Annotated in this window: 32 protein-coding genes; 15 read left to right on the top strand and 17 right to left on the bottom strand. The window is 47.2% G+C overall.

All coding sequences use genetic code 11. The features are described 5' to 3' along the window. Window positions 1–459: 459 nt before the first annotated feature. The 8 genes from KSW37_RS09925 to KSW37_RS09890 all read right to left on the bottom strand — a co-directional run bounded on the left by KSW37_RS09925 (window position 460) and on the right by KSW37_RS09890 (window position 8,301). Entirely contained in the window at window positions 460–1,104 is a 645-nt protein-coding gene (locus KSW37_RS09925) for an HAD family hydrolase (RefSeq protein ID WP_217314364.1), read from the bottom strand. Between the two features lie 4 nt (window positions 1,105–1,108). After that, a complete protein-coding gene (locus KSW37_RS09920) occupies window positions 1,109–2,014 on the bottom strand; it encodes a decaprenyl-phosphate phosphoribosyltransferase (protein WP_217314363.1) in 906 nt (301 codons plus the stop codon). 34 nt (window positions 2,015–2,048) lie between these two features. Further along, window positions 2,049–3,053 (bottom strand): acyltransferase family protein, encoded by a 1,005-nt coding sequence (locus KSW37_RS09915; RefSeq protein WP_217314362.1) that lies wholly within the window; start codon window positions 3,051–3,053, stop codon window positions 2,049–2,051. Window positions 3,054–3,062: 9 nt separating this feature from the next. Beyond that, on the bottom strand, window positions 3,063–4,208 hold the full coding sequence (locus tag KSW37_RS09910; RefSeq protein WP_217314361.1) for an acyltransferase family protein: 1,146 nt from the start codon (window positions 4,206–4,208) through the stop codon (window positions 3,063–3,065). Window positions 4,209–4,210: 2 nt separating this feature from the next. Further along, the gene (locus tag KSW37_RS09905) at window positions 4,211–6,118 is read right to left on the bottom strand and encodes a phosphoethanolamine transferase (protein ID WP_217314360.1); all 1,908 of its coding nucleotides are present in this window, start codon (window positions 6,116–6,118) and stop codon (window positions 4,211–4,213) included. Window positions 6,119–6,173: 55 nt separating this feature from the next. After that, complete coding sequence (nadD, locus tag KSW37_RS09900; RefSeq protein ID WP_217314359.1) at window positions 6,174–6,746, bottom strand: nicotinate (nicotinamide) nucleotide adenylyltransferase; 573 nt, start codon at window positions 6,744–6,746, stop codon at window positions 6,174–6,176. 3 nt (window positions 6,747–6,749) lie between these two features. Continuing rightward, window positions 6,750–7,325 (bottom strand): guanylate kinase, encoded by a 576-nt coding sequence (gmk, locus tag KSW37_RS09895; protein ID WP_217314358.1) that lies wholly within the window; start codon window positions 7,323–7,325, stop codon window positions 6,750–6,752. Window positions 7,326–7,422: 97 nt separating this feature from the next. Then, complete coding sequence (locus KSW37_RS09890; protein ID WP_022120347.1) at window positions 7,423–8,301, bottom strand: YicC/YloC family endoribonuclease; 879 nt, start codon at window positions 8,299–8,301, stop codon at window positions 7,423–7,425. Window positions 8,302–8,393: 92 nt separating this feature from the next. On the opposite strand from KSW37_RS09890, the gene tsaB reads away from it, so the two are divergent. The 6 genes from tsaB to rseP all read left to right on the top strand — a co-directional run bounded on the left by tsaB (window position 8,394) and on the right by rseP (window position 14,263). Next, window positions 8,394–9,086 (top strand): tRNA (adenosine(37)-N6)-threonylcarbamoyltransferase complex dimerization subunit type 1 TsaB, encoded by a 693-nt coding sequence (tsaB, locus tag KSW37_RS09885; RefSeq protein ID WP_040553267.1) that lies wholly within the window; start codon window positions 8,394–8,396, stop codon window positions 9,084–9,086. A 29-nt stretch (window positions 9,087–9,115) separates the two neighbouring features. Further along, window positions 9,116–9,712 carry a DUF4290 domain-containing protein gene (locus tag KSW37_RS09880; protein WP_217314357.1) on the top strand — a complete coding sequence of 199 codons (597 nt, stop codon included), beginning with the start codon at window positions 9,116–9,118 and terminating at the stop codon, window positions 9,710–9,712. Between the two features lie 30 nt (window positions 9,713–9,742). Then, window positions 9,743–11,053: a UDP-N-acetylglucosamine 1-carboxyvinyltransferase gene (gene murA / locus KSW37_RS09875; protein WP_022121310.1), complete on the top strand. Its 1,311-nt coding sequence runs from the start codon at window positions 9,743–9,745 to the stop codon at window positions 11,051–11,053. A gap of 31 nt (window positions 11,054–11,084) precedes the next feature. After that, entirely contained in the window at window positions 11,085–11,606 is a 522-nt protein-coding gene (gene rimM / locus KSW37_RS09870; RefSeq protein ID WP_217314356.1) for a ribosome maturation factor RimM, read from the top strand. 11 nt (window positions 11,607–11,617) lie between these two features. Next, window positions 11,618–12,778, top strand: a complete 1,161-nt coding sequence (locus KSW37_RS09865; protein ID WP_217314355.1) for a 1-deoxy-D-xylulose-5-phosphate reductoisomerase — start codon at window positions 11,618–11,620, stop codon at window positions 12,776–12,778. Window positions 12,779–12,880: 102 nt separating this feature from the next. Then, window positions 12,881–14,263, top strand: a complete 1,383-nt coding sequence (rseP, locus tag KSW37_RS09860; RefSeq protein WP_217314354.1) for an RIP metalloprotease RseP — start codon at window positions 12,881–12,883, stop codon at window positions 14,261–14,263. 96 nt (window positions 14,264–14,359) lie between these two features. Here rseP and KSW37_RS09855 read toward each other — a convergent pair whose 3' ends face one another. The 3 genes from KSW37_RS09855 to recG all read right to left on the bottom strand — a co-directional run bounded on the left by KSW37_RS09855 (window position 14,360) and on the right by recG (window position 18,088). Then, window positions 14,360–15,310: a M23 family metallopeptidase gene (locus KSW37_RS09855; protein WP_217314353.1), complete on the bottom strand. Its 951-nt coding sequence runs from the start codon at window positions 15,308–15,310 to the stop codon at window positions 14,360–14,362. 236 nt (window positions 15,311–15,546) lie between these two features. Next, a complete protein-coding gene (locus KSW37_RS09850) occupies window positions 15,547–15,867 on the bottom strand; it encodes a hypothetical protein (protein WP_217314352.1) in 321 nt (106 codons plus the stop codon). A 124-nt stretch (window positions 15,868–15,991) separates the two neighbouring features. Then, on the bottom strand, window positions 15,992–18,088 hold the full coding sequence (gene recG / locus KSW37_RS09845; RefSeq protein WP_217314351.1) for an ATP-dependent DNA helicase RecG: 2,097 nt from the start codon (window positions 18,086–18,088) through the stop codon (window positions 15,992–15,994). Window positions 18,089–19,138: 1,050 nt separating this feature from the next. Here recG and KSW37_RS09835 point away from each other — a divergent pair. From KSW37_RS09835 to KSW37_RS09805, 7 genes are all read left to right on the top strand, one after another. Next, entirely contained in the window at window positions 19,139–22,543 is a 3,405-nt protein-coding gene (locus KSW37_RS09835; RefSeq protein ID WP_217314366.1) for an MGH1-like glycoside hydrolase domain-containing protein, read from the top strand. Window positions 22,544–22,561: 18 nt separating this feature from the next. Continuing rightward, window positions 22,562–25,060, top strand: coding sequence for an alpha-L-rhamnosidase (locus KSW37_RS09830; RefSeq protein WP_254368615.1), 2,499 nt, complete (start codon window positions 22,562–22,564; stop codon window positions 25,058–25,060). Next, window positions 24,993–26,327: an alpha/beta hydrolase family protein gene (locus KSW37_RS09825; RefSeq protein ID WP_217314350.1), complete on the top strand. Its 1,335-nt coding sequence runs from the start codon at window positions 24,993–24,995 to the stop codon at window positions 26,325–26,327. Before KSW37_RS09830 ends, KSW37_RS09825 begins: the two co-directional genes overlap by 68 nt. 134 nt (window positions 26,328–26,461) lie before the next feature. Further along, window positions 26,462–28,942, top strand: a complete 2,481-nt coding sequence (locus tag KSW37_RS09820; protein WP_217314349.1) for a glycoside hydrolase family 95 protein — start codon at window positions 26,462–26,464, stop codon at window positions 28,940–28,942. A gap of 55 nt (window positions 28,943–28,997) precedes the next feature. Then, complete coding sequence (locus KSW37_RS09815) at window positions 28,998–30,458, top strand: glycoside hydrolase family 140 protein (protein WP_254368614.1); 1,461 nt, start codon at window positions 28,998–29,000, stop codon at window positions 30,456–30,458. Between the two features lie 39 nt (window positions 30,459–30,497). Then, window positions 30,498–34,484 carry a family 78 glycoside hydrolase catalytic domain gene (locus KSW37_RS09810; protein WP_217314347.1) on the top strand — a complete coding sequence of 1,329 codons (3,987 nt, stop codon included), beginning with the start codon at window positions 30,498–30,500 and terminating at the stop codon, window positions 34,482–34,484. A gap of 177 nt (window positions 34,485–34,661) precedes the next feature. Then, a complete protein-coding gene (locus KSW37_RS09805; RefSeq protein ID WP_254368616.1) occupies window positions 34,662–37,349 on the top strand; it encodes an alpha-d-galacturonidase in 2,688 nt (895 codons plus the stop codon). A gap of 65 nt (window positions 37,350–37,414) precedes the next feature. On the opposite strand, the gene KSW37_RS09800 is transcribed toward KSW37_RS09805, so the two are convergent. From KSW37_RS09800 to KSW37_RS09775, 6 genes are all read right to left on the bottom strand, one after another. Further along, a complete protein-coding gene (locus KSW37_RS09800) occupies window positions 37,415–37,951 on the bottom strand; it encodes a hypothetical protein (RefSeq protein ID WP_217314345.1) in 537 nt (178 codons plus the stop codon). An 11-nt stretch (window positions 37,952–37,962) separates the two neighbouring features. Further along, window positions 37,963–38,487 carry a hypothetical protein gene (locus KSW37_RS09795; RefSeq protein WP_217314344.1) on the bottom strand — a complete coding sequence of 175 codons (525 nt, stop codon included), beginning with the start codon at window positions 38,485–38,487 and terminating at the stop codon, window positions 37,963–37,965. Window positions 38,488–38,601: 114 nt separating this feature from the next. Continuing rightward, window positions 38,602–39,210 (bottom strand): hypothetical protein, encoded by a 609-nt coding sequence (locus KSW37_RS09790; RefSeq protein WP_217314343.1) that lies wholly within the window; start codon window positions 39,208–39,210, stop codon window positions 38,602–38,604. A gap of 61 nt (window positions 39,211–39,271) precedes the next feature. Next, entirely contained in the window at window positions 39,272–39,850 is a 579-nt protein-coding gene (locus KSW37_RS09785; RefSeq protein WP_217314342.1) for a hypothetical protein, read from the bottom strand. Then, the gene (locus KSW37_RS09780) at window positions 39,840–40,409 is read right to left on the bottom strand and encodes a hypothetical protein (protein ID WP_217314341.1); all 570 of its coding nucleotides are present in this window, start codon (window positions 40,407–40,409) and stop codon (window positions 39,840–39,842) included. Before KSW37_RS09780 ends, KSW37_RS09785 begins: the two co-directional genes overlap by 11 nt. A 304-nt stretch (window positions 40,410–40,713) precedes the next feature. Continuing rightward, a complete protein-coding gene (locus tag KSW37_RS09775) occupies window positions 40,714–41,292 on the bottom strand; it encodes a hypothetical protein (protein ID WP_217314340.1) in 579 nt (192 codons plus the stop codon). A 339-nt stretch (window positions 41,293–41,631) separates the two neighbouring features. Here KSW37_RS09775 and KSW37_RS09770 point away from each other — a divergent pair, with 339 nt between their 5' ends. Together KSW37_RS09770 and KSW37_RS09765 are read left to right on the top strand one after the other, a co-directional pair. Continuing rightward, on the top strand, window positions 41,632–41,952 hold the full coding sequence (locus KSW37_RS09770; RefSeq protein WP_217314339.1) for a helix-turn-helix domain-containing protein: 321 nt from the start codon (window positions 41,632–41,634) through the stop codon (window positions 41,950–41,952). A gap of 2 nt (window positions 41,953–41,954) precedes the next feature. Continuing rightward, the gene (locus tag KSW37_RS09765; protein WP_217314338.1) at window positions 41,955–43,208 is read left to right on the top strand and encodes a type II toxin-antitoxin system HipA family toxin; all 1,254 of its coding nucleotides are present in this window, start codon (window positions 41,955–41,957) and stop codon (window positions 43,206–43,208) included. Window positions 43,209–43,347: the final 139 nt, after the last annotated feature.

Genomic DNA, 43,347 nt, shown 5'->3' with positions numbered 1-43,347 from the left:
CTGGAGAAATATAGAGACTTACTTCCTGACCGATGGAAAAAGCAGTAGCAGCATTTGTTTAATCTGCTGTTACTGCTTTTTTTTGAATTATGCAAGGTATAAACGCGGAGCCGCTTACTAATGATTAGCAGAAAAACGTGATAGATAACCCCAAATCGTGATGGATAGCGTGATGGATATTGTAAACTTTTTGTCAATCTATCACGCTAAGTAAAAGAAACAACAGTCTCATTATCAAATAGTTAAAGTTTTGAAAAACAGAAAGCGTGATGGATGTGAGGGATAAAACAGATTTTAAACTAAAAAAATGATGGTATTCTATTAGATACGCGAGTCCGTTAGGCGTTCTATTAGAAACGCAAGCCCGCTAGGCGTATCTCCCTAACGCCTAGCGGGCTCGCGTATACTTGATACGGCGTTTCGCCGTACATGGGTAGTTGGCAAGATACAGGCTCGTTTCTAAATTCTGAAGGGCTTGTAATGTCCTTTGTTGGCGAAGGCGAGCATCTCCTTGTCGCCTCGGCTGTCGCCAAATGCCTCAATATCGTATTGGGAGCGGTCGAAAGACAACGAGGGGGTACCGTAGGCATTGGCGGTAGTGGTGGTCAGCGCCTCGCAGATGCGATGAACCTTTTCCTCGCCATAACAGTTGTTGCTCTTGAACTTGCCGGTAAGTCTGCCGTCAATCACTTCTATCTGGGTGCCTAAAACCCTGACTCCATCCAGGCCGCGAACTTTAAAGAACGGGCGGACCCAATTGTCGATGCTGGCACTCACGATGAAAACCTGAGCACCTGCAACCAGGGCTTCGTGTACCAGCGTAACACCTTTGGGGCGCAACAGATGCTGGTATTCTTCGGCAAAATCGCGACAGAGCGCATCAAACTTCTCGATACGCATGCCGGCAAAAAGATGGGCAAAGATGAGTTGCTTCGCTTTCCAGTTGGGAAAGAGATGCAGCTTCATCAGTACCAGGAGCGGACTGTACATCAGGAAAACCATCAGAAAACGGCCGGTACCCTTGGCATATCTGATGAATTCCAGCAGGGTATCGCTTGTTGTCAGCGTTCCGTCGAAATCGAAACAATATAATTTTTTCTTCATTTTCTTATACGATATAAATAAGGATCAGGAAGGAGAGCAACCAGGCGAGCACGATAAACTGGGTGATACGGTCGCGCAGGATAATCTTCGTAGGGTCACCACTCTTCTGGTCTACCACAGCTATCTGGATGTATCTCAGCAAACCAACCAGCACAAAGACACTCGTAAGATAGAGATAATCAGTATGGAATTTATCAATTACCTCCGGACTCACCGTATACATGATGTAACATACCAGGGTTACGGAAGCCGTAATCGTGATAGCCTGGTTAATGAAGGTGAGGTTGTAGCGGATGGTATTCTTGCGGGGAGCCTCGCCTGTCTTCTCCATGCGCAGCACATCATCGCGGCGCTTGGCAAAACTCATGAAGAGGGTGATGAGGAAGGTCATCAGCACAATCCACTTACTGAGTACGATGCCCGTAGCTACACCACCTGCCAGCAGACGGAGTACGAAACCGAAAGCCACGATACACACATCGATGATGGCATATTGCTTGAATTTGGCGCAGTAGCCGAGATTCAGAAGCCAATAGAAGATGATGATTCCCATCGTCTCCCATGATCCGAGCAGGCTGCATATACCCATAGAGAGGGCAAACATCAGGAACATCAGTCCGTATGCCTGTTTGATGCTGACCGCCCCCGATGCTATCGGACGATGGCACTTGACCGGGTGGCGGCGGTCGGCCTCCACATCATAGATATCGTTGAAACAATAGATGCTCGATGCGGCAAAACTGTAGGCGAAGAAAGTAATCAGACCCGCCAGCAGAGCATCTGTATGCAACAGGGCGCCGCCAAAGAACAGCGGTAAGAAGATAAAGCCATTCTTGATCCATTGTTTCGGGCGAACCAGTCGCAGCAGCGCAGCAAAACCTTTACTGCCTTCCAATTTATTCTCGTTCATAAAACTCCAATTTTCTTAATAAATAAACTCCTTTTTACTTGATAAACTTAGCTAACTCTTTAGAAATCCATCCGGCTATCTTGCTCAGAATCCATGCTGCAGGCAGGGTGATGCCTATACAGATGAAGAAGGTAGGCCAATAGCCTAAATGATATGGTTCAATGTATTTCAGCACGAAGTGGATATGGAGCAGATAACACTCCAGACTCAGCGCTCCCACAAACATGAACCCCTTGTTAAACCAGCTCGGTGTGCGGCGGAAGATGCGGTTCAGCAGCAGGATGCTGGTGATGGTAAGCGGGATATAGAGCATGCGTTCCAGGAAGAGCGGAAACATGCCATGCTTCTCCTGTTCCAGGAAGATGCTCGCCAGCAGCGTCATCAGGAACATGAGCCATATCATCCATATCGAAGTGCCGTCGAGCGTCTGTTTCTGTCTGACCATCTCACCCATGTTGATGCCGATGAAGAAGATAGGCACGCGGCTCCAGAAAATCTCCAGATGTCCTACAGCCTGATGTATCGGGGTAACATATTGTACCAGGATGCACCACATAATCATCACCACCGGCAGCCAGCGGTAGATAGGATGGCGCCTGATGAGTTCCATATAGGCTGGGGCAAAGAGATAGAGCATCATCGTAGCCGGGATGTACCAGAAGTTGAGCTCATCATGCAGCCAGAAGCCCCAGTTGATGGTTATCTCGCCAAAGAGATAGATCCAGTTCCAGGTGCTTCCGCCCTGGAAAGTTGGGATATAGAAGAGGCAGGCTATGATGAGCCAGGTAGGGTAGATGCGCAGATAACGGCGGATGAAGAAATGTTTGGCAGAAGAATTCTTCATCCACGAGAACCAGAGACCTATTCCGCTGAGAAAGAGGAACATGTCTACACCGACATTGCCCATTCTCCGAAGCCCGAAAAAGGCATCTTCTCTAGGCAATGCCACATGAAAGAGGATGATGAACAGCATGGCTGCTCCCATCAACTCGCCGCGAAACCGGCTGATATTCGCCAGTTCTATATCTTTAATCTTCATGATTTTCTTTTAATATTTCGGGTTTGGAATCTTCTTCATCAGTTGGGTGAAGAGCCAAGCCAGGCAGATGCTCGATATGATGTAGAGGAGCAGGCCGGCATAGATGTCGCCCTGACGGCTGATAGGGATGAATATCTTGCGGGTGATAGGGTGGCATACGAAGAGAGCGGCTGATATGCTGCCCATCCACTCTAATACCTTATAAATACCTGATAACCAGCTGATGTTCTGGAGAAGGTCGGCTACCAATACGCTCAGTAGACAGAAGAAGAACGGCACGAAGGTCCAGCCAATCATGCTGCCGCTCAGACTGTAAATCAGCGAGATGCAGAAGATGCAGCCAAAGAAGTTGGTGATAGGCGAATGGAAGGTCATCAGAATCTTCTCGCCATAGCGGGCATAGAGGATGCCCAGTCCGAATGGCAACATGCCGCCCATAAAGTTGTAGCGGTAGCGGTTCATCACTTCACTTTCTGGATTGTCAAAACCCAGGATGAGCTGGATGCCGATGCAGATGGCCATCAATCCTACGGTCCATCCCCAATGGCGGCGATAGAGCAGCAGACGATAGACGATGTAGAGTTGCAGCATCAGACCGAAGAACCAGTACGGACCCGGCCAGATGATGTTATCCGGATTCTCCAGCACATTGTTGAACATGCCCAACATCGATATGATATCCAGCGTCTGATAGTGGTGAGGACCCTGCGTGATGTAGTCAACCATCGTGAATGCCACGAAACCTGCTATCATCATCTTGAAGAGCTTCAGATAGTGATAGCGGATAAAGTGGAGCGGTTCGCGCCAGTTGATGTTTCCTGTAAGCTTCTTGCCCGAGATGCTGTACATTCTGGTCTGCTGTTCGGTAGAGAGATGAGGTTTAGCCTCGTATTTCATCACCAGTCCGTAAGCACTCAGGAAGAGGAATACGGGCACACCGTAATGACCGAAGAACGAGAGCAGGTGTACAGGCAGGTTGAGGTCCATACTGACCATTACCTGGTTCAGCCAGTCAACATTGTGCTGGAAGTACTGATATTCGTTCTCTTTGACGATAGGTCCCAGCCAATGGCAGTAGTTATGCAAGAAGATGCCGATGATGGCGAGTCCTCTCAGGGCATTGCATGCCGGGCGTGATAGAATAGCACTATTCATAATCAGTTTCTCCTTTCTTTCTTTTTTACCTTTTTACTTTCTTCCTTTTTTATCTTTTCCAGATGCGCATCACGAAGTTTGTCGTAGTCGGCAGAGTTTTTGAGGATACGTGGCCGCATCTCGTCATATTTCGGACTCAGGATGTTATATTCCTCCTTATAGGTAGGTGTCTCGATGCCAGCCAGATACAGTAGGAGATGAGGCAGGGCATCGGTCATGAAACGCTTGTCTTTAGCCTTGCGTATCTGGCGGTAGATATCGCGGTGGTTCCTGATATATTTTGGCGAACAGTATATCCAGAACGGAATTTCAAACTCATAGTGAGCCAGCGGCCAGTCGATTTCTGCAGAGTGGTTACGGCAGATGAAGCCACGGTTCTCTTCGTAGCATTCCTCGCCATGGTCGGGCACGTAGATGACGATGGCATCCTGTTTTTGGAACCGCTTCACAATCTGGGCTACGATAGAGTCGTTGTAGAGGGTGGCGTTATCGTAATGACTCAGCATCTTGCGCTGGGCATTGGTCAGTTCAGGGCGCTTGTCTTCATAACTGCTTGCCCAGAAGCGGGCTTGCTTCGTGCGGTAGCGCAGTTTATAGTTTACATGCTGTCCCATCAGGTGGAAGATGGTGAGGTTGTGCTCCTTCTGGAAGTTCTTCAGACTGTCATCATAATCCTTCAGCAGTCCGTCGTCCAGGTCGTGGAGTTGGGTGTTGCGATGGTCAAACTGAAGTTTGCTCAGTTCCGGGTTGTTCAGGAAGAAACCGCCGCTGAAGTCGTAAACCGCCTCCTTTGCCTGTGGCAGGAATTCGTTGGTGATGAAGGTTACGTTGTAGCCTGCCTTTCGGAACACTTCTGGGAAGAGCGGATAGTCGCACCATTCGCCTTTCTCGCCTACCACATGGGTAGAGAGCATGTTCTTGAAAACGAAACTGGTCAGGTTCCAGCAGGTTACCACATCGGTAAACTTGGTGAGCTTGCGCGATTTCTCCAAGGCTACCTGCTGTGGAGTGGTATCCATGAAATAGCCGTACTGCTGGGAATGATGGCGGCCGAAGCTTTCGCCGATAATCAGTACGATGTTTGGCGAGCGGTAGCTGCAGCTGTCAACCTTTACCTCGTGGGCAGCATGAATGAGTTGGGTAATCTGATGCGCAGCCAGCTGGTTGGCATAGATACTGAATTGGAGTCGGTAGATTGGTAGATAGAGTACAGCATGATCCTTCTCAGTCAGGATATGCTCTACTTCGCCTATCGTTCTACCATTCATGAGTTTATGGTAAGCCATCTTGTTGTGCCAGGAGGTGCAGCATCCTGTGATGAGGATGATGAGGCATAGGATTCCGAAACTGGCAGGCATGGCTGCAGTCATGCGGGGGATAGCCATCAGCCGTTTCTTGACAGAAGCCAACTCCAGAACGGTAATGATGAAAACGTATAGCTTGATGAGTTGCTTGCGGAAGATGGCGATGAGAATCTGGATGAGAGCCAGAAGCAGAATCCAGCCCACACTACTGAAGAGAACCTCGGCAGAGATGAGGGCTGAGAGGAAACTGCTAGCCTCCGAACTGTTGGTCTCGCCCACCAGCATCAGCATAGAAGGGTTGAGCGTAGAGCCGAAATTCACGTAGCAATAGGTGTCGGCGGCAGCTGTACTATATAATATAAGGTATAGTACGGCACGCAGGCCCCAGCGCACCTTCTTGGGGAAGATGGCGACAACGGCACACACAACATAGAGGTCGACAAAGAGTTCCAGGAACAGGTTGTCGTATAAAGTCCCCTTGGCAGGTGTAGTCACGATAGAACTGATCATGCCCAGCAGGTACATGAACACAAAGAAGTTGGCATTTCTGCGAATCGGCGCAGAAGCCACGTTCAGACACTTCTTAATGATTTCTTTCCAACTCATTTTTTGCTATTTGTTGTTTAAATATGATTTAAAGCGGTTTCGGAGAGAGGGATGCCTAGAGCTGCCTGTAGTTTCTGACAGCCAGTTGTTCGATGCATTCCGGCACCATTCCCCTGATGCTTTCCTCTTCTTTGATACGCTTTCTGATTTCCGTGCTGCTGATGTTGAGCAGTGGAGTTTCTACGATGGTAACGCCTTCTGGCACATTGCCTATGCTGGCTCCCTGACGCGGATAAACCACGATGGGATAGTGGGCTAGGATGTCGTCGTGGTGGTACCACTTGTCGAAAGCAGCCCAGTTGTCGCCACCAATCAGCAGGGTGAACTCGTTTTCGGGGTAATCCTTGCTGATGGCTTGCAGCGTGTGCCAGGTATAAGATGGCTTAGGCAGGCGGAACTCGTAGTCGCATGCCTTCAGTTGTGGCTCGTGCTCCAGCGCTTTTTCTACCATTTCCAGGCGCAGCTGGTCGTCGAGCAAGTCGGTAGCGGTCTTCTTGAATGGGTTCATGGGCGAAACCATGAACCACACCTCATTCAGGCAGGCCTTCTCGCAAAGGCTTTTCGCCAATGCAATATGGCCCGTATGGATGGGATTGAAGCTACCGCCAAAGATTCCTACCTTCTTCATTTCTTACTCTGCGTCTAGGAAGGCCTTGACGAGCTGATAAACCTCCTGCTGAGCCTTCTCCAAGTCATCGTTTACAACCACGTGGTCAAACTGAGGGGCAAAGGTCAGCTCATAGCTTGCCTTGGCAAGGCGCTGCTCGATAACCTCAGGCGCATCAGTATTTCTGCCTACCAGACGGCGGCGTAATTCCTCTACCGAAGGTGGCTGGACAAAGATGCTCAAGGCACGTTCGCCATAAAACTTCTTGATGTTTACACCACCCTTCACGTCAACATCGAAAATCACCGACTCGCCCTTGGTGAGCTGGTTTTCTACCTGTGACTTCAGGGTGCCGTAGAATCTGTCCTGGTAAACCTCCTCGTACTCCAGGAACTCGTCAGCCTCAATCTTAGCCTTGAATTCCTCTGGAGAGAGGAAGAAATACTCTACACCATTCTGTTCTGTACCGCGAGGAGCACGAGAGGTACAGCTGATAGAGAAAGCCAGCTTCAATTCCGGGTGCTCTTTCATCAGCCAGTTTACTATTGTGCTCTTACCGCTGCCCGATGGGGCGCTGAAAATTAACAATCCGTTCTTCATTTTACTTTGAACTTTGAATATTGAACTTTGAATATTGAACTTTATGATTAATAAAGCCAATGAATTCTTCACTTTTCACTCTTCGTTCTTCACTTTATTAAAGAGCATTCAGCACCTGCTCCTTGATCTGCTCCAGTTCGTCCTTCATCTTCACCACGATGTTCTGCATTTCAGCCTGGTTGCTCTTAGAGCCGGTGGTGTTGATTTCGCGTCCCATTTCCTGTGCGATGAAACCGAGTTTCTTTCCTACACCATGACCTTCCTCATTCATGGTCTCGCGGAAATACTTCAGGTGGTTGGCAAGGCGCTGCTTCTCCTCGCTGATGTCGAGCTTCTCGATGTAGTAGATGAGTTCCTGCTCCAGGCGGTTCTTGTCGTAATCCACATTCGGAATCTGCTGCAGCCCGTTAACGATGTTCTGTCTGATCTTCTCCACGCGAGCCTTCTCGTATGGCTCGATGCTGGCAAGGAGAGTCTGGATGTTATCCACCTTCTCAGTAAATTTCTTCTGGAGAGCGGCTCCTTCCTGCTTGCGGAAGGCAACGAGATGGTTCACAGCCTCGCAAATTGCATTTTTTGCCACTTCCCACTCCTCATCGCTCAATTCTTCCACATCCGTCTTCGTTGTTACATCAGGAAGACGCAACAGAGTGCTGTACCAGTCGGTTGGCTCAGGAATGCCTGTTTCAGCCGAAATCTTCTTGATTTGCTGGTAATAATTCTGTACAAGCGCCGCGTTGATAGGAGTGGCATCTGTGGTAGCATCCTTATCAATCCAGATGGCGAAGTCAACCTTGCCTCTTTCCAGATTTTTAGAGATATACTGACGGATTTCCATCTCCTTCTCTCTATAGAGCGGAGCAATACGAGTAGAGAGGTCAAGAGTCTTGCTATTTAATGACTTTATCTCTACATTAATCTTCTTTGTTTTAAAGGCCGCGGTAGCTTTTCCGAAGCCTGTCATTGACTGTATCATATAATCTTTCGCGTTAAATTTCTGCAAAAGTACAAAAAAAAGCGAGAAAATGAGTATATTTGCACCTTAATTTAAGAATATATTTTTTAATTATGTCGTGTATATTGAATATTGAGACGAGTACGGACGTGTGCTCAGTGGCAATTAGTGATAGTGGACAGGTGATTTTCAACCAGGAAGATCACACAGGTCCTAACCATGCTGTTAAGTTGGGTGTGTTTGTGGATGAGGCTCTTGATTTCCTCGATTCTCATGGTCTTCCGCTGGAGGCTGTGGCGGTAAGTTGTGGTCCGGGTTCCTATACCGGATTGCGTATCGGTGTGAGTATGGCGAAGGGCATCTGTTATGGTCGCGGTGTGAAACTTATCGCTGTTCCAACACTCGAACTGATGGCTGTGCCTGTATTGCTTGGCGAACATCCTGAGGAGGAAGACGCCCTCATCGTACCTATGCTCGACGCCCGCCGCATGGAGGTATATGCCGAAGTGCTCGACCGCGCCCTGAAGGTGGTTCGCCCTATTCAGGCAGATATTGTGGATGCTGATACCTACAAGGAATACCTGGACCAGCATCATGTATACTTCTTCGGAAATGGCGCTGCCAAGTGTATGGAGACCATCAACCATCCGAATGCTCACCTTGTAGAGGGCATTGAGCCTTTGGCAAAGAATATGGCTCCGCTGGCAGAGAAGCGTTTTGTAGAGGGCAAGTTCGAAGATGTGGCATATTTCGTGCCTTTCTATCTCAAGGATTTCGTGGCTAAGATGCCAAAGAAACTGCTCTAGAATTATTGATTATATAAAATATTGTTAGAATGAATATAGACGGATTAGACTATAATACCCAGAGAGCTAAGCTCATTCTGCCTGAGTATGGCCGTGAGATTCAGCAGATGGTAGATCATTGTCTGACGCTTGCCGACCGTGAAGAGCGCCAGCGTTGTGCAGAGACCATTATTGCTGTCATGGACCGTATGTTCCCTGAGAACAGAGGGGTAGAGGACCATGAGCAGAAGCTCTGGGACCAGCTTGCCATCATGAGCAATTTCCAGCTCGACATCGATTTTCCTTATGATGTATCGGATGCTGTGAAGATAGCAACCAAGCCGGAGCCTTTGCCATATCCTATGCAGCACATCCCGGTGCGCCATTATGGAGCTATGCTCTTCGAAATTTTCGAAAAGCTGAAGACCATGGAACCAAGTGAGGAGCGCGATAAACTCGTGGAGCTGACTGCCAACCAGATGCATCGCGACCTGGTAACCTGGAGCCATGGCTCCAGTGATGTAGCCAAGGTAGCTTCCGATCTGGCACGTTTTACCGATGGCAACATCCAGCTCGATCTCGATACTTTCGTTTTCGAGAAGGTTGAGGCACAGCCTAAGAATGTAAATAATAAGAAGAAAAAGTAATCCACATTATTATATATAGTAGACAAGCTTATGGAGTCTTTCATCATAGAGGGCGGTCATCCGCTCAAAGGTACTATTACACCTCAGGGCGCCAAGAACGAGGCCCTGCAGGTTATCTGTACCACAATCCTTACCGACGAGCCTGTGCGCATCACCAACGTGCCGGACATCCTGGATGTGAACAACCTGATTAAGTTGCTCCAGGAGATAGGTGTCAAGGTAACCAAGCACAGTCGTCACGACTATACATTCCAAAGTGATGAGTTGAAACTCGATTATCTCGACAGTCTGGAGTTTGTGAAGAAATGTTCTTCTCTTCGTGGTAGTGTGCTCATGATAGGTCCGCTGCTCGGTAGATGTGGCAAGGCTACCATAGCTCAGCCGGGTGGCGATAAGATAGGTCGTCGCCGTCTGGATACCCACTTCCTGGGCTTCAAGTATCTGGGAGCCAACTTCGTTCACGATGATGAGCGTAATGTTTATCAGATACAGGCAAAGAAGCTGAAGGGCTGCTATATGTTGCTCGATGAGGCTTCGGTTACCGGTACCGCCAATATCATCATGGCATCTGTATTGGCAAAGGGCACTACCACCATTTATAATGCAGCTTGCGAACCATATATCCAGCAGCTCTGCCATCTGCTCAATGCGATGGGTGCTCAGATCAGCGGCATCGCCAGCAACCTGCTCACCATCGTGGGTGTTGATAAACTGCATGGTGCCGAGCATCGCATCTTGCCGGATATGATTGAGGTTGGTTCGTTCATCGGCATGGCGGCAATGTGTGGCGAAGGTGTGCGCATCAAGAATGTGTCTGTCAAGGATTTAGGTATTATTCCTGATGCATTCCGCCGCCTGGGAGTGAAGATAAAGATAGAGGACGATGACCTTGTGATTCCAGAGCAGAAGCATTATGTCATCGATTCGTTTATTGACGGCACCATCATGACGCTTGCCGATGCCCCTTGGCCAGGACTCACTCCAGACCTTCTTTCCGTGCTCCTCGTAGTGGCTACCCAGGCTCGCGGCAGCGTTCTCTTCCATCAGAAGATGTTCGAGAGCCGCCTCTTCTTCGTGGATAAACTGATTGATATGGGTGCGCAGATTATTCTCTGTGATCCTCACCGTGCAGTGGTGGTAGGTCATGACCATAAGATCAAACTGCGTGCTGGCAGAATGACCAGTCCTGATATCCGTGCCGGTATTGCCCTGCTGATTGCTGCCATGAGTGCCAACGGTACCAGCCGCATTGCCAATATCGCCCAGATAGACCGTGGTTACGAGGATATCGAGCATCGCCTTAATGCGCTGGGTGCCAAGATAACCCGTGTCAGTGATTAATCAATGTTAAATGTTAAATGTTGAATGTTGAATGATTAGACGCGATGAAGTATATAAGATAGGCAAGTTGGGAAAACCTCATGGCGTGAAGGGCGAGATAACTTTCGCCATTACAGATGATGTTTTCGACCGTGTAGATGCCGAGTATCTGGTACTCGACATTGATGGCATCCTCGTGCCTTTCTATTTAGAGGAATATCGGTTTAAGAACGATGAGAATGTGCTCGTGAAGTTTGAGGATATCGATACCCAAGAGCAGGCACGCAACTATACCGGTTGCGAGGTTTTCTTCCCACGTCATCTCTCTGACAGTGATGAAGAGAACATGAGCTGGGCAGAAATCATCGGTTTCCACCTTGTAGATGCTGTAAGCGGCAAGGTGGTAGGAACCATTGATCATGTAGACGATTCCACCCTCAATCTTCTTTTCGAGGTAACAACCGATGCAGGTGATGATATCCTCATCCCTGCCAGCAACGACCTCATTGAAGAGGTGAGTGCTGAAAAGAAAGAAATCAGAATGGCAATTCCAGAGGGATTGCTTGAGTTATAAAGTGAAGAAATATGAAGAAACAACAGATATGTATTCTCGGTTCTACGGGAAGTATCGGTACACAGGCGCTTGATGTCATCGAACAGCACAGTGACCTTTACGAGGTGTATTGCCTCACCGCCAACAACCGAGTGCAGGAACTTGCCGAGCAGGCTCGCAAGTTCCATCCGGCTGCTGTGGTCATAGCCAATGAGGCTCGTTACGAGGAACTGAAGGATATGCTCAGTGATGAGCCTGATATCAAGGTTTATGCCGGTGCTCAGGCGCTTTGCGATATCGTACAGGCTGAGCCTATCGATATGGTGCTGGCTTCCATGGTAGGCTTCTCGGGCCTGGAACCAACCATCCATGCCATCAAGGCGCGTAAGAAGATATGTCTTGCCAACAAGGAAACGCTGGTGGTTGCGGGTGAACTGATTTGCAATCTTGCACAGGAATATCATGTGCCTATCCTCCCTGTTGACAGCGAGCATAGTGCCATCTTCCAGAGTCTGGTGGGTGAGGGCGACAACGAGGTAGAGAAGATTCTTCTGACCTGTTCGGGTGGTCCTTTCCGTAATTATACCCACGAGCAGTTGGAGAAGGTGACTGCTGCCGATGCCCTCAAGCATCCTACCTGGGATATGGGTGCCAAGATAACCATCGATTCGGCTTCGCTCATGAACAAGGGCTTCGAGGTGACAGAAGCTAAATGGCTCTTTGGGGTTCCGGCTGACAAGATTGAGGTGCTTATCCATCCGCAGAGTGTTGTGCATAGTGCCGTTCAGTTTGTTGATGGTGCTGTCAAGGCTCAGTTGGGTGTGCCAGATATGCGTCTGCCTATCCAGTATGCTTTCTCTTTCCCTCAGCGTCTGCATCTGAATGGCGATCGTCTCGACCTCTTCAAGACGCAGGATTTGCAGTTCTTCAAGCCTGATTATCAGAAGTTCAAGTGCCTGCAACTGGCTTTCGATGCCATCAGAAAGGGTGGTAATATGTCATGTATCGTGAATGCAGCCAACGAGATAGTGAATGCCGGCTTCCGCAAAGGTGAGTGTGGCTTCCTTCAGATGGCTGATATCATCGAAGAGACGATGGCGAAGGCTACTTTCGACAGTAATCCCGACCTCGATGTCTATCTGCAGACCGATGCAGAGGCTCGCTGCATAGCTACAGAGCTGATGCTCAAGTAATAGTTAATAGTTTATAGTTAATAGTTTATAGTTAAAATGAACGCAGGATATAGGGCTAATCATAAAGTTCAAAGTTCCAAGTTCAAAGTTCAAAGTAAATAAATGGAAGTATTTTTGATCAAAGCGTTGCAGCTGATGCTGTCGCTTTCCATCTTAGTGTTGCTCCATGAGGGCGGACACTTCTTCTTCTCCAAACTCTTTGGTGTAAGAGTGGAGAAGTTCTATCTGTTCTTCGACCCTTGGTTCCATCTCTTCGAGTTCAAGCCAAAGAATTCGGATACTACCTATGGTTTGGGATGGTTGCCGCTCGGAGGATATTGCAAGATTTCGGGTATGATAGATGAAAGTTTCGATACCGAACAGATGAAACAGCCGGAACAGCCATACGAGTTTCGCAGCAAACCGGCATGGCAGCGCCTGCTCATCATGATAGGTGGCGTGCTGGTTAACTTCGTGCTGGCTCTCTTCATCTATTCCATGATTCTGTTCCATTGGGGCGACAATTATGTGGCTACCCGCGATATGAGTTATGGTATGAAGTTCAATACCGAGGCAAAGGCATTGGGCTTCCAGGATAAGGATATTCTGGTAAGCACCGATCTGGGTGAGTTCAAGACCTTTGATGGCGATCTGTATCGTAATCTCTCTGAGGCTAAGCAGGTCAATATCATCCGTCAGGGCAAACCGGTGACGCTTAATCTGCCTGGCGATCTCGACATGCTTAGTATGATTAAGAGCAGTCCTCGCTTCGTAGATTTGTATGTGCCTCTGCAGATTGATAGTGTGATGAAGGATTCGCCTGCCAGCAAACTCGGTTTGGCAAAGGGTGATAAGATTCTTGCTATTAATAATAAAAAGGTAGTCTCTTTCAACGAATTTCAGATAGAATTGGGCAGAGTAGAGGATGTGCTTGCTTCGGCAGAGACGCCGCAGGACAGTGCCAGAGCACTTACAGCTCAGGTTACTTATCTCAAGGCTTCTGGCGATACCGTCAAGTCAAGTGTTCTCCTGAAGTCTACCGAAGAGGGTGTGAAGTTTGGTTTTTACAATCATCCTGTCATGCTCGATTATAAGATTACTCATGTTAACTATGGCTTCTTCGAGAGTTTCCCTGCCGGCATCAAATACGGCTGGAATGTATTGGCCGGTTATGTGGGCGATATGAAGTATGTCTTCTCTAAGGAAGGCGCCAAGAGTCTGGGTGGTTTCGGTGCGCTGGGCAGTCTCTTCCCATCTGTATGGGATTGGCATGCATTCTGGCTTATGACAGCGTTCCTGAGTATCATTCTTGCCTTCATGAACATTCTTCCTATCCCTGCTCTTGATGGTGGACATGTGTTCTTCCTTCTTTATGAGATTATCACAGGTCGCAAACCGGGCGATAAGTTCATGGAGCGTGCTGAGTATATTGGTTTCGGCATACTGATTCTTCTGCTTGTTGTGGCCAATCTGAACGATGTATTGCGACTCTTCGGCATCTTGTAATGCCGGGGAATCGCGAAAATAAAGGTCTAAAAAAAGAGGGTGTGTCATTAATTTATGACACACCCTCTTTTTTTTGAGTTTATTCTTTTATACGTATTATACGTATCTGATAATCTGTCCTACACTAACCTTCTTGTCTTTGCGGTAGCCGTTGAGTCTGCAGATCTGCTCTACAGTTACGCCACGCTTTTCAGCGATAGAACTAAGCGTTTCGCCTGGCTTCACCTTGTGGTAGAGCTTCTCGTGGCCAGCAGGCAGTTCGTAGTATCTTCCCACTTCGCCGCCGTTAACCTGCTCTCTGGTGTAACCACCGTTGCCAACCTTGCCGCGGGCAGCATTGGCATCAGCTGATTCGCTTTCGTAGGTATTACGGTTAAAGCTGTAGAAGTCGCCTGTAACGTCCTGGTTGCGGAAATCGAAGAAGAGTGCTGGGTTCAGAGCCACACCACAGAGACGGGTCTCAAAGTGGAGATGCGAACCGGTACTTCTACCCGTATTACCACCCAAGCCAATCACATCGCCGGCTCTTACCTCTTCGCCCTCAGTAACGAGCTGCTTAGAGAGGTGACCATAGATGGTCTCCAAACCGTTGTTGTGACGAATCACGATGTACTTACCGTAACCACCACCTTCATATCTTACGATGCGAACTCTGCCTGAAAAGGCTGAGCGGATTGAGTCGCCAATATAAACCTTGATGTCCATACCTTTATGTTGGCGGCCAAAGCTAGCACGGTAACCGAAGTTACTTGTGACAACGCGACTAGGAGTTGGCATGCAGAAATGACGGAGATCGATGCGGTAGTGCTCAGGCAAGGTTGTAGCCCTGTGAGCGTACTTGTTAGAGAAATCCTCATACAGCTCGGCTGCAGGGTTCTCTCTGTCTTCAATCATTCGATAATGCGACACAGCGAGTGTGTCGAGCGATTTCATTCTGTGGTCTACAGGTGCCTGTCTTGCCAACAGATCTTGTCCGCAAACGGGAGAAGCTGTTAGCGCCAACAATGCAACGACCGAAATTTTCTTTATACTCTTTTTAAAACTCATACTACTTTTTCTATTTTCTTTTTTTAGGTTCGTGTCAACAGCGCAGAATCATACAAGAAATTCTGCAAAAACCACTAAGGCAAATGCCTTTATGTAGCGGTTTTGTTATATAGACGTTGCAAATATAACAAAAAAACTTCAAAAAACCAAAGTTGTTAAAGCCAAAAGGGCGATATTTAACGCCCTAGCCTTATTTTTAACTTACATTAGGAAAATAAGATGCAAGGAGTTGACTTTTAGTACGTTTCATGCTTTTGCAGCATTCTCAACAGAGCCACGGCAGGAGAATGCCCCATGAAAATATACTTTTTTACCTCCGGACTGGTGAATCTGAGGCATTCCTGATAAGCGCGGTAGAGGTCGTTGAGATTGATGGTAAATTCCTTACCCGATGACTCTCTGATACCGATAATCATCTTTGCCGTTACATGCAGTTTGACATATCTGATGCCTGTTGCGCTTTCTATTTCCGTAATGTTTTCGAGAATGGCTCTCATTTCTTCCAGGGAAATTTCTGGTCGCGGCTCCCTGATAGCCGGCTTTCTTCTTCTATCCATAATTATACTTTTTACTTTTGGGACAGGCGATGGAATCGCCTGGAACGGGGGTGAGGCAGCTTGATAGCTGAAGCCACCTTCTAGCCTTGCTTTCTGATAACAGGAACGGCTCTTGCTTGCTGCTTTAGCTGATGGCTGCCCAGTTGATATGGGTTTTCTTCAATTCCTTGAGGCGGTTCCAGAGCAGAGCGTTATGAGGAGCATTGCATTCGGGATCGTTGTCGATGATTTTCTGTGCTTCTGTGCGCGCCAGTTGTACCAGCTGACCGTCTCTGGCTATATTCGCAATCTTCAGGTCGAAAGCCATGCCACTTTGCTGCGTTCCCTCCAGGTCGCCGGGACCACGGAGTTTCAAGTCGGCCTCGGCGATACGGAAACCGTCGTTCGTATCGCACATGATATCAATGCGTTTGCGGGTATCTTCTGAAAGCTTATAGTTGGTTACCAGAATACAGTAACTCTGGTCGCTGCCTCTTCCTACACGGCCTCGCAGCTGGTGCAACTGGGACAGACCGAAGCGCTGTGCATCCAGGATAACCATCACAGAAGCATTGGGCACATTTACACCAACTTCTATTACGGTGGTGGCAACGAGAATCTGTGTTTCGCCCTTTACAAACTGCTCCATCTCTACCTCCTTTTCGGCAGATTTCATCTTGCCATGAATCTTACTCAATTTGAATTCCGGGAATGCCTGTTTCAGCGTTTCGTAACCTTCTTCCAGGTTCTTCAGGTCGCTCTTCTCACTTTCTTTGATCAGCGGAAAGACGATATATACCTGTCTGCCGAGATTAATCTGGCGGCGGATGCTCTGATAGAGGCTGGTGAGTTGGGTATCAAACTTATGTAGCGTCTGTATCGGTTTTCTGCCCGGTGGCAGTTCATCAATCACGCTCACGTCCAGGTCACCATAAATGGTCATGGCGAGGGTGCGGGGGATAGGAGTGGCGGTCATCACGAGGATATGAGGCGGATTCTCGCTCTTGTTCCACAGCTTGGCTCTCTGTGCTACACCGAAGCGATGCTGCTCATCGATGACGGCTACGCCTAATCTTCTGAAAACCACAGGGTCTTCGAGGATGGCATGGGTGCCTACCAGAATCTGGATGTCGCCCGTAGCCAGGTCGGCAAGAATCTTTTCTCTCTTCTTTCCCTTTACGATGCCTGTGAGCAGTTCCACCCGGATGTCCATTCCCTGCAGGAAGTCACAGATGGTTTGTAGATGCTGCTCGGCAAGAATTTCGGTAGGTGCCATCATACATGCCTGATAACCATTGTCCAGCGCAATGAGCATGGTCATGAGTGCCACGAGCGTCTTACCTGAACCCACATCACCTTGCAGAAGACGGTTCATCTGTCTGCCGCTGCACATATCGGCTCTGATTTCATGCATCACCCGTTTCTGTGCTCCTGTCAGTTCAAAAGGCAGATGATGGGCATAGAACCCGTTGAAGATGTCAGCGATGCGGTTGAAGACATAGCCCCTGAACTTGCGGCGCTGGTCGGTGGCATACCTTATTATATTAAGCTGCACATAAAAGAGTTCCTCAAATTTAAGGCGTACCTGTGCTTTCTGCATCTCCTGATGGGAATGCGGATAATGAATCATGCGGATGGCTGCATCGCGCGAAACCAGATGCAGACGGTCTACGATATGGCTGGGCAGCGTTTCGGGAAGAGGAGGAAGGATGGTGACCAACTGCTTGGTCATCTTCTCTATGGAACGTGAGGTGTAGCCGCGTTTCCTCAGGTTCTCGGTAAGCGAATAGTAGGGCTGCATGCCCATCTCTGAAATCTGGAGATTGGTGGCATCGTCCATGTCGGGATGGGTAAACTGGAATCTGCCGTTGAAGACGGTTGGCTTTCCGAAAACGAGATATTCGGTTCCCACACGGTAAGTCTTCATGATGTATTGGGCACCGCGATACCAGATGAGGTCAGCCACACCGTAGCCGTCTGAGAAATGGGCTACCAGCAGCTTGTTGCGCTTGCCGGTATCTATCTCATCGTAGCTGAGTATCTTGCCTTTGAGCTGTACAAAGGGCATGTCGGCATTGAGTTCGCTGATGTGGAAAACCTTGGAGCGGTCTACATATTTATAAGGATAGTATTCTAGCAGGTCACTATAAGAGTTGATACCGAGTTCCTTGCTCAGTATCTCTTTCTTCTTGGGTCCTACTCCTGGCAGGAACATGATGTCTTGGTCTAAAATACTATTCATATTATGCAAAAGTACAACATTCGGACAAAACAGCCAAAATGTTTAACTTATTTTTAAATAGTGACGTTACAAAACGGAGCGTCTTGCGTCTTTATTCTATAATCATTAGAAACAAACTCTAGAACAATGATAAAGATAAAGAATAAACTGTTCATCATCTTATGGTTGCTGTCCTTGGGCTTTGCAGTCCAGGCACAGGATCTTTATGTATCAACCTCTTTCCACGAGCCGGCAACCGACGGCTTGCGGTTCATCTATAGTAGGGATGCCGTCCATTGGGACAGTATTCCTGGCACCTTTCTGGCTCCTAAGGTAGGCAAGCAGAAAGTGATGCGCGACCCTTCCATCATCCGTACCCCAGACGGTGTGTTCCATCTGGTATGGACCAGCAGCTGGCGGGGCGACCGTGGCTTCGGTTATGCCGAGAGTCGCGACCTGATGCATTGGAGCGAACCGAAATTCATCGAGGTGATGGACGATCCTACCACGGTGAACGTATGGGCACCGGAACTCTTCTGGGATGAGGACCGCCAGCAGGCAATGGTGGTATGGGCATCGTGTGTGCCTAGCCAGCACTTCGCCCTGGGTATCGAAGACGAGAAGAACAATCATCGTCTCTACTATTCCGTAACCAAGGATTTTAAGACATGGACCAAGGGCAAGCTCCTGATAGATCCGGGATTCAGTTGCATAGATGCCACTCTGCTGAAGCGTGGTAAGAACGATTATGTGATGGTATTGAAGGATAATACCCGCAATGCCCGCAATATCAAGGTGGCTTTTGCCAAGAACCCGATGGGACCGTGGAGCAAGGCTTCTGAACCGTTCACCGGCAATTTCATGGAAGGACCAACCACCGTCAAACTGCCTAAGAACAGTCCGCTGGGCAATGGTTATCTCATTTATTACGATCGTTACCGCCTCTTCGATTTCGGTGCTCATTTTACCAAGGATTTCGTTCATTTCACCGATGTGAGCCAGCAAGTGAATGTGCCGAAGAACCACAAGCACGGCACCATCTTCCGTGCTCCGGAACGCATCGTGAAGGCCATGCTCGAACAGGACCGCATCCATTATACCGGAACCACAATGGCAGATCCGTCTCGTCATGACGGAGCCTTGTCGCCAGTGGTAGGAGTCCATAATATCCAGACGCTCCGTGCCAACCGCGAGCATCCTTCCCAGGCAAATGGCAGGGGCTGGACCTATAACCACCAGCCGATGATGGCGTATTGGAATGGCAAGTTCTACATGCATTTCCTGAGCGATCCTGCTGAGGAGCATGTACCCCCATCGAGAACCCTGATGCAGGTTTCTGAGGACGGATACAACTGGAGCCAGCCACAGATTCTCTTCCCTGAATATGATGTGCCAGCCGATTTCAGAAAGGCGAAATACCAGCCGAAACCGGAACTGCAATATCCTGATGTCTACAAGCAGAAACCATTGAAGGCAATCATGCACCAGCGTGTGGGCTGGTATGTATCCAAGGGCGGCATCCTTCTGGCGACCGGAAACTATGGTGTGGCATTGGACAGAAAGGACGACCCGAACGATGGTAACGGCATCGGCCGTGTGGTGAGAGAGGTGAAGAAAGACGGTTCGCTCGGACCTATCTATTTCATCTATTACAACCACGGATTCAATGAGAAGAATACCGCTTATCCTAATTATAAGAAAGCATCCAAGGCGGTAAGAGCGGCTTGCGAGGAAATCCTTGCCAACCCACGTTACCGCATGCAATGGGTGGAAGAGGCAGATAGAGGCGAAAAGCTGATACCTGTCAACAATGGTTACAAGGCCTATTGCGACTATACCCTGCCGGATGGCAGAATAGCCAGTCTGTGGAAGCATGCCCTCACCTCGTTGAGTCTGGATGGCGGCAATACCTATACCACTACCAACCGTGCCTTGGGATTTGTCAACAGCAATGCCAAGATTTGGGGACAGCGGTTGAGCGATGGCACCTATGCCACCGTCTATAATCCATCTGAATACCGCTGGCCGCTGGGCATCTCGCTGAGTGGCGACGGATTGGAATATAAAACGCTGAATCTGATTTGTGGCGAAGTACCACCGATGAGATACGGTGGCAACTATAAGAGTCGTGGTCCGCAGTATGTCCGTGGCATCCAGGAAGGCAATGGCGTTCCTAAGGATTCAGATATGTGGGTGAGCTATTCCATGAACAAGGAAGATATCTGGGTGGCGCATGTACCCGTTCCGGTAAAGACCGTGGCTACTGCCCATGCCGATGATGATTTCGCCCAGTATCAGAAACTCGGCGATCTCAAGACCTGGAATATCTATTCTCCGCTGATGGCGCCGGTTTCGCTCCGTCAGGAGTGGCTTGAACTGAAGGATGAAGATCCGTTCGACTATGCCTGTGTAGAGCGCAAGATTCCAGCTTCTTCCTACCTGAAGGCATCCTTCGATGTGCAGGCAGCTCAGACCCGCAACGGTTCCCTGCAGATTGAATTCCTCGATGAGAAGGGCATCGCCTGCACCCGCATCGAACTGAACAAAGAAGGAATGATACGTGTGAAGAACGGAGCGAGATATGGCAATGTGATGCCTTATCAGGCTGACCAGACCTATCGTTTCGAAGCTGCATTGGATACCCAGCACCGCCAGCTCAACCTCACCGTGAGCACACTCGGTGCAGATGGCAAGGCATTGCAGAGCAAGAGTACCAAGCGCATCTTCTACGCACCTGTGCATCAGATAGAGCGTATCCGTTTCCGTACCGGCGACCTCCGTACCTTCCCTACCATCGACACTCCTGCCGACTGGTTCGGTACTTTGGAGCATGCCGGTGATACCGATACCACCGCCCTCTACCGCATCGCTCATGTCAAGACCGTGAGTCTGGATGCTGATGCCGGTTCGGCTGTGCTCAAGACCGCAGATTACAAGCATTATGTAGACGATTTCAATGCAATGGAGCCGGAGGTTCTCCATACTTCTGCCATCCCAAATGCGCAGGCATGGGACTGGATGAAGCAGAATGTGCCCCTCTTCGACTGCCCGCAGCGCAACTTCGAGGAGATGTATTATTTCCGCTGGTGGACGCTCCGCAAGCATATCGAAAATACACCTGTAGGCTATGCGATGACCGAGTTTCTCGTGCCTCGCAGTTATGCCGACAAGTATAATCTCATCGCCTCTGGAGTGGGACATCATATCCACGAGAGTCGCTGGATTCGTGATGGAAAGTATCTCGACGGCATCTTGAATACCTGGTATCATGGCAATGGTGGCAAGCCGATGGCTAAGATTAATTTCTATAGCAGTTGGATGCCTGCCTCTATCTGGGAGCGCTATCTCGTAGACGGTAACCGGAAGGAGTTTAAGTCGTTGTTGAACGACCTGGACAAGGAGTATCAGCTGTGGGATGACCACCGCTGGGGCAACGGACTCTACTGGCAGTATGATGTGCGTGATGCGATGGAAGAGACCATCAGTGGTGGCAGAAGAGAAAAGAATGCCCGTCCTAGCATCAACAGTTATATGTATGGCAATGCAATGGGCATCGCCCAGATGGCAAAGACCATCGGCTATCAGGACTTGGCTAGGAAGTATGAGGCTAAGGCAGATACCCTGAAGCATCTGGTAGAAACCCAGCTTTGGGATGCTGACCAGCAGTTCTTCGAGGTGTATAAGCCGAATGCTGACGAGGCGAAGGAGGTAGCCAAGAAGAGAAGTTTCCAGCCTAGTGGCGATGCTGCAGTATCAGCAAAGGTGCGCGAGGCAATCGGTTTCCTGCCTTGGTATTTCAATCTCCCTGCCGATGAGGCGAAGTTTGCTGAGGCTTGGAAACAGGCAGCAGACAGCAAGGGCTTCTCTGCTCCTTACGGACAAACCACCGCAGAGCGCCGCCATCCGCTGTTCCGCTCTCATGGAGTAGGAAAGTGTGAGTGGGATGGTGCCATCTGGCCTTTCGCTACCGCCCAGACCCTGACAGCGATGGCGAATTTCATCAACAATTATCAGGTGAAGCCATCTGCCCTCGCTGCTTCTTCAAAAGGTAGTCTCGATATGGACAGCCTTTACTTCAATGAGATGGAGAAGTATGTGCAGAGTCAGAGCATGCGTGGCAAACCTTACATCGGTGAGTATCTTGATGAAACCACTGGTTACTGGTTGAAGGGCGATCAGGAGCGCAGCAGATATTACAACCATTCTACCTTCTGCGATCTCATCATCACCGGCATCGTGGGTCTTCGTCCTCGTGCCGATCAGACCATCGAGGTGCGTCCTATCATCCCAGTTGGCAAATGGCAGTACTTCTGTCTTGACAAGGTGCGTTATCATGGTCACGACCTCACCATCCTCTACGACCAGGACGGTTCCCGCTATCATGTGGGCAAGGGTTTGCAGGTATGGGTTGATGGAAAGTTGGCTGGGCAGCGTGATACGCTCGGCAAACTCGTAGTGAAGGATGCATTCAAATAATGTAGAATAAAATACGATATGAAACGAAGAAAATATTTATTGATACTGATAGGACTTTTGGGCATGATACAGATTCATGCTCAAAAGTCTGTTGCTTTTAAGGCGGATAATGAAGCGCCTCAGCCACAATGGATTGGAGCGATAACCGATGAGGATGCGCACATTCCGAGTAACCGAGATTATGTAGGAACGGGAACGGTGAATGCGAAGGGAAAACCAGACTGGAAGGCTACGGCTCCATTGTCAAGACAAAGCATCTGGCTGAAGAAAGAAATGAAACTCCCGGCTGATGTCCGCAAGGCAACGATGAAGATTGTGGGACTGGGTTTCTATGAGTTCAGCATCAACCGGCAGAAGGTGACGGATGCCGTTTTCGCCCCTCTGTGGAGCGATTACGACAAGACCGTCTTTTATAATATTTACGATGTGACTGCGTTGTTGAAGAAAGGCAAGAACCAACTTTCGGTATTGCTGGGCAACGGATTCTATAATGAGCAGGGTGGAAGATACACCAAGATGAAGGTTTCCTATGGTCCTCCTACGCTCTACTGTTCGCTCGAAATAGAACTGAAGAATGGCAGAACCGTCTGCATCGTCAGCGATGGCTCATGGAAATATTCGCCTAGCAGCATCACCTTCAACAGTATTTATGGTGGTGAAGACGAGGATGCCCGCATCACGCCTTCTTGGAAACCGGTGGTGATACAGAAGGGACCTCGTGGCATTCTGCGCCAGCAGATGGCACAGCCGGTGAAGATGATGGAATACTTCGGTGTGAAGAGCCGTCATCAGCTCACTCCTCAGCAAATCGCCAAGGCTTCCAATGCCAAACATCCTATTCCGGCAGGAACCTTTGTGCTGGATATGGGACAGAATCTCGCCGGTTTCCCACAGATCAAGGTCAGTGGAAAGGCAGGACAGCAGGTACGGCTCTATCTCTCAGAGACCCAGACTGTACAGGGAACCTGCAATCAGAAACAATCGGGCAGTCCTTACTATCTTACTTATACGCTCAGCGGAAAGGGCGAGAAGTCGGCTGACGGCAAGCGCATCGAGACTTGGCATCCGCATTTCACCTATTATGGTTATCGCTATATCCAGGTAGAAGGTGCCGTAATGAAGGGTGATGAGAATCCTGATGGCAAGCCAGTGATAGAGGATATCCAGTCGTGCTTCGTCTATAATTCAGCTGCGAAGATTGGCAACTTCGAATGTTCTAATCCGATGTTTAACCGTGCTTATCAGATTATCGACCGTGCCATCCGAAGCAATTGGCAGGGCGTCTGGACCGACTGTCCTCATCGTGAGAAACTCGGTTGGCTGGAGCAGGATTGGCTCAATGGCGAGGGATTGGTATACAACTACGACTGTCGTGCGATGATAGAGCAGACGATGCAGAATATCGCCGATGCCCAGCATGCCAATGGTGCCGTTCCTACAACCGCTCCTGAGTATATCTACTTCAAGGGCAAGTGGCTCGACCCGTTTGCTGAATCTCCAGAGTGGGGCGGTGCCCTGGTAGCGCTTCCATTCCTTTATCTGCAGCATTATGGTGACGACCGGATGGTGAAGAAATATGCACAGCAGATGTTCCGCTATGTGGATTATCTCCAGAGTAAGGACAGTTGCCGTATACTGAAACAGGGTTTGGGTGACTGGTATGATTACGGAAAAGGCCGTTCGGGCTTCTCTCAGAATACCCCGATGCCGCTGGTAGCTACAGCCCATTATTATCTGTGGGTGAAACTGACACAGAAGGCTGCGGCAATGAGCGGAAAAACAGTCGAAGCCAACCGCTATGCCATCCTGGCTTCAGAAATCCTGCAGGCTTTCCAGAAGGAGTTTCTGCATGTTGAGAAGGCTGCATCTTCTGAGAAATCTTCTTCGGATGCAGTAGAAAAGATATATTACGGTTCGGGAAGTCAGGCTTCCAATGCCATTCCTTTGGCGCTGGACATGGTTCCATCCCAGTATCGCAAGCAGGTTCTCCAGCATCTGGTAGATGATATTCATGCGCATCACGACCGGCTGACAACCGGTGATGTGGGCAACCGCTACCTCTTCCTGGCATTGCTGGAAAACGGATATGCCGACCTCTGGTACAAGATGCTGGCGCATGATGATGTGCCGGGCTACGGCTTCCAGATCAAGAAGGGAATGACCACGCTCACCGAACAGTGGAATCCGGAGATGGGTGCTTCGATGAACCATTTCATGATGGCGCATATCAACAACCATTTCCTGCCGGATGTCGTGGGCATCCGCATAGAGCAGGGCAGACTCATCATCGCTCCTCAGCCGATGGGCGACTTGACCTGGGCTAAGGGAAGTACCCGACTCAGCGATGGCAAACAGATTGCCGTGGCTTGGAAGAAATTGGCTGATGGTAAAATAGAGGTAACGGTAGATACCGATAATGATATAGAATACGAAATCAAGATAGATTATGATGAAACAGAACATAATGATGGCACTTATCGCGGCAAGCATGTCTTTGTCGGCAAGTGCGCAAAATAACGGAAACCAGCCAGAGGCTGTTGCTCAGAACTGTTATCAGGGGCATTTCACCCGTAGTCTTCACGATGTGATGCAGGACGTATCGCAGCGCTGGGGTGTCCGCTTTAAATATAATGTGGATACCGTTGGTAGGCAGTTGCCTTATGCCGACTTCCGCATCAAATCCTATTCGCTGGAGGAAACCCTGACGAATATCTGCAAGTATTTCGACTTCAACTGGTGGAAGCAGAATGGTAATGTATACAAGATCAAGCCTTATGAATATCCCCGTCGCCATACCGAAGAGGGTGAGCAGATGCTTGCTTATCTCAAGACACTCTACCAGAACCGGGAACAGTTTGAAGCACGCAAGGATTCTGTACGCAAAGAGGTGCGCCACATCCTGGGTATCGACCGTTATATGGATTCCCTGGTTCATAAGAAACCGATTTTGGGAAAGGTACGCAGGTATGATGGTTATACGGTTCAGAATATCTGCATCGAGACCTTGCCTGGCGAGCATGTCTTCGGTTCCATCTATACGCCCGCCAAGAAGGGCAAGCATCCTTTGATTATCTGTCCCGATGGTCATTTCGGTGGCGGCAGATATCGTGCCGATGAGCAGCAGCGCCTCGGAACCTTGGCAAGAATGGGTGCTATCTGTGTAGATTTCGACCTGTATGGCTGGGGACAGAGTGAGGCTGAATATGGCAAGAATTCGCATCAGACCGACCGTGCCCATGTGATTCAGGCTCTGAATGCCGAGGTATTGCTCGATTATATGTGGAACCATCGCAAGGATGTGGATAAGACGCGCATCGGAGCGAATGGTGGCAGTGGTGGCGGTACGCATACAGTCCTGCTGACGGTACTCGACGACCGAATCACGGCAGCAGCCCCAACAGTGAATCTCGCCTCTCATTTTGATGGCGGTTGTCCTTGCGAGAGTGGCAAACCTATCCAGTTGGCGGGGCATGGTACGTGTAATGCCGAGTTGATGGCTTTCTTTGCCCCTAAGCCGTTGTTGGTAGTGAGCGATGGTGGCGATTGGACCGCCTCTGTTCCATCTCTCGAATATCCGTATCTGCAGTATATATATAATATGTATGGTGCCAAGGAACAGGTAACCAATGTGCATCTGCCTAAGGAACGTCATGATTATGGCATCAACAAGCGCCAGGCAAACTACGATTTCTTCATCCGTGTCTTCGGTTTGGACCGCAGTAAGTTGGATGAAAGCAAAGTGAAGGTTGAAAAACCGGAAGTTTTGCAATCGGTCATCAGATAATAAGATAGAAGATAATATATCAGACCTCACGCCGTTTTATAAATGACGTGAGGTCTTTTTCGTCTTTTCTGACGACAAAGGCGGCTCTTTTGCGTCTATATATAAAATTGTTTAATCGATTAAAACAAAAACAAATGAAAATCTTAAGAACCATCACACTTTGCTGCCTGGCTTGTCTCTCTTTGCAAGCAACAGCACAATCATATAAGCTCTGGTACGACAAACCAGCGCTGGTCTGGACCGATGCCTTGCCTTTGGGTAATGGACGGTTGGGTGCCATGGTATATGGCATTCCAGCCACCGAACGTCTGCAGCTGAACGAGGAAACCATCTGGGCAGGACAGCCTAACAAGAATGCCAATCCTCATGCCAAGGCAGCTCTTCCAGTCGTGCAGAACCTCATCTGGCAGGGCGAATACCGTAAGGCACAAGATATGTGTACCGAGAAAATCATGTCGAATACCAACTTCGGAATGCCTTACCAGACCTTTGGTGATGTCTATATCTCGGCTCCCGGGATGGATGGCTATTCTCAGTATTATCGTGAACTGAGTCTGGATTCAGCCCGCTGTCTCACCCGTTGGACAGCCCACGGTGTCACCTATCAGCGCGAGGTTATCACCTCCTTTTCCGATAATGTAGTGATGGTAAGATTTACTGCCAACAAGCCTCATAGCATCACCTTCAATGCCAACTTTACTTCCCCTCACGATGATGTCATCATCCGTACCGATGGCGAGGAAGCTACCCTCGAAGGAGTGGCTGCCAAGCACGAAGGTCTGAAGGGAAAGGTGAGATTCATGGGCAGAATGGCGGCTCAGATCAAAGGCGGCGAGGCTGCGAAGACCTGTCGCGACGGTGTGGTCAGCGTGAAGAATGCCGATGAAGCCGTACTCTATATCTCCATCGCCACCAACTTCGTGAATTACAAGGATATCACCGGCAACGAGGTGGAACGCAGCAAGCAGGCGCTTCATACTGCCATGGCGAAGGATGCCCGAGAACAGATGGCGCAGCATGTGGCTAAATTCCTGAGCATGATGCATCGCAACTCGCTTTGGTTGGGCGCTGACAAGTATCAGAATCTGCCTACCGACGAACGCCTCATCCGCTTTGCCAAGCAGGACGATAACTATCTCGTAGCCACCTATTATGCTTTCGGCAGATACCTTCTGATATGCAGTTCGCAGCCTGGCACACAGCCAGCTAACCTGCAGGGCATCTGGAACGATAAGATGTTCCCGTCATGGGACAGCAAATATACCACCAACATCAACATGGAGATGAACTACTGGCCATCAGAGATGACCAACCTCTCCGAACTCAATGAACCGCTCTTCCGACTGATTCGCGAAGTGAGCGAAACCGGAAAGGAATCGGCTCAGACCATGTATGGAAAGAACGGATGGGTTTTGCATCACAATACCGACATCTGGCGAGTAACAGGCGGTATCGACAAGGCAGCATCAGGCATGTGGATGACCGGTGGCGCCTGGGTTTCATCCCATCTCTGGCAACATTATCTTTATAGTGGTGACAAGGAATTCCTACGTAAAGCTTATCCGATTATGAAGGGTGCAGCTACTTTCCTCGACGAGATGCTGATACCGGAACCTGAGCATGGATGGCTCGTGATTTCGCCAGCTGTGAGTCCGGAGAATATACATCCTTCCAAGGATGGAAAGATAGCGATGAGCTATGGCACTACGATGGATAATGAATTGCTCCACGAACTCTTCTCTACCGTTATCAGAGCGAGCGAAATCCTGGGCGAAGATGCCGGATATGCTGCTCATCTGAAGAAAGTTTTGGGAAAGATGGCACCGATGCAGATTGGCAAGTGGGGACAGTTGCAGGAATGGATCAAGGACTGGGATGATCCTCAGGATAATCATCGCCATGTGAGTCATCTTTATGCGCTCTATCCAGGTAATCAGATTACACCGGAGCAGACTCCGGAACTCTTCGATGCAGCCCGTACTTCGCTCATACATCGTGGCGACCCGAGTACAGGTTGGTCGATGGGATGGAAGGTTTGTCTCTGGGCTCGTCTTCTGGATGGTAATCACGCCTATAAGCTGATTCACAACCAGTTGACCCTGACCGATGATCATTTCCTTGCCTACGGATTGAACAAGAAAAAGGGTGGAACCTATCGCAATCTCTTCGATGCACATCCACCATTCCAGATAGATGGCAACTTCGGCTGTACTGCCGGTATCGCCGAGATGCTGATGCAGAGCCATGACGGATGTGTCAATATCCTGCCGGCTCTTCCTGATGCCTGGAAGGCTGAAGGAAAGATACAGGGGCTCCGCACGAGAGGTGGTTTCCTCATCGAGGAACTGGCATGGAAGAATGGCAGAATCACCTCGCTCAAGATCCGTTCTACCCTCGGTGGAAACCTTCGTCTCCGTCTGCCGGCAGGCAACCGGTTAAAGGGCATCAAGGGTATGAAATCTGCCAAGGGCAAGAATCCGAATCCGCTCTTTGCCGCCTTTGACCAGCCACAGATGCAGAACCATTCCGAAGTGAAACTCAACAAGGTGGTGTTGCCAAAGGCAAATACCTATGACATCACTACACGAAAGGGAGAGACCATCCGATTGATTTAAAAATATGGGTATAAACTCCTTAACATCAAAACTCCTTTAGAAAATGAAAAAAATAATGATAACATTGGCGTTGGCTTGCGGAATCTTTACCGCAGCCTCTGCCGCAAAAAACGAAAAGCCTTGGGCTAATGGTAAATTACAGGTTTCTGCCAACCAGCGATTCCTCCAGTTTGAAAACGGACAGCCGTTTTTCATGTTGGGTGATACCGGCTGGCTGCTGCCGGAACGTCTGGATAGAGCCGAGGCACAGTATTATCTTCAGAAATGCCGTGTAGCGGGATTCAATACCGTTCTCATCCAGGTGATGGACGGCACACCTTCTTTTAATATCTACGGTCAGCAGTCGCTCCCTGCCGGTTGGGATTTGTCGAAGGCAGACCCAGCAGGTGTTTACAGCTATTGGGATCATCTCGACTACATCATCAAACTTGCCGAACAGAACGGCATCTACATCGGCATGGTAACCATCTGGGGTTCTCAGGTAAAGGCAGAGAATATCAATGCACAGCAGGCTAAGGCATACGGAAAGTTCCTTGCCAACCGCTATAAGAATTCGCCTAATATCATCTGGGTGATGGGCGGCGATATCCAGGGCGATATCCATCCTGAAGTGTGGGAGTCGCTCGCTACCAGCATCAAGAGCATCGACCACAACCATCTCATGACCTATCATCCTCGTGGCAGATATACTTCTGCCAAATGGTGGAGCAAGGCAAAATGGCTCGATTTCCATACCTTCCAGAGCGGTCACCGCAAGTATGGTCAGCGTATGGGCAACAAGGATTATCCTATCCCGGACAATACCGAGGAGGACAACTGGATGTATGTGGATTCTACCTGGGCATATAAGCCAATCAAGCCTGTGCTTGATGCCGAACCAAGCTACGAGGATATTCCGAAGGGACTGCACGATCCTAACGAGGAGCGCTGGCAGGATTATGATGTTCGCCGCTATGCCTACTGGAGTGTCTTTGCCGGTTCCTGTGGTCATACCTATGGCCATAATGCCATCATGCAGATGTTGAAGCCAGGCTATCCTACCAGTTATGGAAGTGATGGAGCCGAGAAGCCTTGGTATGTGGCGCTCAACGACCCGGGATTCAACCAGATGAAGCATCTCAAGAACCTGATGCTCTCGCTGCCATACTTTGAGCGTGTGCCTGACCAGAGCATCATCGCCGGTGAGAACGGTGAAAGATATAACCGTCTGCTGGCTACCCGAGGCAACGATTATCTGCTGGTTTACAATTACAACTGTGTTCCGATGAAACTCGACCTCCGCAAGGTTTCGGGTAGCAGAAAGAACGTATGGTGGATGGATGCTGCCAACGGACAGCTGGAATATATCGGAGCGTTTGACAACAAGGTCATCACCTTCGCTCCTCAGAAGGCTACCCGCGGTATCAGCGATGGTGTTTTCATCGCCATTGATGCCAGTAAGGACTATCTGAAGAAAGACCAGAAGATGATAGAAGACCAGAGTCTGGCAGGTAAGAAAAGAGATTTGAATGAATAAATAAAGTGAAGAGTGAAGAACGAAGAGTGAAGAATTCAAATGAAGAATAATATATTGATGAGTGTGTTGCTGACCGTATCACTGTCGGCTGCACTTCCGCTTTCCGCTGCCAGTCATGTTGACGTGGTGAAGATGCGGACGGAGAATCAGGTGAATCCTCTGGGCATCGGAACATCAACCCCTCGCTTCTCCTGGCAGATTACTTCTGACAGGAAGGGCGTGGTGCAGACGAGTTATCAGATCCTGGTGGCTTCTTCCAGAGAAAAACTGGATAGAAACGAGGCAGATTTATGGAATAGCGGTGAACGCAACAGCGATGAACAGCTGTGGATTCCTTATCAGGGCAAGGCGCTGTTGAGTGGCACTCAAGCTTACTGGAAGGTGCGTATCACTACCAATAAAGGTAAATCGGAATGGACCGAACCGCAGCTCTTTTCCATCGGACTGCTCGGTGAAACCAAATGGAGCGGCACCTGGATTGGATTGGAAGACCTGCAGCCCGGAGAACAGAAAGGCATGCATACCCGACTGGCAGCACGCTATATCCGTAAGGACTTTGCGGCAAAAGGCAAGGTGAAGCGGGCGGTGGCTTATGTTGCCGGACTCGGTGTATACGAGTTTTATGTCAACGGTCAGCGTATGGGGGGCAGTCAGGCATTGCAGCCTGCACCAACCGATTATCGCAAGACCATCTATTACAATACCTTTGATGTCACTTCGCTCCTGACCGAGAAGAATGCCATCGCCATCAAACTGGGCAACGGCAGAATGTTTCCGATGCGACTGGAGAAAGCATACAAGACGCCTTTCTTCGGTTATCCGAAATGCCGCATCAACGTGAAGGTGGAGTATGAGAACGGAAAGACTGAAACCTGGGCTACCAATAACACATGGAAGTTGAGCTTCGATGGTCCTATCCGCAGCAACAACGAGTATGATGGCGAGGAGTATGATGCCCGCAGAGAACAGGCGTTGAAGGGCTGGACCCAGGCTGGTTTCGATGACAGCCAGTGGCAGAAAGCCGAGCGCTGTGCCATTCCAGACGGTACGCTGATGGCGCAGCCGATGGCGGGAATGGTTGAGAAGGAATTCGGTCATCCGGTGAGTCTGAAGCATCGCCACGATACTCTCATCGTAGATTTCGGACAGAATATGGCGGGCTGGATCGGTTTCCAGGTCCGTGGCAGGCAGGGTGATACCATCCGTGTGAAATATGCAGAGAAACTGCAGGCTGACGGCAGTCTGTATCTCGACAACTTCCGCAATGCCCTCTCAGAGGATATTTATGTCTGCAATGGCAAGGAGAACGGGAAGTCTTGGCGTCCTGCCTTCTCTTATCACGGCTTCCGCTATGCTGCCATTACCGGTATGAAGAATGCCCGAAAGGAGGATTTCACCGCTTATACCGTGAGCGATGAGATGGCTACCATCGGACATATCGAGACTTCTGATACGATATTAAATAAGGTGTTGAAGAATGCATGGTGGGGCATCTACGGCAATTACAAGGGTATGCCGGTAGACTGTCCGCAGCGCAACGAGCGCCAGCCTTGGTTGGGCGACCGTACGGTAGGTTCATTGGGTGAAAGTTTCGTTTTCGACAACGAGCGACTCTACAGCAAGTGGATGCACGATATCTGCGATGCCCAGCGTTCGGATGGCAATATTCCGGATGTGGCTCCTGCCTTCTGGAATTACTATACCGATGATGTTACCTGGCCGGCAGCCTTGCCTTTCACCTGTGATATGCTCTATCATCAGTTTGGCAACAAGCAGCCTATCATCGATTCTTATCCATCCATCAGGAAATGGATCAACCATATCCTGGCAGAATATACGGATAAGAACGGCATCATCACCAAGGATAAATACGGCGACTGGTGCGTACCACCGGAGAAGCTGGAACTGATTCACAGTCAGGATCCGAAGCGAAAGACCGATGGCAAGCTGATAGCCACCGCTTATATGATCCGCTGTCTGCAGCTGGCAGAGCAGTTTGCCAACTTGCAAGGTTTGAAGGAAGAAGCGAAAGCTTGGGCAGACCGCAGAAGCGGGATGATAGAAGCCTTCAACAAGCAGTTCCTCACCAACAAGGCAGGAACTTCCCGTCGTCCGGGTCATGTGCTCTATCCAGACAGCATCTATTATGGCAACAATACCTCTACAGCCAATCTCCTGGCGCTCTCCTTCGGTATCGCTCCCCAGGAGTTGCGCAGCGAACTCATCAAGCAGGTAGTGAAGGGTATCTGCATCGATGCCAAGGAACATGTCAATTGCGGTGTCATCGGCATCTCCTGGCTTCTTCGCGGTTTGAGCGACAACGGTTTTCCTGATGTGGCTTATCTCCTGGCTACCCAGCGCACCTATCCGTCGTGGGGTTATATGGCAGAGAACGGAGCTACTACCATCTGGGAACTCTGGAATGGCGACAAGGCTGATCCGAAGATGAATTCAGGCAACCATGTGATGCTTCTGGGTGACTTGCTTACCTGGTGCTACCAGTATCTGGGAGGCATCCAGCAGAAGGGTGTCAACGTGCAGCAGGTGGCTGAGGCTGATGCCAGCGTGGCTTACAAGCACATCGTGCTGAAGCCGGAATTCAGTATTCAGAACTGCGAATCGGTAAAAGCTGATTACGAGACTCCATACGGAGTAGTGAAGAGCCAGTGGAAGAAGACCTTGCAGCATGTGGATTGGGATATCACCGTGCCTTGCAACACCACAGCCGATGTCTATCTGCCTGATGGCAAGATTGAGACGGTGGGTAGTGGCGATTATCATTATTCGGTAGAAATCCCTACCCGCGATGCTGCCATCCTGAAGGATGAATTCCTTTATGATTACAGCGGATTCCCATCGGCTCATGCCTCTACCATCACCCAGTTGAAGAATGGTGACCTGGTGGCTGCTTACTTCGGCGGTACCTTCGAGCGCAATCCGGATGTCTGCATCTGGGTAAGTCGCAAGCCGAAGGGTGCCAAGGCTTGGGAGAAACCTATCCTGGCTGCCGATGGTGTTTATCGCCTGGGTACTCCTGAGGCTAAGAAGGCGGGTCTTTCGGGTATCGATGAGAAGACAACTCCGGCTGATAAGGGACCTATCAAGGATGGATTGCGCCGTTTCGGTGTGCCTGCCGGCTACAAATATGATTTCCGCTCTAAGTCAGCCAATATCAAGTTGCCTGCCAATCTGAAGCGCAAGTCTTGCTGGAACCCTGTGCTCTATACCATGCCGGATGGCGAGATATGGCTGTTCTATAAGGTGGGTTCTACGGTTGGCGACTGGACGGGCTGTCTTGTGAAATCGAAGGATGGCGGTAAGACCTGGAGTAATCCGGAGGCTTTGCCAGACGGTTTCCTCGGCCCTATCAAGAACAAGCCGGAAATGGTGAACGGCAGACTCATCTGCGGTTCCAGTACCGAGAACAAGGGTTGGCGATTCCATGTGGAGATTCTCGACTTGAAGACCAGAAAGTGGAAGTATGTGGGTCCGGTAGATGCCGAACTGAAGCCTCGTACCGATGATGTGGATTCGGCTACGGTGGATATGCAGCATCCTATCTACAAGGAGGGTGAGAAGGCGAGATATATCTACAGTATCCAGCCATCTATCCTGAAGTTGAAGGATGGCAGATTGCAGGTTCTGATGCGTACCCATAATGCCAAACTTGCTACCAGTTTCAGCAGCGACGGTGGTGATACCTGGACTCCGGTTACCCTGCTCGACATCGAAAACAACCAGAGCGGTACGGATGCTGTCACCCTGAAGGATGGCAGACACGTGCTCATCTACAACAATTTCGAGACCTTGCCGGGAACCAAGAAGGGACCTCGCACACCATTGAGTCTTGCCATCAGCGAAGACGGCACCCATTGGCGTCATCTCCTCACCCTGGAGGACAGTCCTATCAACCAGTATTCCTATCCAGGCATCATCGAGGGAAAGGATGGCAAACTGCATTGCATCTACACCTGGCGCCGCCAGAGAGTGGCGTATAAGGAAGTGGATTTGAAAAAGATAAAATAAGAAAATAGTAAATTAAAAGGATAGAATATGTACGATGAACGTATCATACTCTATCCTTTTATTGTTTTAAGACCCCCCAAACGAATGTTCCTTCATTGATTACAAAAAGAAGGAAACTGCGTCTTTATTTATAAAACAAAGACTAAGACAATGATAAAAGTACAAAAGATTTTTGTGATGGCAGCCCTCGTGCTGATTCCATCTGTATCCTTTGCCCAGAAAGTAAATATCCTGACCGAGAAGAAGGCTTCTAATCGGGAACAGTATGCTGCTGAATACCTACAGAAGAAGCTCAACCGTTTGGGCTTCTCTGCAGTGGTGAACGGCAAGAAGGGCGAATATCGCATTTCGCTCTCGCAAGCCAAGGATACTGCCGGACTGAAGAAGGAAGGTTTCTCATGGACCCGCAAGGGAAAGAAGATCCAGTTGCAGGGAAATGACGGCTCGGGAGTCATCTACGGCTGCAACGAAATCGCTGAATACGTGGCTCAGCATGGTTCTCTCAATGTGCCGCTAATGCAGAAGGATGCGCCTGAAATGGTGCTCCGTGGTGCTTGTGTAGGTTTGCAGAAAACCGTTTATCTGCCGGGCCATCAGGTTTACGAATACCCTTATACCCCAGAGAACTTCCCTTGGTTCTATGACAAGGAACAGTGGATCCAGTATCTCGATATGCTCGTAGACAACAAGATGAATTCGCTCTATCTCTGGAACGGTCATCCTTTTGCTTCGCTCGTCAAACTGAAGGATTATCCTTTCGCCCTCGAAGTGGATGAGGCTACCTTCAGGAAGAACGAAGAGATGTTCTCGTTCCTGACCAGGGAGGCTGACCGACGTGGCATCTTCGTCATTCAGATGTTCTACAACATCATCCTCTCCAAGCCTTTTGCTGATCATTATGGCTTGAAGACACAGGACCGTCACCGTCCTATCACTCCGCTCATCAGCGATTATACCCGCAAGTCGGTAGCTGCCTTCATCGAGAAATATCCGAATGTAGGCTTGCTCGTCTGTCTCGGTGAGGCGATGAATACCTATGAGGATGATGTGGAATGGATGACCAAGACCATCATTCCGGGTGTCAAGGACGGCTTGAAGGCTTTGGGAAGAACCGATGAACCGCCTGTCCTGCTCCGTGCCCACGATACCGACTGCAAGATGGTGATGGAGGCAGCGCTCCCTCTCTACAAGAACCTCTATACGATGCATAAGTATAATGGAGAGTCGTTGACCACCTATCAGCCTCGCGGTCCTTGGACCAAGATTCATACCGATTTGGCAGCCCTGGGTTCTACCCATATCAGCAATGTACATATCCTTGCCAATCTCGAACCTTTCCGCTGGTCATCTCCTTCTTTCGTTCAGAAGGCGGTAACGGCGATGCACGATGTTCATCACGCCAATGCCCTGCATCTCTATCCGCAGGCTAGTTACTGGGATTGGCCTTATACGGCAGATAAATTGCCTGGCGGACAGCGGGAGAAGCAGTTGGACCGCGACTGGATGTGGTACAAGACATGGGGAAGATATGCCTGGAATTGCCGTCGCGATGTAGCTGCCGAGGGTAATTACTGGGATAAGGTGCTTGCTGATTACTATGCTTCTGATGCCGCTGTTGCTGACAGCATCCGCAAGGCATACGATGAGAGTGGCGAGATTGCGCCTAAGCTCCTCCGCCGTTTCGGTATTACAGAGGGCAACCGTCAGACGCTGCTCCTGGGCATGTTCATGAGTCAGCTGGTGAATCCATATAAGTACACCATCTATCCTGGTTTCTATGAGAGTTGCGGTCCTGAGGGCGAGAAACTCATCGAATATGTAGAGAAGGAATGGAAGCATCAGCCTCATGTGGGTGAGTTGCCACTCGATATCGTAGCTCAGACCGAGGCTCACGGCGACAAGGCTGTGGCTGCCATCGATGCCGTAGCGAGTCGTGTAACCGGCAATCAGGATGAGTTCCGTCGTCTTCAGAACGATATGCATTGCTACCGTGCCTTTGCCTATGCTTTCGGCTGGAAGGTGAAGGCGGCTCAGCATGTGCTCAACTATAAGTGGGGTAAGGATATCAAGGAATTGGATGCTGCCGTTCCGCTGCTCGAAAAGAGTCTGGAGTATTACCGTCAGCTGGTAGATCTTACCAAGGATACCTATCTCTATGCCAATTCGATGCAGACCGCCCAGCGCCGCATCCCAATCGGAGGTGATGGCGGCAATATGAAGCATTGGAGTGAACTCTTGCCGAAATATGAGCAGGAACTGGCGAATCTGAAGAAGAACATCGCCATGCTCAAGGCCCAGGCTGCGGGTACTTACAAGATGAAGGCAGAGGACATCAAACCTTTGAAGGATGTAACCCTGCAGAAGGGTGCTTTCCAGATGGAGAATATCAATGGCGAGGCTAATTTCAAGATGGTGAAAATTGCCAAGGGTGCCAAGCTCTTCAGCGATTTGGATAGTGTAGTAACCGATTTTGCTCCAGAGTTGGCAGGTATGAATGCTTACGTGATGAACAGCAGCAAGCAGCGTGGCGAGTCTACCTCGCTCACCTTCATCACCAAGAAGCCTGTGCAGCTCCTGATAGGTTATTTCCGTGATGACCAGATGAAATATGCCAAGGCTCCGAAGCTGGAGACCGATGCCACAGCCAACGATTATGGTCAGGCAGAGCCACAGCTCACCAGTGCCATCCGCATCGACGGCATGCCACAGGTCAACATCCACAAGTACGAGTTTGCTGCCGGCAAGCATACCCTGCTCCTGCCAAAGGGCTTCCTGCTTGTGCTCGGTGCTACGAGCGATAAGATTACCGCTCGTGATGCCGGTCTCTCAGGTGCCGACAAGGCGATTGATTGGCTGTTCTACTAAATAGAATGATATAATTGGAAGGATAGAGTATGGCACAAATTATGTGTTATGCTCTATCCTTTTTTTCATATGTTGTCATTTTCTGAGTTTCTTATAATTTTATAGTGTCTTTTAATATCTGGGTGTCTGCTCCAATCTTCTTCATATTTTATTAGCCATTTTTTATGTATTTTTATATTTGATGACTTGCGTTGGGAGACTTTTTCATATTGGTGTTTAAGATACTCTTTCGAGAAAAGGATATTTATTTCGGATACTATATAAACTCTCTTGTCACCGATACAGAAATATTCAAATGGAATATTTGATAGCGTCTTTACTTGATTGAGCTCTCCCCCAGAATAAAGTTCACCAATAGTAAAGTAAGTTCCTATACCATATTTATTAGCTATATTGGCATCAATTTCATTGTTGAAATATAATGCGACAGATTCTATGTTAGAATTCTTCTTTATATATAATTTTATGATATTTATGAGAGATTGGTCAATGTCAGAGGAATTTAATTCTGTAGCCACTCTTTCATAATGACGATTATTCAATGTACATTGGCAAAGCAAATGTATCATTATTACGGTTACGATAATATTCTTATAGTTCATGTCTTTTATCTTTAAAATGGTATATCTTGTGCACCTGTAGAAACGTCACACTGTTTATTGATTATTTTATATCCGTTTTTATAATCATATTTGACTAACCATCCGGTATGTTTGGTTTTATCAAAAAAATGGTTCAGCCATTTGTCTTGTGCAAGAACCTTACTTGGATAATTGGGATGTAATATTGTGTTTGATGAGGATACTACATATACTTTTTTGTTTTTTAAAAGAAAGTAAAAGGATGGTAAGAACTTGTTTTTGAACATATCGTTAGCTTCAAAATGTGGAATGCTAAATTCTCCAATGGTGAAATATATACCATTGCCATAGTATGTGGAAAGATCTGACTCTAAATTAAAGAAAACCACAATATTGCTATCGTTAGGATAAGCTGTTTCATATTCTTTTATAATATTTAAAAAGGACTTGTCGATGTTTGTAACCTCTAATTCTTTAAGACGAGTAGTACTTTTGTTTTTGTTGCATGAACAGAAACAAATGGATAAAACGAAAGTGATAAATAAGATATGTTTCATTTCTTATGATGTTTAAATGGATTAACAGATTTTTGGCAAGTAAGCTCCACATTCCCTAAAAGGGCAAAAGCTCCTAGCCGTATTTGAACCACTTACGAAAATTCGGTTATAATTCTATTCTTCATTGTGTACGTTTTTGTTTCTTTTGAGAATTTGCTGGAAAGTTTCTGTTTCTTCAATTATGGTTATACCTAATAGAGTTTCGACATGTTTGTTGATGACAGTGTATTCTTTATTTGTTTCATGGATTTTATCGTGGTTAATCTTGTGTTGAATTAGCCATGCCTTATGTCTTGTGCAATCAAAATAATCTTTCAACCATGGATTGCTTGTAAATATATCCTTTGTAAATTTGGGTGTTAGTAGAACATTGCTTTTGGGAACAATGAAAATCTTTCTGCCGTTTAGTACAAAATAACATGATGGTATATAAGCATAAGATTTTGAAATCTCTGCTTCGAACCTAGGGATATCAAATTCTCCTAAAGTGAAGTAGTCTGCAAGTCCGTATTCTTGATTTCGAATAGAATCAACTGGCAAATTAAAAAATAAGACCATACTGCTATCTTGTGGATACTCTTGCATGTATTGCTTAATAATATCCTTGATAGAATCATCAATATAAGACGATTCTATTTCTTTAATTTTTAAAAGAGCATCGTTCTTTTTGTTTGTACATTGACAAAAGAGTAATGCAATAAATATTAATAACAAATGTTTCATATTTATTTATTTTGAAAAGAATTTTATAATATAACATAAACTTTTGTTGTATGTTTACGCCTTAATCCATTACAGAAAATTCTCTTAAATATTGCTTGTATTCTTGTATTATCTGCTCTTCTATTTCTGGCCCCATCCAAAACCAACTATAAGTATTGATATATAGGGGTGAATACTCTATAAGTTTTTCTGAAATATTTATTATATTTTTGTCTTTTATATGTCCTCTAGGTAAGTTTATATGCTGATTTTTAAGCCCCATATATATATAGGTGGCATCCTTTACTAAAAGTGGTATGGTATCTGTTGTGGGATTTGATAAAAGTTTGCAGATTATAGTTTGTAAACTATCGTTCTGCTTTCTGGTTATCTTTTGAGATTTGTGAAGATAAATTCTTCTAAATCTTACCTCTTTCATATTGATTTCCTGATTATATACTAATTTATCAGTAATATCGAAAGATAGGGCACCACATGTGGTTTCTATCGAATCTTTTCCATTATAGTTTATAAGATAAGATTTAGTAAAAGTTGCTTCGTCATAAACAATAATTTGACAAGGCACATTCTTGCTTTTGTTGTTACAAGAAGAAAGTGCCATCAGTACAATTCCTATTATAAATAATGTTCTATTTTTCATGTGTTGTATGTTTTATAGTTGAAGCCTTGAAGTATTGGATTTCTTTAGAAATAGGAATCTCATTTTTTTCTATATCCTTTGTGACGATATATGCTTGTTGATTGTTTGGAATACATACCAACCAATAGTATTTTCCAATGTTGTTTCTTATTCCTTTGATTTCCAAATGTTTTTTATAATCATTTTTAATGGATTTTTGATTCGTCATATTGTCAATTGATGACTTTAAGAAGATTCTTCTTCCTTGGAACGAGAACGAAATAGAAGGAAACAGGTAACTCAAATTTTCCCCAATTTGTTCGCCTATATAGGTTGGTCCTAAATAATAGTACTCTTTAGCCTCTCTGTTGGGAAGGGGCATTCTGATGGAAATTTCATTGTCAAGAATAAGATTCTCAAATTGAGGATATTGTAAGATATACTCTGATAGAATCTTTTTTACTTGGGGAGTCAGCGTTGTTGAGTCAATGCCATAGTTATAGTTCTTCTTGTCAACATTGCTTATATGATGCTCACAGGAAATAAATATGATGGTGATAAATAATATATATTTCTTCATTGTCTGTAATTTTTAAGTTGCTGCAAATATACCCTTTTCCTTTTGTAATGTGTGATTTTTTATGGTTAATAATTCTAAAACACATAAACTTTATGCTATTAGTTGCAAAAACGATTTCTAAACGTCTTTGAATTTGTAAGATTTCATCACGGTTGAGATATTAGGAAAGGATAGAGTATAGCACAAATCATGTGTTATGATCTATCCTTTCTTCGTTTTGTTGGCGAGGTTTTTATTTCTATTTCAAGTTTTGCATGTAAACTCCACACGCCCTGAAAGTTCAGTTATGTTGTATGTTTACGCCTTAATCCATTACAGAAAATTCTCTTAAATATTGCTTGTATTCTTGTATCATCTGCTCTTCTATTTCTGGCCCCAACCAAAACCAACTATAAGTATTGATATATAGGGGTGAATACTCTATAAGTTTTTCAGACAGTTTAATGAGTCTTTTATCTTTTATACACCCTTTAGGTAGATTGGTGTGTTGATTTTCTAATGCAATATATAGATATGTAGCATCTCTTGCCAAAATCGGGATGGTATCTGTTGTGGGATTTGATAAAAGTTGGCAGATTATAGTTTGTAAACTATCGTTCTGCTTTCTGGTTATCTTTTGAGATTTGTGAAGATAAATTTCTCTAAATGAAATATCCTCAGTGTTGATTTTTTGATTATAGTGTAATCTTCTAATAATATTGAAAGAAAGTCCTCCACATATAGTTTCAATAGAATCTTTTCCATTATAACTTATGAGATAAGCTTTAGTCGAAGATGCTTCGTCATAAACAATAATTTGACAAGGCACATTCTTGCATTTGTTGTTACAAGAAGAAAGTGCCATCAGTACAATTCCTATTATAAATAATGTTCTATTTTTCATGTGTCGTAATTTTTAAGTTGCTGCAAATATACCCTTTTCCTTCTGTAATGTATGTTTTTTCATGGTTAATAATTCTAAAACACATAAACTTTATGCAAATAGTTACAAAAACTATCTCCAAACGTCTTTGTCTTTGTAAGATTTAAAATTAATTTGTACTAAAATAAAATGAATTCAAAAGAAAAACTGGTGCTGTTTTCTTTGTATTAAGAGTTGAGTAGGATAAGTGGACCTGTTTCTTTGAAAATATATTCTTAATTATCTATAAAACTTTAGGCTAACCCATCTTAAAATGAAGTATATTGTTTATATTTGCATATTATAATTTGGATTAAGATTATGGCAAAGAATACAATGGCTAACAAACTTCCAAGGAAGTTGATACAGAAAATGGAAATCGTGGGGGAGCAGATCAAGCTTGCCAGATTACGCCGCAACTTGAGCATGGCACAAGTTGCAGAAAGAGCAACCTGCTCAGAAGTTACACTTTGCAAGGTGGAGAAGGGATTGCCAACGGTTTCCATCGGAATCTACCTGCGTGTACTCTATGCACTTCAGTTGGATGATGACATCTTGCTCTTGGCAAAGGATGATAAACTCGGAAGGGCATTGCAGGATATAGGACTGAAGAACCGACAAAGAGCAACTAAAAAAGGATAGAAATGGAACGACTGTTTGTTTTCGCAGATTTTAACTGGCTCGACAAAGCGGAGTTGATAGGGGAGTTGTGTTATGAGAAATTGCGCGGCTCTGATAGTTATGCCTTTAAGGTTGATGAAAACTGGCTTAAGATTTATGGCGGAATTAAGCTTTCGGAGGACATCAATAACTATCCAGGCATGCAATACACCCAACCAGGAAGTGATATTTTCGGATGTTTTTCTGATGCATTGCCAGATAGATGGGGACGTACCTTGCTTAAAAGAAGAGAACAGATACAGGCCGCTGAAGAAAAAAGAGCTGTCAGAACACTTTCTTCATTCGATTACCTCATGGGCATAGATGACTTCTCCAGAATGGGTGGCTTTAGATTTAAAAGGGAATTGGAAGGTGATTATATCAATATGTCACCATCTTTCAAGATTCCCCCATTAACAGAGATTAGAGAATTGATTCATGCCAGTCAGGAAGTGGAAAAATCCGAAGAGAATGATGTGTTGCCCGAGAAAAAATGGATAGCACAGCTTATCCAACCTGGTACCTCATTGGGTGGCGCAAGACCTAAGGCTGGTGTGTTGGATGAAAAAGGCAATCTATGTATTGCTAAGTTTCCTTCGCGAAAAGATGACTATGACACAGGACTTTGGGAACATTTTTCTCATCTTCTTGCCCAAAAGGCAGGAATCCAGGCTGCTCAAACCAGGACATTGGGAGGACTAGGAAAATATCACACACTCCTGTCCAGACGCTTTGACAGAACAGATGAAGCCAAGAGAATACATTTTGCGTCATCCATGTCTCTGCTAGGATTAAAGGATGGTGATAATGCCCAAGGTGGTTATGGTTATCTTGATATAGTTGATTTCATACTCCAAGGTTGTTGCAACGTAGAGAAAAATCTTCAGGAACTCTACAGAAGGGTTGCCTTCAACATTTGTATTGGTAATTCTGATGACCACTTCAGAAACCATGGCTTTCTGCTGACACCAAAAGGATGGACTCTCTCTCCTGCCTATGATATGAACCCTACTCTTAATGAATATCAGAGTCTTCTGATCAATGAATCTTCAAACAAGGCTGATATCCATGTTCTGCTTGATTCGTGCGAGAGTTATATGATTAAGAGGGAGGAGGCAGAAAACATTATTCAGGAGGTTCAAACGGCCGTTGATCTATGGGAAAATTTGGCGATTCAGCTTCAGATTCCTGCAAGAGAAATGGCTATGTTTAAGGAGAGATTTAAACTTAACCTATAATATAATGAAGTAATATTCGTAATTACTTCATTATATTTAGGGTTACTTCTTCTAAATCTTTATCATTTCATGTTTTGTAATTCTAAAACACATAAACTTTATGCAAATAGTTACAAAAACTATCTCCAAACGTCTTTGT

Origin of the sequence: Segatella copri, from assembly GCF_019127135.1 — a bacterium.
Classification (GTDB): Bacteria; Bacteroidota; Bacteroidia; order Bacteroidales; family Bacteroidaceae; genus Prevotella.
The sequence above is the reverse complement of the archived record's forward strand: the minus strand, read 5'-3'. Positions and strand labels throughout refer to the sequence as shown.

Coding starts and splice junctions, on each gene's coding strand:
- KSW37_RS09925 (WP_217314364.1), bottom strand. CDS start 1,104: ATGAAGAAAAAATTATATTGTTTCGATTTCGACGGAACGCTGACAACA.
- KSW37_RS09920 (WP_217314363.1), bottom strand. CDS start 2,014: ATGAACGAGAATAAATTGGAAGGCAGTAAAGGTTTTGCTGCGCTGCTG.
- KSW37_RS09915 (WP_217314362.1), bottom strand. CDS start 3,053: ATGAAGATTAAAGATATAGAACTGGCGAATATCAGCCGGTTTCGCGGC.
- KSW37_RS09910 (WP_217314361.1), bottom strand. CDS start 4,208: ATGAATAGTGCTATTCTATCACGCCCGGCATGCAATGCCCTGAGAGGA.
- KSW37_RS09905 (WP_217314360.1), bottom strand. CDS start 6,118: ATGAGTTGGAAAGAAATCATTAAGAAGTGTCTGAACGTGGCTTCTGCG.
- nadD (WP_217314359.1), bottom strand. CDS start 6,746: ATGAAGAAGGTAGGAATCTTTGGCGGTAGCTTCAATCCCATCCATACG.
- gmk (WP_217314358.1), bottom strand. CDS start 7,325: ATGAAGAACGGATTGTTAATTTTCAGCGCCCCATCGGGCAGCGGTAAG.
- KSW37_RS09890 (WP_022120347.1), bottom strand. CDS start 8,301: ATGATACAGTCAATGACAGGCTTCGGAAAAGCTACCGCGGCCTTTAAA.
- tsaB (WP_040553267.1), top strand. CDS start 8,394: ATGTCGTGTATATTGAATATTGAGACGAGTACGGACGTGTGCTCAGTG.
- KSW37_RS09880 (WP_217314357.1), top strand. CDS start 9,116: ATGAATATAGACGGATTAGACTATAATACCCAGAGAGCTAAGCTCATT.
- murA (WP_022121310.1), top strand. CDS start 9,743: ATGGAGTCTTTCATCATAGAGGGCGGTCATCCGCTCAAAGGTACTATT.
- rimM (WP_217314356.1), top strand. CDS start 11,085: ATGATTAGACGCGATGAAGTATATAAGATAGGCAAGTTGGGAAAACCT.
- KSW37_RS09865 (WP_217314355.1), top strand. CDS start 11,618: ATGAAGAAACAACAGATATGTATTCTCGGTTCTACGGGAAGTATCGGT.
- rseP (WP_217314354.1), top strand. CDS start 12,881: ATGGAAGTATTTTTGATCAAAGCGTTGCAGCTGATGCTGTCGCTTTCC.
- KSW37_RS09855 (WP_217314353.1), bottom strand. CDS start 15,310: ATGAGTTTTAAAAAGAGTATAAAGAAAATTTCGGTCGTTGCATTGTTG.
- KSW37_RS09850 (WP_217314352.1), bottom strand. CDS start 15,867: ATGGATAGAAGAAGAAAGCCGGCTATCAGGGAGCCGCGACCAGAAATT.
- recG (WP_217314351.1), bottom strand. CDS start 18,088: ATGAATAGTATTTTAGACCAAGACATCATGTTCCTGCCAGGAGTAGGA.
- KSW37_RS09835 (WP_217314366.1), top strand. CDS start 19,139: ATGCTCGAACAGGACCGCATCCATTATACCGGAACCACAATGGCAGAT.
- KSW37_RS09830 (WP_254368615.1), top strand. CDS start 22,562: ATGAAACGAAGAAAATATTTATTGATACTGATAGGACTTTTGGGCATG.
- KSW37_RS09825 (WP_217314350.1), top strand. CDS start 24,993: ATGAAACAGAACATAATGATGGCACTTATCGCGGCAAGCATGTCTTTG.
- KSW37_RS09820 (WP_217314349.1), top strand. CDS start 26,462: ATGAAAATCTTAAGAACCATCACACTTTGCTGCCTGGCTTGTCTCTCT.
- KSW37_RS09815 (WP_254368614.1), top strand. CDS start 28,998: ATGATAACATTGGCGTTGGCTTGCGGAATCTTTACCGCAGCCTCTGCC.
- KSW37_RS09810 (WP_217314347.1), top strand. CDS start 30,498: ATGAAGAATAATATATTGATGAGTGTGTTGCTGACCGTATCACTGTCG.
- KSW37_RS09805 (WP_254368616.1), top strand. CDS start 34,662: ATGGCAGCCCTCGTGCTGATTCCATCTGTATCCTTTGCCCAGAAAGTA.
- KSW37_RS09800 (WP_217314345.1), bottom strand. CDS start 37,951: ATGAACTATAAGAATATTATCGTAACCGTAATAATGATACATTTGCTT.
- KSW37_RS09795 (WP_217314344.1), bottom strand. CDS start 38,487: ATGAAACATATCTTATTTATCACTTTCGTTTTATCCATTTGTTTCTGT.
- KSW37_RS09790 (WP_217314343.1), bottom strand. CDS start 39,210: ATGAAACATTTGTTATTAATATTTATTGCATTACTCTTTTGTCAATGT.
- KSW37_RS09785 (WP_217314342.1), bottom strand. CDS start 39,850: ATGAAAAATAGAACATTATTTATAATAGGAATTGTACTGATGGCACTT.
- KSW37_RS09780 (WP_217314341.1), bottom strand. CDS start 40,409: ATGAAGAAATATATATTATTTATCACCATCATATTTATTTCCTGTGAG.
- KSW37_RS09775 (WP_217314340.1), bottom strand. CDS start 41,292: ATGAAAAATAGAACATTATTTATAATAGGAATTGTACTGATGGCACTT.
- KSW37_RS09770 (WP_217314339.1), top strand. CDS start 41,632: ATGGCAAAGAATACAATGGCTAACAAACTTCCAAGGAAGTTGATACAG.
- KSW37_RS09765 (WP_217314338.1), top strand. CDS start 41,955: ATGGAACGACTGTTTGTTTTCGCAGATTTTAACTGGCTCGACAAAGCG.